Source organism: Alteromonas oceanisediminis, assembly GCF_018474025.1.
Taxonomy (GTDB): domain Bacteria; phylum Pseudomonadota; class Gammaproteobacteria; order Enterobacterales; family Alteromonadaceae; genus Alteromonas_E; species Alteromonas_E oceanisediminis.
The window spans coordinates 230,687-288,357 of sequence record NZ_JAHCTA010000003.1; the positions used below are offsets into that span (position 1 = coordinate 230,687).

Here is a 57,671-nt window from a genome sequence, read left to right on the forward strand (position 1 = left end):
CGCTGGCGGCGCATGTCACACTCCCCTTATGACGTCATTTGGGAACTTAAAGTCAGTATTTATGATGACCAATTTGAGTATAGACCCAACGCGGTGTCATCGGCGGGTCCGGTGGCACTTACCGCAGATAAAGTGATGGGCTTTATGCTAAGCTACTGTGACAGTGATGGTGAAACGGGTCGTGAACATTTTATCGGCTCACACCCGATTGTCGCGGTCGATGGCGATAAAAATCGAGGTTACATCGACGCTGGCGTTTTTGACTCAGTCAGATTATTACCGCCCACTCAACCATAGACTCATTATACGGCGTCTTGATTGAGCGGCACATGGTTCGTCTTCAGCACATCGATTAGCGGCCCTGTGTGCGCAGCAAATTGTCGCCAGCGCCCTATTGAGCGCTGGTTAATCGGTTCTCTCACCTGAACTTTACTGGCAGTGGATACTGGCAAGGTATTATTTTCTACTGCCAGGCATTGCGCCTCAAAATCCAGCTCGCAATGCGTCAATAGTTGTTTAATTTGTGGCTCAGGAGATGCGACCAATTGCTCATAATCCACCAGTAATAAGTTCGGCAACCGTTCGGCGGCAGCCTGTATAAAATGATAAAACTGCGCGTAGAACGCTCCAATCCATTCCAATTTGTTGGCGTAGTGGTAATAGGGGCTACTGATCGAAAACAACTGGCGGTAGTTGCCGATACAGGTATCCAGAGGGTCACGCAGCAAACAAATCATTTTTGCATGGGGAAGTGCTTGCTGAATGAGGTTGGCGTAGAAAAAGTTAAACGGTAACTTATCGACAAACCTGTCGTTCGCCGACGCCACAATCTGCGTTCTTTCGATATAACGTTCGCCCACCAAATGTGCTGCTAGCTGGCTGGCTTGTGACAATGTGGTTTCATCCAGTACGAAGTTACCCGGTGTTTGCGTCAGTTGTTTTAATGCAATGCCAAAGTCTTGTAACTCGCCCCCCGAGCCGACTTGGCTGTGCCCGCTCAATATCCGCTCAACCAGTGTGGTGCCTGAACGTGGCATACCCATGACAAAAATCGGTCTGTTGCTGTCACAGCGTGGATTAGCATCGTTACCGGCAGGCTGACCGAATGTCGCTTTGGCTGCGGCGGCGAACAAGGTGTTATCTTGTTTCGAGGAGTAGTTCAGCGATTGGCGCTTGCGCGACTTCGCAGATTCAAGTGCGTTAAAAGCGTCGTCGAAGCGCCGAAGCTGCTGGTATTCAATCGCCAGTGCATGCCCGTAGTGCAAGGCGGCGTCATCAGAATCAGCCTGACTAAAGCGCTGGCTTAAGACTTCAATGCGCGTGGCCGCGCCGTTCTTTATTTTAAGATCAGAACGAGCAAAATACGCCTGGTAGAAATCGGGGTTCAGTGCAATCGCTTGATCAAACGCTTGGGCTGAGCCGCTAAAGTCGCCGCTGAATTTGAGCGAGACCGCGTAATTATAATACACCTGCGCGTTATTTTGCGACACAGCCAATGCTCGCTCAAAACAATGCAGTGCACGGGTGTGGTCGCCAACACGGCTCAACGCCACACCAATCGTGTCTAAAGCGTTAGCCGACAAGTCAGTATCAATACAGTGGTCAATCGCCGCCAGCGCCTGAGAAAAATCGCCTGTAATGGCAAAGCACTTGGCCAGATACGCGTAGTACTCGTGTTCAGACCGCAACGATAATGCTTTCTGGATTAACGCAATCGCTTTCTGAAACTGACCTAATTCTGAATTGATGATGCCTAATAAAAAATAGCTATCTGCATGCGCGGGGGAGTGTTGAAGATTCTCAACCAATAACTTATGTGCGCGTACATAATCGCGCTGATTAATGGCGGCGATGGCGTCGTGATGTAATGACTGCATGTTGACTCAATGGCGATAAAAAACGCCCTCAGTGTAGTTCTGAGGGCGCGATTTGCAAGGTGACTAGAGTTCGAAGTTATAAGTGAACTTAATCCCGATTTGACGTGGCGTGATCAGGAATCGGCCATAGTTGCGGAGCAGATCAACGCGGTTGGGTTCCTGCGAGTCAAATTCCGCCAAACCAATATCGGCCTGATCGCGGCGCACAGAACTGTGCGCGTACTTATCAAACAGGTTGTCGATATAGAAGGTGACCGCCCAGTCGTCATCTGACACCGTGGCATTAATGTTACTTAGCGCAAAACCGGGTATCGACTCGCCATCAGCCCGAAGCCCCACTTTACTGTATACATCGCTTTGCGCTGTGAGTCCGTAGTTAACATCTAGCAATTTGTCATCAAATATTTCCGTGGTGTATTTGAGCCCGACTGAAAACTGATTCTCAGGCGCACCCGACAACCGGTCACCGTCTTTGCCGTCGTAGAAGTCCTGCAATGGGGTACCCTGCTCGTCAACCACAGCAAACAGGAATGGCGCGTCAGCGGTCAATTCAGCCTGCGTGTATGAGTAAGTTGCGTAAGCCGTTAATGAGTCTGATAATACCGCTCGCGTACTGATCTCTACCCCTTTACTGTTCGCGCCACCGGCGTTGGCAGTTATTGGCTGTTGGCCATTGACGGTGGCACCACTGACTTGCGCATCGTCCCAGTCAATATTGAATACCGCCGCATTGAAATGGAACTTGTTTTTAAACCACGTGCTTTTGATGCCGATCTCGTAATTAGTTGTTGTATCAGCGACAAATACTTCTTCATTAGGCAGCGCGCATACCTCTTGTGTAGGCGTTTCATCTACGTCTGGAGGACACGCACCAACACCATTCGATCCACCGATACGGAAGCCTTCACTAACAGTGAAATAACCCATCACATCATCAGTGAACTGATAACTGGTATTAAATTTAAACAACGTGCCCGAATCGTCTGCCGAAGTCTGCTGAAAATCTAATATGATTGAATCGGATGGATCGCCTTCAAAGGCCGATCGGAATAAAGGCAAATCAATCGCTGAACGCGAGGTTACGTCGTATTCATAAGCACGAAAGCCCGCAGTCACATCCCAGCGATCGTTAATTTCGTAAGTAACTTCACCAAATATTGCTGACTCGGTAACTTCACTGTCGCTTACTGATAGATATTCAAGGCTATCTGGGCGCGGGTTACCGCCTGTTTCAAACACATCCAATACAAACTGATCAAAACCCGGCGTAAATTCACTACTTCTCCCATCAGATTCAATTTTGTTGTAGAACGCACCGACTATCCAGCTGAAGTCTGATTCGGTGGTCGACACCAAGCGTACTTCTTGGGTGAAAATATCCGCGTTGTCCAGTTCACGGGTAAACGCAGAGAACGCCGGAAATTCTTCATAGGAAAAATTCAATCGAATTAACAAATCCGTTTGGTCGCGCTGACCATCAGCTTCGAAGGATGATGACCCGGTTGCGGACACGAGCTCCGCAAAGCCAAGGTCCGCCTTTAATTCTAAACTGAGTAACTCATCAATCTTTTCACGCGGTTCTTCATAGCGATAAGCCGATTCATACTCACCCACACGGCCACTGAGGCGATTGCTGTCGGCTAACACATCGTGGTGCACTATCGAGCGCCCATCCACATCCTGTTTCTGATAGAAGTAGGTTAGCGTACCGTCCAGCCAATCTGTTGGCACCCAGCGCACGGCAATGCGCCCAGTAAAAGTATCTTCACCGTTAGCATCCTCAACACGACGTAGATTCTGTTCGACTGCTTGTGGGTCGTCCCAATCAGGATCCGGGAGCGAAACACCGCCCTCTCTTACCACATAGTTGTAATCAATAAAGCCCGGATCGCGCAAAAAGTTAAACGACATGCGCACACCCAATGTATCGTCAATCAGTGGAATATTAACCACACCACCCACTTCTGAGCCCACATCATCGCTTTCTGACATGTTGTAAACATCACCGTAGACTTTGCCGGTCGTGAACTCCAGATCAACGGCTTTCGGTAAGTAACGGATAGCGCCGCCTAACGTGCCGGCGCCATACAATGTACCTTGAGGCCCGATGAGCACTTCAACACGCTCGACGTCGTTCAAACGCATGTTAATAAATAGTGGTATTTCACCAAAGTAGGTCGCGACCGTGCCACCGTTTGACCCTGGACCAGACGAGTTTGTGTTCAAGCCTCGCACAATAATGGGCGAGTCATTGCGCCCTCCCTGATCCACCACGGTCAGGCCCGGAACCCAGCGCGCCACATCTTCTAGCTGGCCAATATTCTGCTCGGCTAACACATCAGCGGTTAACGCCGTAATATTCAGCGGCACTTCCTGAATGTCGCCGGAGCGCCGTGTCGCAGTAACCTCAATACGTTCTATCTGCGCTTCGCGAGCCTGAGTCGCCTGGGCGTGTGCCGTTGACACGACACCGGCTGACAGCGCAGTGCCAATAGACAGAGCGACTAGCGAGTAGTTAAACGGCGTAAAACCTTTATTCATGCGGGTTCCTATTATTTTAGTTCTTAATATTGCTATTTGTTGTGTTGAGTAAACCGTGTTATCTGATCGTACGATTTTCGCGGCATAGAATAGGCAAATGCACAATGCATACCGTATTGCGGCTTTCTCGCTGTCGCATCAGTGCCTAAGCACTGTTGTCATCGATATCATGAGCATCCCCTTCAAACTCGTGTCTTCCAACTCACCGACGATTGCGCCAAAACTCGAAACCGCGACGAAAAAACAAATTTACACGATGAATGACTGCCTCTTTCTGCACAAGACTAGTGCAAAAACACAGATAAAGCACAGGTTTTGTGCGGTTTCCTGTTCAGAGCGTGTGTGGTCGTAATAGAATATCTATGTCAAACAAAGACTTGCGTGCTAAGCTAATTGATGCTTACAAATCGATAAGGAAAAAAATAATGAATAGCAAATATATCAGCATTATCTTAATCATCATTGGCACGGCGCTAGCCGTCTGGGGTTACAACGAATACGAGGCGGCCGGAGCACAGATTTCGCGCGCACTGAGTGGCGACACGCCGATGGAAGCTTGGATCGGCTTAGTTGGTGGAGCGATTTGCATCGTCATTGGTGCAGCACGTCTTAAATAACCTAAACTCGGGATCCGCCGGGAAACGAGACTCGTAACTGGCCGCATCCGGTCGCGGCCCATGGGGTCGCGATACTGCTAATTGAACATTGATTTGAGGCTCTGAAATTTGGAGCGGGAAACGAGACTCGTAACTGGCCGGCATCCCGGTCGCGGCCCGTGGGGTCGCGATACTGCTAATCGAACATTGATTTGTGATTCTGAAGTTTGGAGCGGGAAACGAGACTTGTAACTGGCCGGCATCCGGTCGCGGCCCGTGGGGTCGCGATACTGCTAATTGAACATTGATTTGTGGTTCTGAAATTTGGAGCGGGAAACGAGACTCGTAACTGGCCGGCATCCGGTCGCGGCCCGTGGGGTCGCGATACTGCTAATCGAACATTGATTTGTGGTTCTGAAATTTGAAGCGGGAAACGAGACTTGTAACTGGCCGGCATCCGGTCGCGGCCCATGGGGTCGCGATACTGCTAATCGAACATTGATTTGTGGTTCTGAAATTTGAAGCGGGAAACGAGACTTGTAACTGGCCGGCATCCGGTCGCGGCCCGTGGGGTCGCGATACTGCTAATCGAACATCGATTTGTGGTTCTGAAATTTGGAGCGGGAAACGAGACTCGAACTCGCGACCCCAACCTTGGCAAGGTTGTGCTCTACCAACTGAGCTATTCCCGCTTTGAGATATGCTTCTTTCGAAGAGGTGCGCATTTTACAAAAATATTCGGCAGACGCAACTGGATTTTTCGAAAAATCCATTTTTTTCTGATATTCCGTTTACTTCATAAGCAATTCGCCTGCATTCAGACCCTAAATAGAGAATACTTTTTCACGATAGTATTGCAGCTCGGCAATCGATTCACGAATATCATCCAGCGCCAAATGAACGCCTTTCTTTTTGAATCCGCTTAATACTTCAGGCTGCCAACGGACGGCAAGTTCCTTAATGGTGCTAACGTCGATACTACGGTAATGGAAATAAGCTTCCAGTTCTGGCATATACTTAACCATGAACCGACGATCCTGACCGATAGTATTACCACACAAGGGCGATTTACCGGCGGGCACATAATTTTCCAGAAACTTGATGGTCATCTGCGACGCCATTTGCTCATCAATTTCGCTGGCTCTGCAGCGTGCAGTCAATCCTGTTTTGCCGTGAGTATCCACACACCACGGATCCATATTGTCCAGAATATCGTCTGGCTGATGCACGGCAATAACCGGTCCCTCTGCCAGAATATTTAATTGTGGATCAGTTACGATGGTGGCGATTTCAAGGACTTTGCAGGTTTCAGGGTCAAGACCTGTCATTTCCATATCAATCCACACCAAGTTTTGGTCATTGTTCATGCTGGCGTTCATCCACTGGTCTAATTTAATAATGCATGGCACTTATAAGTCGCAAAAGGTAACATGCGTGTTGCAATTCAGCCAATGACTATCTGGGCTTGTGAAGAAAAAACGAAAGTTAACGCAGCAACAAAAACGCCGAATGAACGCCAATCGTGCTAAGCGGTTGTCTAAAGACGATAACGTACTCAGTGACACATCGACTGACAACGCACAGTTTGTCAGCGCGACTGTGGTCGGGCGATTCGGTCAACACGCTGATGTCGAACTGGAAGATTTACGCATTTTGCGCTGTCATATACGCCGCAACATTGATTCTGTCGTTTGCGGCGATCGTGTTGAAGTATCGACCGACCTTGCCGGTGGCGATGGCATGGCGGGGGTCATTGAAGAAGTGCATGACAGACATTCAGTGCTAACACGCCCCGATTTCTACGACGGCATCAAACCTATTGCGGCGAATATCGATCAAATTATCGTCGTCAGTGCTATTTTGCCTGAACTGTCTACACATATCATCGACCGCTACCTAGTGGCATGTGAGGACATTCAGGTACCGCCGGTCATTGTGGTCAATAAAATCGACATGCTCGATAGCGCAGAACATGAGAACGTCGATAAACAGTTGCAGGTCTACCGCGATCTCGGCTATCCGGTCGTTTTCACAAGCTGTCAATCCGAAAGTGGCATGCTGCCTTTGCAAGCCGTATTGAACCACAAAACCAGCGTGTTTGTGGGGCAGTCTGGTGTTGGGAAATCAAGCATTATTAATGTGCTTTTGCCGGAGGCGAATGAAGACACCGGTGTGATTTCAGACACTTCAGGTTTGGGTCAGCACACCACCACCACGGCCAAGCTGCTGCACTTCCCATCGGGCGGCGATCTCATCGATTCACCGGGTGTACGTGAATTCGGCCTATGGCATCTGCCGATAGAACAGATCACGCGAGGGTTTATCGAATTCCGTGATTATCTGGGTGGGTGCAAGTTTCGCGATTGCAAACATAAGGATGATCCAGGCTGTTTAATTCGAGCCGCCGTTGAGCAGGGTGAAATCGCCCAACAACGCTACGACAGTTACCATAAGATCCTCGCAACGCTGGATGAAAACAGACCCAGCCATGCCGAGAAGCCGGGTTTAAGGCGCTGATGGCCGGAGTTACTTATCCAGATTTCTGGTTACATATAGCATTCTGCAATGGCTCATAACTGGAAAGTGCCTGTCAGGGCGAAATTATCATGTACAATCTAGGCGTGTATTTTTTGGAGAATATCGCGTGATCGATTGGTTAAAAGTTAACCTTCAGTACATTTTGCCTAAACACCTTATTTCCCGTTTAGTCGGAAAACTTGCCGCTGCTGAGGCTGGGGTAGTGACCACCACGCTCATCAAGGCGTTTATCAAACATTATGATGTTGATATGCGTGAAGCCGCCGAGCCGGATCCAGAAGAATATAAAACCTTTAACGCATTTTTTACCCGCAAACTCACTGACGATGCTCGCCCCATCGTGGCTGATAACGATGTGCTGGTGCATGCAGTAGACGGCGCTGTGAGCCAATGTGGGCCGATTCGCAGTGACGCTATTTTTCAGGCGAAAGGCCACGACTATAGCTTGACGGCGTTGCTGGGCGGCAAGCCAGAGTTAGCTGCGCCGTTTAAAAATGGCGATTTTGCGACAGTCTATCTCTCACCTCGGGACTATCATCGTATTCACATGCCCATTGACGGCACACTGACCGATATGGTGTACGTTCCCGGTGAACTCTTTTCAGTCAATCCATTAACTGCAGCCAATGTACCCGGATTGTTTGCACGCAATGAGCGGGTTGTCGCCATATTCGATACACCGGTGGGTAAAATGGCGATAGTACTGGTCGGTGCCACCATTGTTGCCAGTATCGCCACTGTCTGGGCAGGAACGGTTACGCCACCTGCGGGTCAAAATATTTACCACTGGCAGTATGATGCAGAGGGTGACGATGCAATCACCTTGCAAAAGGGTGTTGAGATGGGCTTGTTTAAATTAGGCTCAACGATTGTCGCCTGTTTTGAACCCAATCGAGTGCAGTTAGAAACGATGAAACCCGGTCAGACCACACGTCTAGGGACTCCATTTGCTCGTAGCATGACGAGCGCCAAAAATACCGACAGCGCCTAATCACGCCTATGGATCCTGTCAAACGCAGCCTGATTTCGCTGCACTTTACCGTGATCCTGCTCAGTGGCGCGTCACTGTTTTCAAACATTATTCCGCTTAACGCGACCGACATTACCTTTGGGCGGTCGCTGTTTGCGTGCCTTGTGCTATTTGCCTTTTTGGCGTTGAGTGGTAGTTCACTGCGATTGGGCTCTTGGCGCTGCTATGCGGTGGCAGTAGGTCTTGGCGCGTTGATGGCAGCGCACTGGACCAGCTACTTTGCGGCGATGCAATATGCTGGCGTGTCTGTTGGCATGATAGCGCTATTCACATTTCCGGTGATCACCGTGCTACTTGAACCGCTGTTTGAGCGCTTTCGTTTAGCGTGGCAGGATATTGTCAGCGCGCTGGTTGTATTAGTAGGAATTTATTTGATTGTGCCGAGCGTTTCGCTGGAAAACGATACGACACTGGGTGTGTTGATAGGGATAGGCTCAGCATTACTCTATGCGTTCAGGAACCTACTACACCGTAAACATTTCTCTCATTACAGCGGCGCAAAAGCAATGGCCTATCAAATTTTAACGGTTTGCTTATGCCTTGTTTTCTTTGTGTCCGATGACTTTTACACGGCCCCTCAGGATGTGTGGTTACTGCTCATTCTGTTAGGCTCATTGTTTACGGCACTGCCCCATGCCCTCGTCGCGACCAGCCTAAAACACTTACGCGCCAAAACATTTTCCTTAATTGCCTGTATGCAGCCGTTTTACGGCGTAATTTTGGCAATCTTGGTGTTGAATGAAAATCCTACGTGGGCCACATTGCTCGGCGGTATTTTGGTGACTTCGGCGTCAGTGTATGAGACCGTAAATGCGCATCAACGGCAACCGCGTTAACGCAGAGCATCAGAGTCATGAAAGTATTTGCACATCGCGGCGCAAGCAGGATTGCACCAGAAAACACGCTGGCCGCCATCTCCACTGCGCTATCGCTTCCGGTCTATGGGGTCGAGATTGACGTCTATCCTGTGGAGGATGATTATGTGGTTATCCACGATCGCTGGCTGATGCGCACCGCTTCTCTGCATAAACGTATTGATCAAATAAGCCTGGCCGAACTAAGGCAGCTGGAAGCAGGTATTTATCAGAATACCGTTCAGCGCGTCCCGCTGTTGTCCGAAGTGATGGCGCTTGACTGGCAAAACACCGTGCTCAATATTGAGCTTAAACAGTTACATGACGCTGAGCACTTCTGCGCCTATTTACAACGGCATCAGCGCAGAGCACCAATTGCCACTGAGCAACTGATTATCTCTTCATTCAACCATCATGACCTTGCCGCCTTAGCGCATGCAGAGCCTAAGTTACAGCGCGGCTGGTTAACCGCGTCTTTACCGCTCGACTATTCGCTTCAGGCTCAATTACAAGGGTGCGATACCATTAACGTGGATGTGGATGTTGTTTGCAAGGCACTGGTAGACGATGCCAAACAACGTAATCTGCCGGTCTTTGTTTATACTGTGGATGAATTAGACGACATTGATATGCTTCGGGATATGGGCGTCTCGGGTGTATTTACCAACTTACCGGAGGTGGTATTAGCGCACTTAAATTGGACTAAGGAGCAGAACTAGATTCGCGACGTTACCGCCTGAGTATGATGAGTTTCGCTCTCGCAGGTACGGCACGTGCGGCATAAGCGCAAATTCATCAGGTGCGCTGCAATGATTAACCCCGCACCGAGTGCAATCGTAATTGGCTCGTAGGCTTCGCCAAAAATGTCTTTGTTCCAGTAAATCGCCGCACCGGCTGCCAAAGCGAATAACGGATAACGTTGACGATGATGGCGATAAAAGCCTATCAACAACGCGGTTGCACCGACTAAAATAGACAAACTAAGAATGGTTCTCTCAAACCAGACTTCAGCCACAAAAGAACTGGCAACGAAAGGCAAAATCGGCAACAACAAAGGCAGCGCAAGGCAGTGTAATGCACACAAACCTGACACCCAGATACCTAATTTGTCTAACAGAATTCGATTTTGTTGTAACACTTCATCACCTGAACAGTTGCCAACGCAACATCGCATCGACATACGTTATAATATAACAAAAACAGATTATTTCAACGCTTATTTATCTGATGTCTTTATGTTCAGGCGTTAAGGTGCGCTGGTTGTGCTAATGGGAGTAAGAGGATTGCGGTTCGCTAATAGGGCCTTTTGCCCAGAACTGAATAGCGCAGTGATCGGCACGAACTCAATACCGTCGGTGTTTGCGATAAGCGACTTCAAGCGCTCTACGGTAAGAGGGTGTGGGTGCGCAATACCAATTGACTGGCCATATTTATGCGCCAAACGCACCAAACGCTGAAACTGTGCCTGAATGAATTCATCAGTTAGCTCATGATCCAAAAATACTTTTCGCTGCAGCGATGGTACGCCCGCTGCCAACGCAATCCTATGCGCTTTGGATAGTGGTGTTGTGCGACTGTCGACAAAAAACAGTTGTCGCTCAGCCAGTGCAGTCATTAGATTTGTCATCGGTAGTGATAACTGCGTCAGTTTGCTGCCCATGTGATTGTTCACACCGACAGCGTAAGGCACCGATTTCAGCGCATCGTCCAGCGTGCGGGCAATCATTGACGCGTCCATTTGTGTGAGCAGCGCACCGGGGCCAAGATTGTGCGGATTCAACGTTTCCATGGGTAGATGCAACATCACTATACGGCCCTGCTCGGTGGCACTGTGGGCAAATTCTACTGATTTCGGGGTGTGCGGTAAGATCGCAAATGTTACGCTGGTAGGTAGGTCAAACGCAGCGATATCGGTGGTTCGATAGCCCATATCATCCATAATAATGGCGACTTTAGGGGGCTGCGCCTGCACTCCGAAACAGATAAGCATACAAACTATGCACAGGAGGCTAGTCAGTCGTGTGTGTTGAAGTCGATACAAGGTAGTCAGCGCATCTCTTATTATTTTTTGCAGCATAACAATGCTGACGCTAATTTGCGAATCAGTTAGGGTATAGGTAAATACCTTGGTGATGAAGGAGACTTTTTCATGACACCGTTACAACATTGGCACGATGCGGTTAACGCTGCTGCTGGGACACTGAACCAGAGTGAATGCCCGCCTTACACGACGGCGCTTGAATACAGTGAGTTTTTTAGTGCCGCACACCATTGTCATATGTATTTAAAGCATGAGCATATGCAACACACCGGCTCGTTTAAATACCGCGGGGCGCTGCACAAAATTTTGTCCCTGAGTGAACATGAGCGGCAAAAAGGTATTGTTACTGCCAGCTCGGGTAACCATGGTATGGCCTGCGCGCTGGCAGCGCAGCGGCTGAACATCAGTGCCTCTGTTTATGTGCCTGAAACCGCCAGTGGTTTCAAACTGGCTCAAATTAGCCGGCTCGGCGCTGATGTTGTGCCCGTTGCCGGTGATTGTTTGGCTGCTGAACTCAGTGCTCAAACGATTGCGAATGAACAGGACAAAACCTATATCTCCCCTTATAACGACGCCGAGGTTATCGCCGGTCAGGGCACCATTGCAGTCGAGCTATTGCAACAGCTTCCTGACATTGACGCGGTGTTTGTGGCAGTGGGCGGCGGCGGTCTTATTAGTGGCATCGGCAGCTATCTAAAAGCTGAGCACCCTCACATTGACGTAATTGGCTGCTGGCCTGCCAACGCTCCGGCCATGGCAAAGTGTCTTGGGGCGGGGAAAATAATCGACGTGGCTGAAAACGACACGTTATCCGATGGAACTGCGGGGAATGTAGAGCCAAACGCCATAACCTTTCAGATCTGTCAAAAAGTCATTGATAAGCATGTGTTTATCGATGAAAGGCAGATAGCGACAGTGATCACGCAGATGGCTCAACATGAGCGGCAAATTGTTGAAGGGGCGGCCGCGGTGGCGATTGCAGGTGCGCTTAAACTCAGTCACGACTATGCACACAAAAAAGTCGCTGTGATCGTGTGCGGCCGCAATATCGCGTTTGAAAAGCTGCAAGCAATCCTAACGCCACGCTAGCCAGGCACTGGGGTTGAGTGCCTTGCCTTTATGCCGAATTTCGAAATACAGGTTAGGTGAGGCTTGTCCGCCACTGCGCCCGACTAAGCCGATGGTTTGACCCGCAGTGACAGTATCGCCCGGTTGCGTCAACAATGCCTGGCTGTGACCATAAACACTCATGTAGCCGTCACCATGATCGAGAATGGTGACTAACCCGAATCCTTTTAGCCAATCAGCATATAATACGCGGCCTTGATAAACGGCCCGAACAGCACTGCCTTCATCGCCTTCGATGATCACACCCGTCCAGCGTACTTCTCCCTGACGCCGATCACCAAATAAGCGACGAAAACGCCCCTCAGCGGGCATAGTTAACTGGCCTTTGGCGCCGCTTAAGCCATCCAGTTGCGTTGGTTTGCGTTGTGCTTCTATCCGAGCCTGCTCAATAGCCCGAACAAGCGCTTCGGCGCTGGCTTGAAGTTGCGCAACCCGTTCGCCGTCAGTTTGAATCGCCGTATTCAATTCATCCAGCGTGCGCTGTCGCTGAGATTGCTGAGCAGACAGCTCTGCACGTTGCGTTTTTTGTTGAGATAGGAGCTGATTAAGTTCTTCAATGCGCTGCGCCAATGTGGCTTTAACACGTTCAAGTTCTTCAACGTCAGCTCGAAATTTTGCAATGGCGTCTCTGCGTGCATCACTCACATATTGGTAGTAGGTTAACACTCGTTCAAACGTCGAAGGGTTTTCCTGATTTAACAACATCTTCGCATAATCGTAATTGCCCGCCATGTAGGCACTTTTTACCTGTGCAGCCAATTGCGCTTGCTGTTGACGAATACGCGTTTCCAAAGTGACTTGCTGGGTAGCCAGTTTGCGCTGCTCTGCGCGGTTATCCTCTAAACTGCGCTGTGTTTCGGCAAGTTGACGCGCGGTTGAGGAAATCGCGATCTCAGCCTGCTTGAGAGCGTTTTCGAGTTTATCCGCCGCCGCTTTATTTTTTGCGATTTGCGCCTGTGTTTGCTTTATTTCTGCCTGTAACTCTTTAAGCTCATCATCCTGTTGCGCTAAACCCACCGGAACCAATAAGAACCAGATTAAGCACAACAAAGCAGACCGGATCAGACGCATAGAGAAAACACTTAAGCGAGGGTAATGATCGACTTACCGGTCATTTCCTTTGGCTGTTCCATCCCCATGAGATAAAGCATTGTGGGTGCCACGTCACTCAACGTTCCTCCTTCACGCATGCTGGCTTTGCGGCCAAAATAGATAAACGGTACCGGCTCGCTGGTATGCGCGGTGTGCGCTTGGCCGGAGTCCTTATCCACCATTTTTTCAGCATTGCCATGATCAGCGGTTATCAAACATTCACCACCGTGCTGTTCAAGCGCTTCAACAATACGCCCAATGGCAGTATCCACGGCTTCGCACGCCTTAACTGCTGCATCAAAATTGCCGGTGTGACCGACCATGTCACCGTTTGGAAAATTACACACAATCGCGTCAAATTCACCCGCTTCGATGGCGGCAACCAATTCGTCAGTTAATTTTTCTGAATTCATTTCGGGCTGTAAGTCATAAGTAGCAACATCGGGTGATGGGATCAGCACGCGTTTTTCGCCATCAAATTCGTCTTCTCGCCCACCACTGTAGAAGAATGTGACATGCGCATATTTTTCGGTTTCAGAAATACGCAACTGAGTTTTATCATGTTTGGCTAACCACTCGCCCATAACGTTGACCAAATCCTCAGAGGGAAAAGCAACTTCAGAGGGAATATCAGCAGCATACTCAGTCAGAGAAATAAACGCGCTGAGCTTGGGCGTTTTTTGTCGTGCAAACCCATCAAAATCGCTGTCCACGAACGCATGGCTCAGCTCGCGAGCCCTGTCGGCACGGAAATTCATAAAGATAACGCAGTCATTGTCACCAATGGGAGCCCCCGCGCCAATCACCGTAGGCTTAACGAACTCGTCGTTTTCATCACGCGCGTACGATTGCTCTAATCCAGCGACGGCTGAATCTGCTTGTTGTTGCGCCTCGCCTAAAGTCAGCAGATCGTATGCGGCTTGAACACGCGACCAGCGATTATCCCTATCCATTGCGTAGTAACGCCCAACGATACTGGCTGTTCGGCCTTTTCCTAATCGCTCAAACAACGACTCCGCTTTTTCCAAACTGGCTTTAGCGCTCTGTGGCGGGGTATCACGACCATCTAAAAACGCATGCAGATACACCTTGGTCGCACCGCGTTCAACGGCGAGTTCAATCGCAGCAAAGATGTGATCCTCATGACTGTGCACGCCCCCCGGAGAGAGTAAGCCCATAATGTGTACTGCCCCGCCGCTGGCGTTAGCCTTGTCTATTCCAGCGCAAAGCACGGTATTTTGCTTGAACTCACCGTCTTTAATCGCCTTACTGACTTTCGTAAAATCCTGGTAGACCACCCGGCCAGCGCCAAGATTAACGTGGCCCACTTCACTGTTACCCATTTGCCCTTCAGGTAAGCCCACATCTAGACCAGAACCAGAAATGAGCGTGTTGGCATAGTTGGCTTTCAAACGATCCAGATGAGGCGTCTTGGCATGCGCGATTGCATTGTTTTCGGTATCTTCCCGATAGCCCCACCCATCAAGAATGAGAAGTGCGAGCGTTTTTTTTGCAGATGCGTCTGTACTGGCCATGCTGTCCCCTAAAGATTGAAAAAACCACGAAATGACATTACTGGTGCGTATCTTTAGAAAATACCAGTTTGTCTGGTGGTAATAAACCGATTTACGCAAATCCGGCCTGTGCGACATTGACAGCATAGAACCCGCTCAAAAAAACAGCACTTTCATCTACGTTGAGATTGGCTATACTGACAATTCACTCACACGCACTACAAGGAATTATCATGCGTAATATTCTATTACTTCTCGTATTCATGACATTGGGCTGCCTCACCACCAGTTCCGTTTTGGCAAATGATGGGTCTGATTGCCTGGACGATAGTTGCTCAATTGCCAAACTGAATACGCTCAAAGCACTGTCATCGCGCGGTAATGTCGAGGCATCGTATGCCCTGGGCCATTTGTTCCTCAGTAACGACTCCGGCGTGCGCGTCGATCTGGAACAAGCATATTTTTACTTTGACCGCGCCGCACGGTACGGCTTCTTACCCGCCTTGCGTCAAGTGGGTGGTATGTTAGCGCGCGGCGTTGGGGTTGAGAAAAACTTAGCGGAAGCGCGCATCTACATGCGTAAGGCAGCCGAGAAAAACGTCGACAAAGCGGCTGAAGAGTTTGCAGCTATTGTATTTTCTGACCCTTCATCCAGTTCAGACGATAAACAATTTGCATTGCAAAAGTTGCAGGAAGAAGTGGATAAAGGTATGAGTTACCTCGCTAACTATACGCTGGCGCATTTGTACGTCGAGGGCGTTCATGTGCCGCAGGATCTCGACGTAGCCCAAGAATTACTGGCATTCCCGGCATCAGGCGAATACGCAAATGCAAAAGAACTGCTGGAAACACTGACCGATAGCGGTGAGATTTCTCAGCAAACCGCACCGGATGAAGCTGAAGCACGCCATATCAGTATTGAAAACAAATTTGAGCGCATCCGCGTGACGGGGATAGGAAGGAGTGTTGCTGATATTACTTTTGCGGTGATGGACCAGTTACGTTTAACGCACGGTCAAACAGGGAGTCGTATTAAAGGAAATGGCTGTACCCACAACATGCCTGGCTGTGAAATCACTGGGGGCGGAAAATCTGTCAACTCGATGGCTTCCATCAGTTTGAGGTAATGCGAGCGTTTGTGAATGGGTCGGTTAACTAGACCGACCCGCAGATTACACATTATTTTCACCTCGGCACAATCACTACGTATTCATCAAATACAAAAGAGTTCCTAGAAAAACTTGCCGCAGCGGGTGAAATCTCTCAAAATGCCAACGCAAAATATTGTGATGCCCGGTCGCGCTATCACCGGTGCGGATAAATTAGTTAACGCGATGGCCTCAAAACGTCTGAGGTAAGGCAAAGGTTAAATGGAACAAGTAGTAGAGTTCGCTGGCAATAATTTTATATTAGCCGGTATTTGGGTGGCACTGGTCGTTATGCTGGTTTACAGCTTCGTCAACAGTGCATTTTCACCCGTGAAAGAGTTGAGCACGCATGAAGCCACGCTGCAGATCAATAAACAGGACGCGCTAGTGCTAGACATTCGTCCCGTCGCGGAATTTAAAAAGGGTCATATTTTGGGCGCTCGTCAGTTAAAACCGGAAGAAATTCGCGAAGGACAGTTCTCAAAGCTTGAAAAACACAAAGGCACTCCCATTATTGTTACGTGTGCAATGGGGCACAGTGCGCGTAAAACTGCGATGCAGCTGACCAAAGCTGGATTTCCTCAGGTATCGGTATTAAAGGGCGGAATGAACGCCTGGACTGGTGCAGGTTTGCCCGTTAGTTAAATAATACTGGAAGTATCATGAGCAAAGTTGAAATTTACACCAAGGGCTATTGTCCTTATTGCCATCGTGCCAAAGCCGTTTTGAACGACAAAGGCGTCGGCTTCATTGAGTATCCCATTGATAAACAACCAGAGTTGCGCGAGACCATGCTGAGTCGCGCAAATGGTCGGCATACGGTTCCGCAAATTTTTATCGATGATAAACACATCGGCGGTTGCGATGACATGCTGGCGCTGGATGCACAAAACAAACTAGACCCGTTGTTAGCTTAGCCACGCGCTGGCTCAACGGAAACGCGAACACTTATTAATACAGGCAATACCATGGCAGACGAACAACAAACGAACGGTGCAGCGGCACCCGAGCAACAAGCGCAAGCGCCTCAATTCAATATCCAGCGTATTTACACGAAAGACATTTCGTTCGAAACACCAAATTCTCCGGCCGTATTCACTAAAGAGTGGAAGCCCGAAATTAAGCTGGATTTAGACACACGTACCAACAAACTGAATGACAATACCTATGAAGTCATTTTAGCGGTCACTGTGACAGCTACCATCGGTGAAGAAACTGCGTTTTTATGTGAAGTTCAGCAGGCGGGTATGTTCCAAATTGGAGAAATGCCGGAGCAAAATATTGCTCACACATTAGGCTCTTTCTGCCCGAACATGCTTTTCCCTTATGCGCGAGAAGCGATTTCGAATTTGGTTAACCGCGGCACTTTCCCTCCACTCAACCTAGCGCCAGTTAACTTTGATGCCATCTTCGCCGCGTATTTGCAGAAGCGTCAACAAGAAGCGCAAGGCGAGCAGCAAAACACGCTCGACGCCTAATGTCATTCTCGCCAGTCACTGTTTTAGGCGCCGGTTCTTATGGCACGGCGCTGGCATTTTGTCTGGCGAGAAATGCTGTTCCAACCTATTTGTGGGGCCGAGATCCCTCGCACATGGCGCAACTCTCGGCGCAGCGTGAAAACGCCCGTTACCTGCCTGGTGCGACGTTCCCAGAAAGCTTGCACGTTGAGGCCGACATTGAGTCTGCGATTGCGAAAAGTGATGACATATTAGTCGTAGTCCCTAGTCACGCCTTCAAGCACACGCTGGAAATTATTGCCCCTTTACTTAAGCCGCAACATCGAATTATTTGGGCCACCAAGGGGCTTGAACCTGGTACAGGCAGACTGCTGCGACAGGTGGCTTTAGATGTGCTTGGCGACAGTTATCCTTTGGCAGTTTTGTCTGGCCCCACCTTCGCTAAGGAAATGGTCGCCGGATTACCCACCGCGATATCACTGTCGGCAACGGATCCGGCGTTGGCAGAGTCTTTTTCCGCTAAGTTGCACTGCGCACGATCATTTCGGGTTTACAACAATACGGATTTTATTGGTGTGCAACTGGGTGGCGCAGTTAAAAACGTGATTGCAATCGGGGCTGGGCTTGCTGATGGCTTGGGCTTTGGTGCAAATGCACGCACGGCATTGATCACACGCGGCCTCGCTGAACTGACTCGTTTGGGGGTTAAGGTGGGTGCACAGCCAGAAACCTTTATGGGTATGGCTGGATTGGGCGATCTCGTGCTGACCTGTACCGATAATCAATCGCGCAACCGACGGTTTGGCATCGCTTTGGGTAAAGGTGAAGCTGTCGAAGACGCCATTCAGTCTATTGGGCAAGTCGTTGAGGGTTATCGCAATACCGAAGAAGTATTCATTTTAGCCCATCGTGAAGGCGTAGAGATGCCCATTTGCGAACAGATTTATCAAGTCTTATATCAAGGTAAAGCCCCCAAAGACGCTGCGCTTGCTCTGTTAGGCCGCGAGCAAAAAACAGAATAGCTGAACTTCAGTACCGTCGTTTTCCTCCCGCTAACGCTTACACTGCCTCCACGGATTCATTAAACGCTGTTTTTACGCTAATTATTTGTGGAATTTCGCAACCCTAAACTCACCCATGGTGTTACTTTGATTGAGATGATGATCGCCATTGCGGTCCTCGCTATCGTGCTGCTGTCGGTCGCGCCGGATATGCGCTTTATGCTGGCAAAACACCGTATGATCAGCGAGTTAAATTCGCTAAGCAGTCTGTTGCAAATGACACGGTTTCTGGCGATTGACAACCAACGCAGTGCAACGCTCTGCCCAGCGCGCGATTTGCGTACCTGTGAATTTACCGATTGGAACTTACCTAAGATTGTCTTTTCCGATAGCAACAACAATAAGGTTCGCGATAACGACGAGGCTTTACTCAGCGCGATAAACAGAAGCGCCTCTGGTGTCACGGTGACAGGACCGAAAAAGACCATTCGATTTCTAGCTGACGGTGTGGTTGGTAGCCCGGCAACATTGTTGCTATGCCCTACTCGAACAGAGCCTCGGCTTAATCGCGCTTTGGTGATCAGCTTACAGGGGAGAATAAGAACCAGCAAAGATGCAAATAACGACGACATCCATGAGGTCAGTGCAAAAAAACCGGTGCCCTGCCCCTAGCGCCCATCTGAATAACCCAGCTGCCTCCATGCTTCATAAACAAATACCGATACAGCGTTCGATAAGTTCATACTTCGGCTGTCTGCCAACATAGGAATACGCACGCGCTGTTCAAACGGCAGTGATTCAATAATGTCACTGGGTAAGCCCCGCGTTTCTGGGCCGAATAATAACGCATCTCCGGGCTGATACTGAGCATCTGAATGAAACGCTTTGCCTTTGGTAGTACACGCATAGATACGTTTAGGCTGACGAGTGGTCATATAATCGTCCAGTGTTGGGTGTTTCTCTACATTGGCAAACTCATGGTAGTCAAGGCCTGCACGTCGTATACGTTTGTCATCCCAGTCAAAGCCCAGCGGCTCAATCAGATGCAATGCAAACCCCGTATTAGCGCACAAACGAATGATGTTGCCGGTGTTAGGCGGTATTTCAGGTTGGTACAGCACAATATCAAGCATGGGGTGGCATTCAGTTAAACCGGTGTTGCCGCGCAGGATAAAAAGTAATGACGTGATGATCAAGCGTAATCAGTGTCACTTGACCCCATTTTGCCGCAGGTGTACGCCTACTCTCGTTCACTGGCGGATGAAAAAGTTATTGTGTTGCTTAATTTCAGTGCCAATAAAGCGAGCTTGGCGCTCTCAGAAGCGGTTGATGAGGTGGTGATCAACAATCTTGATAGCTTGCAACGTGATAAGAACAACGTGACACTAGCGCCGTATCAGGCCGTCATTTTGCGCTAGCGGTTACGAAATCCAGTATCGCCGTCAGGGCTGGATGGCGATACTTGTCCTGCTCGAACAGTAATTCGTGTCGCGCGCCCTCAATCTGAATGATTTGCGCATGTGGTAAGCGCTCTGCCACGCGCAAAATGCGTTGATTATCAACCACTTTATCTGAACCCGACACCAGTACCAAGGTCTCTAATGCAAACCTGTGGGCTTCAGTTTCAATCCGATTCATCGCCTCAGTCGCAGCCGCTAACCAATGATAGGTGACACCCCCTAATTGCACCTCAGGGTGACGCTTGTATTCTTCCTTAAACAGCTTGTAGCGGATGGGAGAATGCGTCAGCGTATTCAGTGCGAAGGGAATATCGATATACGCATGCTGACCCAGCGCGTACCACGGCTTTCTGCCCAACCAATGATTGGCTGTAAGCCCGCCGGATAGCAACACACTGAGCAGCGGGGCCGGTATACTGGGCTTGACGCCAAACATCGGCGAGCAAAACACCGCCTTGCTGAATAAATCGGGGTTCTGATGAGCCGTTAGAAAGCCTATCGCACTGCCCATTGAGTGACACACTAAGCTCGGTTTCAACGATAATGCAGGCTGTACCACAGAGGTGACGAAACCTGCCATGTCGGCGCTAAAGTCATCAAAGTGATGCACAAAACCACGCTGGCTATCTTCAATCATTCGCCCCGACAGCCCCTGGCCGCGGTGATCAAGCATAAACAAAGCAATGCCATTGATATAACATTCATAAAAAAACGCTTTGTACTTCAGCAACGTTTCGATTCGCCCACTGGAAAAAACAATGCTTGCCCGTGGTGACTCTGGAATAGCATAAGCGTATTCAATTCTGACATCGGCAACGCCGCTAAAATGGCCGCGTGTTACGGAATCATGCCAACAGTCGGCTATGTCGTTGGAGTATAAGGAAGGTAAGCGTTCTTCAGAAACAAGCTGCCACATAAATTCTCTAGGCCGAAGATGGCAAGGCAATAATAATTGCGAGGCCACAAGGTTGTGCATGTTGGGCCTCAATAGTACCACCGTGATGATGAATTGCACGTTGCGCGATGCTTAATCCTAGCCCCACACCACCAGAATCTCGTGCTCGACTGCTATCTGTGCGATAAAACGGTTTAAACAGTTGGCCCAGTGCTTCTGCAGACACGCCCTGACCGTTATCTTCAATCACAATGCGGATGCCATTAGCTGGCGCGGTGGCCTGTTCTACCCGGACCTGAATGGTATCTCTTGCATAATGCACCGCATTGCGCAGCACGTTATCAAATGCACTGCACAACAGCTCCGTGTTGGCTTCGACGAACAGGTTTTGATGATCCGCGGGATAAAACCGTTTGATCTGTTTGTTGAGCGACTCGGCTTCAAACTGGGCATTGTCGATACACTCATCCAGTAGTGTCGTCACGCAGAGCGGCTTCAATTGCGCTGCATGCATTTGCACCTGTTGGCGGGAGACGTACATCAATTGCGCAATCATCGCCTCTATCGCCTCGGCTTCTTTATGGATGCGTGGCAGCAGAGTTTGCTGCACGGCACCCACTTGCTCGGCGTGACCATTCTGCAATGTGTCTTCTGCGATACCGATAGCCAGCTGCAGGCGCGTTAGTGGCGAGCGTAATTCGTGTGACACATCAGCTAAAAAACGATGATGCTCCGCAAACAACTGTTGCAACTGCTCGGCCATTTTGTTCGTTTCACGGCTAAGTCTGCCTAGCTCGTCGGTCCGGTGGCTTAACGTTGTGATACGCGTCTCAAATTGCCCTTGTGCCAGTGCTTCGGTCGCCCGCTGGATTGCGCTCACGGGTGCGGCAAAGCGGCGCGCCAGAAAATAACAAAGCAATCCACTGCATATTAGTGCGACAAGAACGACAGTCACAATGAGTGGTAACCGCGATCCCGCTTTTGCCTGTGTGTCGCCCACAAACAGCGCATACTCAGTGCCCGCCACAGAGAACAATGCCGGGCCCATAAACTGACTGTTACCTAGGGTGATAATTGACGCAGTCTGTCCGGTCAACTGGGCTAAAAAAACATCTCGAGAGGGGCGCAAGGGCGGCGGAAAACCAAAAATAAATTGCTGCGATTCAACTTCGATAGCAAAGGCCAGACGACCTCTGCGGCCGCTGATAAAACGTAACGCCTGACGCACATCATTCACGGAACGACTACGGCGCTCAATACGCTGTGCAGTTTGCGATAGTAAAGCATTCTGCGCCACAGTGATGGGCTGGATGTCGGCCGAAGGTGCTGCTATACGAGCCACAAACACGCCTACGCCTAAACTGGTTAATGCGACAAACCAGAACCACAGGAAAATTTTGCCAAAAAAGCTATTGCGAGGATCGAGGTGAGATAACGTCATGCTAGCGGGATCCGCAAGATATAGCCTGAACCCCGCACGGTCGCTATCATCTCCTGTGCGCCTTCAGAAGACAATTTTCGGCGTAGGTTACTCACATGCATGTCGATACTGCGGTCAAACGCCGCCAACCGCCGCCCTAATACATGCTCGCTGATAGACGCCTTGCTGATCAGTTCACCGGCATGTGCCATTAAGAGTTTGAGCAATAAAAACTCCGTGCCCGTGAGGGGCAGTAAACGCCCTTCAACAAAAGCCTGTTGTTGGGATTGACTCAATCGTAGCGGTCCGAGTATCAAGTCATGTTGTTTCTGCGCGACCGACGACAACTCGGCACGCCGAATCAATGCTTTTATCCGAGCCGACAACTCGCGATGATTAAAGGGTTTGGGTAGATAATCATCAGCGCCCATTTCCAGCCCAAGCACCCGATCATAGTCATCACCACGTGCGGTTAGCATAATCACAGGCGTCATCTTGACCTGCCTCAATTGTTTCAGCACGTCAAATCCATCCAGCACCGGCATCATAACGTCCAGTAATATGACGTCAACATCGTCACGGCTCGTCGCGGCTGACAAACCGGCCCCCCCATCATGGGCTACGTCGATGTCATACCCATGGGGTGTCAGATATTCGACTAAGAGATCCGTTAGTGCCCTATCATCATCAATAATAAGGAGTTTTTTAACCGACATGATGCACTCGTGTTAACTGGGTGAATATAGATTACCCAAGCTGACAGCTCATGTACAAAGGCTTCAGTCAGACTTTACACAACCTTTACACGGCATTGGCGTTTCTTTGCTTTCGCAACGCTAATATGTATCTCACCACCCGCAAGCGGTTTATTTTAGCTAATTTTCAACGTGAGGTTTTTATGAAAACATTATTGCTCCCTCTTTTTGGTCTTGCCCTGGCCACGCAAGCCATGGCTCACCCACCTAAATCCGAACAAGCGCCGATGCGTCACATGCTTGAGCAACTGACGTTAAGTGAGCAGCAACGTGAGGACATCAGATTAATTGTGAGCGAGTCGCGCGCCGACAAGCGCGTGTATGTCAGTGATATCCGATTGGCAAAAAAAGAGTTTCGTCAGCTCGTGCGAGAGCCCGAATGGAATGAAACCGCGGTGCGCGAAGTAATGACACAACGCATGGCGTTGAAACAAGACTTCATGCTCAGCAACGCGCAGACCCGCCACGCTATTTTCGAGCTGTTAACCCCGTCACAACAACAAGAGCTAAACACGTTGTCTTCGCCCGATAAGACTCACCGTGCTAGCCAGCGAGGTTCTCAATGGAAAAAAATGAGCCAACGCTTAAACCTTACGCCCGAGCAGGAAGATAACATCGACACTATCCGCGCTGCATTTTTTTCCACTCATGAGCGAGGACAGCACCCCCATCGCGTTTTTTTGCAGGCCGAGAGGTCACTGATCCAGAGTAGTGAGTTTAGTCAGGACGCTTGGTTAGCGCTATTTGCTCAGCATCAAACAGCGGCGGTTGAATATGCCGTGGCAAGAGCAAAGATGCAGCACGACATGTTTAATGTGCTGACCAAAGAACAGCAAAATCAGCTTACTGACATTGAAGACACCATGAGCGAAAAAGGCCGCAAAGGAAGACGCAGAGGCCAGCATCGCGCTTAATCGATCATTTAGATCAATAATCCGGCACTTCGCGCTGGTAATCCGATGATAAAAACAACGGCGACGTGATCAGCATGTCCGCCGTTGACCGATTACAGGCAACCGGTACATTCCAGACCGAGCACAAGCGCAATAGTGCTTTTACGTCCGGGTCATGCGGCGCAGGATTGAGTGGATCCCAGAAAAAGAATAATGCGTCTAACCCGTTTTCAGCGATGAGCGCACCAATCTGTTGATCACCTCCCATGGGGCCACTTTTAAATCGATGAATAGACAGCCCGGTATTGTCAGCTAACATGCCGCCGGTTGTTCCCGTAGCCACAAGGCGGCATTGCCCTAACCGCGTTACATTGGCTTTCGCCCATTCCAGCAATGCGGGTTTTTTATGGTCATGCGCGACAAGCGCAACGGTGGGTTCTTGCATTATTGAAACTCCTTGGTAGACAACACAGTCACGCTATCAACAACGCGCTGCTGTTCAAACATTCCGCCTAAAATAAGCAGGTGGTCACCTAGGGGCACTAACCCGCGGTGGTCCATACTCGCCTGCTGCGTTGATTTCACTCGCCAATGCTGATTTGCAATATCCCAGACCCATAATGTATTGGTTGGCGCCGCAGGTTGGCCATTGTAACCAATGCCGTTGTAATTATAAGGGGTAGTGGAACCTCCCATAAACGCAACGACATTGGCACTGTTGACGCCAGTGCTTGCCATTCTATAGCGCGCTTTCTGCGTGGGGTGTTGCAGGGTTGTCCAATTGATTTTGGTGTGATCGGTATGATCTATCACGCCCTGATAACACGCAGGCTCACTCGCAAAACTGCGCCTCTTTTTAGGGTGGTAAATCACTTTTACACCATCACAAACAACCAGCCTATTGCCAACCAGCCCGCCGGCATGACCAAACACCGGTGCGCCCGGGAACGGTGAAGCCTGCTGCCAAGCGTCTTTATCTATGTCATATATCTGTACCAAGTTTACGTTGCCGTCGTTGTGCCACCCACTGATCAAATAAACAAACCGATTCCGATAGACTAAAGCAACCGCATCGTCAACCGGTACAGGCGTCGGCGCTAAAGTCGTGTAGAGGTCGCTGCGAACAGAATACCGAACATTGTCGGGGCTGCTAATTTCAACATGATCTTCCGCAACAGTGTATCCCCCAAACACATAGGCGTGTTCATCAATACCCACAGCCACTGATGCCAATCGTCCTGACAACGCCAGCGAACTGGGCACGGGTGATTTTTGCTGCCACTCAGTCTCCCCCACTTTCAGTGCAAACGTTTTATTGTGCACCGCACGCCAGTCTTTATCTGGCCCCAGCCCCATAAAGCTAAGTAAATAAACCTGCCCGTCAACCGTCACTCTGGCAACTGCGTTATTGGTCACAGGTTCAGGTAATGGTGGTAAGGTCACGCTGACACTTTTGGCATTTGCCGTAGCGCAGCCGAAAACTAAACCAAAACCTATTAGCGTAAACGCGGTGATGAAACCTTTCGTCAAGCCCTGCATATTGCTGTTCCTAAGTTAATGTTGTTCAACGCTATATAACGCAAAGATAGTGTAATCGATTTTCTGTTTTCTCAATACCATACCGCAGCGAAAGAAATAAAATTGATATTTTTATGCATTTTTATTAGATATTTATTTACTTTGTCGCACTAGGTCGGCTACACTTCAATGGTGTCTTTCAGTGAATCATTTTTTATGAACCTTATTCCATACTGTACAACGTCACTCTCCCTAACTGGCTATACGGCTTGCGTCTTTCGACGTTAGTATTTTGCCTTATATAGCGCACTTTTTATCTTTACCTTTCCTGTGCAGACCGCAAAAGAGGTAAAGATAAGAAGTTCTTCTTTTTTCTTACCTGATTGAATAAAAATGAAAGTATGTATTATTGGAGCCAGCGGTTATACCGGCGCTGAACTGGCCAGACTGGTCCACAATCACCCCCGCTTATCGCTTGACGCGGTAATGGTTTCTGCGCGCAGCGGTGATGCGGGCAAACCATTAAGTGACGTGCATGGTTATTTGAACAACCAGATTCACCTGCCGCTACAGGCACTGGACGAGTCAACCTTGCACACACTCGCTAGTTCATACGATTGCATTTTCCTAGCAACGCCGCATGAAGCCAGCCACGACTGGGCATCTAGCTTGCTGCAAGGCAGTGCAAAGGTATTTGACTTAAGCGGTGCGTTTCGGTTGCAGGATAAACACGTATTTGCGCAGCATTATGGCTTTGAACACCAGCATCCGGACACGCTGAGTGAGGCCGTTTACGGGCTGGCTGAATGGTATGCCGATGAGATAGCCAACGCTCAGATAGTGGCAGTGCCCGGATGCTATCCCACGGCTTCACTGTTAGCGACTAAACCGTTGATGCAGGCGGAACTTCTCGATCCCAGCCATTTTCCTATCATCAACGCTGTGTCGGGTGTCAGTGGCGCTGGCCGAAAAGCCGCGCTGAACAACAGCTTCTGCGAAGTGAGCTTGCAAGCTTACGGTATTTTAGCGCATCGCCACACGCCAGAGATTGCCGCCTATTTAGGCGCCCCGGTTATTTTTACACCACATCTGGGCAATTTTAAACGCGGTATTCTGGCCACCATCACTTGCAAGCTTAAGTATGGGCTTAAACTTTCGGATGTTGAAGATGCATTTAATACGGCGTATGCCCACCAGCCACTGGTGCGAATGCGCTCCAGCCCGGCCAAAATCGATGATGTGGTCGGCCAGCCATTTTGTGATCTGCACTGGCAGTATGACCCGTCCACAGGTTATCTGATTGTGACATCCGCTATCGACAACCTGCTCAAAGGTGCGGCGAGCCAGGCAATTCAATGTGCCAATCTGGCGTGTGGCTGGTCGATGACAGAGGGATTGACGAGGAATGCGGTATGACCGATGCACACGAGCGCAGCGTCGTTGTTCTGAAGGTAGGCGGTGCGCTAATCGACAACCTGCCTGCTACGCAGGCGTTGTTCACAGCCGTGGCAGAGCTACCTAGCAGCATTGCCGTGGTTATTGTACATGGTGGTGGTAGCAACCTTGATGCACTTCTTAGCCAATTGCAGTTGAGCAATGACAAGGTTGACGGGCTTCGAATCTCGCCTGATGCACATATGCCTTACGTGGTGGGGGCTCTTGCAGGCACCAGCAATAAGCAGTTGTGCGCCGCTGGCTACGCGCTTGGCCTGTCAGTGGTTGGCTTAAGTTTATTTGATGGTGACAGTGTTAGCTGCACAGAGCTCAATCCGAAACTCGGCGCAGTGGGTGTTCCTCAGCCGAATAGCGCGGCGTTTCTGACAACCTTGCTATCACGCAATTATTTGCCCGTGATGAGTTCGATCGGCTGTGACAAACAGGGCCGTCTTTACAATGTCAATGCTGACCAAGCCGCAACCGCTATTGCACAGTTGTTGAGCGCTGATCTGTATTTACTGTCAGATGTCAGCGGCGTACTGGATGCGGATAAGCTCAGAGTTCACTCGCTCTCGCCCTTGATGGCGAGTGAATTGGTGACTAACGGTACGATAGCGGGAGGAATGCGGGTCAAAGTAACGGCTGCTCAGTTAGCGGCTAACACGCTAGGTCGCTCGGTAACTATCGGTTCATGGGCCGAGCCCGAAGCACTGCTTGCTCATATTATGTCTGTGCGCCAACCATCCATTCAATTTGGCACGCAAGTGCTGCCGCAGGAACAGAGACAACAACAGGAAAATTAATATGTCGACTAAGGACTTACTCAGCTTTACCGATTGGACGCCGGAAGCCGCAACGCAGCTGTTGCAGCTGGCGCTTGATATTAAAGCTACACCTGAAAACTACGCCACCGCGCTGGCAGGAAAGTCGATCATTGCGCTATTCGAGAAACCCTCTTTGCGCACACGCGTCAGTTTTGATATCGGTATCCATAAGCTCGGTGGTCACTTGGTGTACCTTGATAGCCAGTCAGGCAATTTAGCAGGGCGCGAGGATGTTAAAGATATGGGCGCTAACTTTGCCTGCTGGGCAGATGCCATCATAGCGCGGGTATTTTCTCACAGTACGCTGGAAACACTGGCAGAGGCAGCATCGGTTCCTGTGATTAACGCGTTATGCGACCGGTATCACCCCTGTCAGGCAATGGCTGATTACCTCACTTTAACGGAGGCGCTCGGGTCAGTAAAAGGAAAAACTCTGGCGTACGTGGGTGACGGTAACAACGTGACCCATTCCCTCTTGATAGTGGGCGCATTACTGGGTTGTCATCAAGTGGTTGTTACCCCTAAAGGTCATGAAATTGATTCCGACATACTTAAACAAGCGCATGACATAGGCCAGCGTACTGGCGCAACCATCACAACCAGCCATGCGTTAAGTGCACTGTCTGAGCCTACCTCCAGCGTCGACGCTATCTACACGGATACATGGCTCTCTATGGGTGATATAACCCCCTTGGAAGATATTAAGAGCAAATTTATGCCATATCAGGTCAATGAAGCTATGCTTGAGAACTGTGGCGCGCGGTATGTCATGCATTGCCAACCTGCACATCGCGATCTAGAAATTACCGGTAGTCTGATGGACAGTCGCGCATCGTTGTTAATGCAGCAGGCTGAAAACAGAATGCACGCGCAAAATGCGATTTTAGTGACCTTACTTACACGCTAAGTACGGCATTTATCGAGTCAGATAACCATAAGAATTTGATTAGGAAACAGTCATGAATTCAGTTAAAAAAGTCGTTCTCGCTTATTCAGGCGGCCTTGATACCTCTGCAATTATACCGTGGTTGATTGAGCACTACGGTTGTGAAGTTATCGCCTTTGCGGCCGATGTGGGCCAAGGTGATGAAGAACTCGAAGGGCTTGAAGAAAAAGCACTTCGTTCCGGTGCCAGTGAATGTCATATTGTCGATTTAAAACAAGAATTCGTACGCGATTTCATCTTCCCGACCATTACCACCGGTGCAGTTTATGAAGGTGAGTACTTACTTGGGACATCGATGGCGCGCCCTGTTATTGCAAAGGCACAAGTTGAGATAGCGCGTAAAGTGGGTGCCGATGCGCTGTGTCATGGGTGCACGGGTAAGGGTAACGATCAAGTGCGCTTTGAAAGTACGTTTGCCGCCCTCGCACCGGATCTGCACGTTATTGCGCCATGGCGTGAATGGGACATGGTTTCTCGTGAAGACTTACTTGAGTATTTAGCCGAGCGTCAAATTAAAACCAGCGCTTCAGCGACCAAAATTTATAGCCGCGATGCCAATGCCTGGCATATTTCTCATGAAGGCGGAGAGCTGGAAGATCCCTGGAGTGAGCCGAGCAAGCAAGTCTGGACATTGACCACAGATCCTGAGGATGCGCCAGACAAACCCGGCTATGTCGATTTGTCTTTTGCTCAGGGCAAATTGGTCAAAGTGAATGACGTTGCGTTAACGCCCTATGAGGCACTCCAAACACTTAACGACATCGCTGCGCCACATGGTGTTGGGCGGATCGATATTGTTGAAAACCGTCTTGTCGGCATGAAGTCGCGTGGTTGTTACGAAACGCCGGGCGGTACGGTGTTGTTGAAAGCGTATAAAGCATTAGAAACGCTGGTTCTGGATAAAGCGGCGCTGAAACACCGCGAGCAGTTAGGCTTAGAGTTTGCGCACGTGATGTACGATGGCCGCTGGTACACGGCACTGAATGAGGCATTACTCGCCGGTGCTGCAAGTTTCGCTAAACTTGTTACTGGCGACATTCGGGTGAAATTGTACAAAGGTCAGGCGACCGTGACCCAGCGCCGCTCGCCAAATAGTTTGTACTCTGAAGACTTTGCCACCTTTGGTGCTGATGATGTTTACGACCAGAAACACGCCGAAGGATTCATTCGCCTGTTCAGCTTGTCCAGCCGTATTAAAGCGTTGAAAAATCAACACAGCCAGGCAGGAGAATAAGCATGGCTTTATGGGGTGGACGTTTCACACAAGGCAGTAGCCAGATGTTTAAACAGGTCAATGACAGTTTACCGTTTGATCAGGTCATGGCGGTGGAAGACATTACAGGCTCTATTGCGTGGGCAAATGCAATTGCCAAAGCGGGTGTTCTTAACGAACAAGAGCATGTCACATTGGTTGACGCCTTGCAGAAACTGCTGACTCAAGCGCAAGCAGGTGAGCTTGATTTTGCTGCCAGCCAAGAAGAAGATATTCACAGCTTCATGGAAGCCGCGCTGATAGACGCCATCGGAGATACGGCCAAAAAACTGCATACAGGCCGTTCTCGTAACGATCAGGTCGCTACGGATTTTCGGTTGTGGACGCAGCGCCACATTAACGCTCTGGAGTCGGATTTATTGAATCTCATTCAGGCTTTGTTGAAAAGTGCGTCTCGTTTTCAGTCTGTCATTCTCCCCGGCTACACACACCTGCAACGCGCTCAACCGATCCGCTACCCGCATTGGTGCTTAGCCTACGTAGAGATGCTCAAGCGTGACCTATCGCGATTGCGCGATGCCAAAATACGAATGGATCAATCTCCGCTTGGCTGCGGAGCCCTGGCGGGAACGACCTACCCGGTTGACCGCCAAAGCATTGCCGACGAGCTGGGTTTCAGCGCGCCTTGCCTGAACAGTTTAGACGCAGTTTCCGACCGAGACTTCGTGCTTGAACTCCTGTTCTGCGCCAGCACCAGCATGATGCACCTGAGCCGGATGGCGGAAGACCTTATTTTCTACAATTCTGGTGAAGCCGGCTTTTTAAAGTTGTCTGACAACGTCACGTCAGGTTCCTCATTGATGCCTCAGAAAAAAAATCCTGACGCGCTGGAATTGATGCGCGGCAAATGCGGTCGTGTTTTCGGCCATTTGCAGAGCTTACTCGTCACCATGAAAGGCTTGCCGTTAGCCTACAACAAAGACATGCAGGAAGACAAAGAAGGTGCCATGGACGCCGTCAAGCAATGGCACATTTGTTTGAGTATCGGCGTTGAAGTACTGGATGGGCTAGCGTTGAATGCTGAGCGTTGTCGTCAGGCAGCGCAGCAGGGTTATGCCAACGCGACTGAGCTGGCTGATTACCTTGTCGACAAAAATATTCCCTTTAGAACCGCGCATGATATTGCCGGCAAAGCGGTACTGCTGGCGCTGGAAAATCACTGTGCGATTGAGGACCTTAGCTTAGCGCAACTCCACACCGTGAGTAGCGATATTGAACAGGATGTGTACGCAATCCTTGCGCTGGATCATTTAGTGGATAAGCGCAATGTGCTTGGCGGCACAGGCGCACAACCGGTTAATGATGCACTATTCGCCGCACATGAATGGCTCGATGGTGAACTGACTCGCCAAGGTGACGTTGATGGTTGACGCAAACGCCGACAATATTCGCCTGTTTCGTAGCTCTGCGCCTTACATTAATGCACATCGTGGTAAAACCTTTGTGCTCATGTTTGGCGGTGAGGCCATTGAGCATGACAATTTTGCTCACATCATTCACGATATCGGTCTTTTGAGCAGTTTGGGGATCCGTCTGGTGCTGGTGCATGGTGCGCGCCCGCAAATCGATGAGCGGGTTGCGCTGCGCAATCTGCAAGGCCGCTTTTCTGAGAATACGCGGATCACCGATAAACCCACCTTGGAATGCGTTAAAGATGCTGCCGGGTCGGTCCGGTCACATATTGAAGCCCTGCTCACCATGGGGTTGCCGAACTCTCCCATGCACGGCGCGCAAATACGTGTGTGCTCCGGCAATATGGTGGTCGCAAAACCAATGGGGGTAAGAAACGGCATCGACTTTGAAAACACCGGACTGGTGCGCAGAATTGACGTGGACGGTATCAATGATCACCTCAACGATGGCTCCATTGTTTTGCTCTCTCCCATGGGCTATTCCCCCACGGGTGAAGTGTTTAACCTATCCCATGAGGATGTAGCAACACAAGCGGCGATTGCGTTAAGGGCAGATAAGCTCATCGTGTTTTCACATTGGGAGGGGATCGTATCCCGTGAAGGAAAGTTGCTACGCACCATTGAGCTGAAACAGTTGCAGTCATTGATAGAAAGCGACGCGATCGAAACCGAGGAAAGCGTGCTACGCGCCCTGAGTACAAGCGTAGCAGCAGACATTCCGCGTGCTCACTGCATTAGTTATGAGAAAGACGGCGCATTGCTTGAAGAACTGTTTACACGCGACGGCACTGGTTCACTGGTGATGCGCAATCATTACGAACAGCTTCGCCAGGCTACGATTGAAGATGTCGGTGGTATATTGCGTCTTATCCAGCCTCTGGAAGAAAGTGGCATTCTGGTTAAGCGCTCAAGAGAGCGTCTGGAAAGTGAGATCGAACATTTCAGTGTGATTGAACGTGACGGCATGATCATCGGTTGCGCAGCGCTGTATGTGTACCCTGAGGATAATTGTGCCGAGCTGGCCTGCGTTGCTACACATCAGGATTACCGAGGCAAGAATCGAGGCGAAAGGCTACTCGATCAGGTAGTCGAATACGCTAAACAGCGCGGTATAGGCCGTTTGTTCGTATTAACGACCGTGACCGCGCATTGGTTCTTAGAACAAGGTTTCAAACCCAGTGACATGAGTAGTCTGCCGGAGCAAAAAAAGCAGTTGTATAACTTTCAGCGTAACTCAAAAATCTTTGAATTGGAGCTTTAAGCGCACAGACGGAAGCTAGCGTCAGGTCAAGATCTTTATTACCGTTTGCTTTATGCATCAATAAAAACTGCTATCGTTATTTTTATGGCATCGCTCACGCAGCCCACACATGAACAAAGACGTCGTTTTTCACTTTTCGAAAACCAGAGCGCAGCGCTCTCGTAAATTTATTTACATGGCTCTGATGTGCTGGGTGTATATAGGCGCAATCTACCTGTATTCGCAATTTGGTGCTCGGGCCTTACCCGCCTCATTTGTTAACATTTCTTACGTAGCCTTTTCGGTAAGCAGTATCATACTCATCGTCATTGCGGTTTGGCACCATCGGCATCCCGCGGTTTTTGAAGCGATATTAACTGCTAAGCGCCTTATCGTGCGTTATCCTGGGTCGGAACGATGGTCATTTGATGTGGCGGTTGACGATATTAAACGGTTTGAATACCGGCGAACTCTCTCACATGCTGGTGATGGCATAACGCAGCACGGAATTGTGATGAAAGACGGCACATTTCATCACTGTTCGATGAACTACGATCTTAATCTTAATACGCTGCACAAAGCGGTCCAGCAGGTGCGTCCCGATGTCGAGTTTCCCAAGACTGTCAATAAGCGTGTTGAGGAGCCGTTCAGAGCGTGTTGATCTTTGCGGTACATTTTTGCAGCAGTTTGATGGCAATTTAGACAAGGCTGAGCGAGCGCCGTGTAGTTATTCTACATAAGCGAGCGAAAACGCAGTGTAAATTGTCATCAAGCGCTGCCCGCAGGGTTCAGTTCTATGGCTTGGGGCTTTCGTCATTCACTTAGAATAACTAAGCTTCAATCCTCTTTCCTCAGCCGCAAGCCATAGAACTGAACAAAACTTGTACCGCAAAGGTCAACACGCTCTATTAAAGATTGAGCATTTCTGAAAGGTCTGTGGTTTACTGCAAGAAAACCTCGTCGAGTATTTACCCATGCCTTACGTCAATATCCAGATTACTCAAGGCGCTACACGCGCCCAGAAACAAGCGCTAGTTAAAGATGTTACCGCTTCGTTAGCTAAGCACCTCGGTAAAAAGCCAGAATATACTCATGTGGTGATACAAGAAATTGCGGACGAAAACTGGGGTTTTGCAGGTCAGCTAACGGATGACTGGAAGCGCGATCAGAGTTGAACAAAAAGTTGCCGTTAAGGCTAAGCGGAGGCAACAGGAAACAATTTCCCTTGTCTGCGCTCAACTGGCTGATGCACTTTGATTTCAGTTAAGCCGCTGAGATTGCGACTTGAAAACCATGCCTGAACATCGTGTTGCGCTTCGCTTGATAATGAATCGAAATATTGCGTACAGCGTTGTAGCATCCACTGCGCATAGGTATTTACATAGCGTGTTTCTTCGACACCGTCGAATGAGTAGCGCATTTTTCCTAAGAATCGCGGTAAACGTTCACCCGGCTTGTCGAGCAAGCGCTGTTGAACGCGCTTCACGGTTTCATGCAACACTGGCAGTTGTGTATCGTGCATATGCTTTAGCATGGGGACGAGCGTGTCAGGGATTTTATCGTTGGCTAAAAAAGCACCCACTGGTTGGTCACCGCGCATCATGCGTTCAACCCAGGCTACAACATGTGGTGCCCGTTGCTTCATCAGTTCGCCCGAATAAGGATCGCGATAGAGATGCGCATACAACGGCCCGATAAATCCATAATCAGCGATACTCGGACGACCGCCCAGTACATATTGATGTTGAATTAAATGCGTATTAAAGCATTCTAAAAATGCCTCATACCACGTTTCTATAGCTCGCCAATTGCGTTTCGAAATCCCTAACACGGGTTTATACAACCTGCCGAAGAAAAACGCGGGTAGCAGCCCTGAAACAGGCTGCAAAAGCCGCGGCCAGTGCGGCGTGGCGCAGGCACCAAATTCTCGTAAGATAAAGCCTAAATGGCGGCGTTTGTAATGCCAGCGATAGTGCATGGCTGGAAGGAGGAGCCACTCGTCACCGTAGAGTTCGAGTAGCAACGCCACAAAGTGCTGTTTGGGCGTGACCGGATAAACACTGTTCTGCGCGAATTGAGCCTCAAATTTATCGATAATGTCAGTGGTATCTTGCCAGTATTCGCCTTGAGGCGTCTTGACCACAGGGATCATGCGCAAACCCGTGTTGGGTTGCAGTTCGTTATTGATGATGCTGGCGGTCGCTAATGTCTCGGTAAAGGGAATGTTCTTGTAGCGCATATAAGCCCGGGTTTTGCCGCTGAACAAGGAGACTTCTGCGCCGTATTGGGTGTAATGCTGATTCATATAGGCGCTCTGCCGCGTTCGTGTGACCGTGTTTGACTAGACCAGACAACACGTATTTAACTTTCATCGTCTACAGTGTGTGTACGCCCAGTCAGTTTAAACCTAACGCATGCTTGACCCGTGCCTTTGAGGAATGCCAGTGATTTTTCGGCAAGTCGGGGGCTTTGGCGATGACCTCGTCAATGTCTGTTTTACGCAGTATTCGCGGTTTAACATGCGCAAAGTACACCATCGGCTGCGCTAATGCTTCCAGTCTTCGGAGCGACGCTTTGTATTGATTGGGGTGGCAAACCGGATAAGGTGGTACTAATCGCTTTTTCACGAAAACAACCAAGTCAGCAACGTATACTTGCCGTGACTCGGCGTGCCACAGCGACAAATCATGGTCGGTATGACCCGGCGTGTACAGCACTTGCCAATCAGGAAACTCAGGCAATGTTTGCTCATCATCCAGTACGAAATCGGGCCGTAAGGTTGAAGCATACCAAATATGCTTTTTCGGCTTACCGATACGCCCCGCCACCCAATAGGTTAGACCTACATCAGTGAGGTGCGCAAACTTGCCCATAAGGCCGCGATACCAACGCGGAGCCTTGGGGTGACACGCAATACGACAACCGCTGATGCGGCGTAACTGATGCGCACCACCGGCATGATCGGGGTGCATATGAGTCACCACCACCAGCTTTAAATCGGTAAGGGGGCGGTTAAGTTCGTCGGTAATAAAACGCGCTACTGAATCAACATCAGCACGGCAACAGCCATCCAACAGCAGCAAGCCGTGCTCATACTCAACTAACAGTATGTTTTGAATATACCCGTTTAACTGGTGCAACTGCATAATGCGATTAAATACTGACCCGCTTGTACGGGCGGTATTCCGCACGCCAGAAATTGCGCTCAATACTGGCAAGAATGGCATCGTCAGACTGCTCTAACGCCAAACCCTGTTCAATAGCCACCTTTGCCACCGCAAATGCAATTTGCTTACTGAGTTCAGTGATATTCCGCAGCGGTGGCAACAATTCATCACTTTCGCCACGCGCCAAGGGCGATGCATCCGCCAGCGCATTGCTGGTTGCCATGATCATTTCATCACTGATCAAACGTGCTTTACTGGCGATCACACCGAGGCCAATGCCAGGGAAGATGTAACTGTTATTGCACTGCGCAATAGGAAACTGTTTGCCGTTGTATTCAACCGGCTTGAACGGGCTACCTGTAGCGATAATCACTTGCCCGTCAGTCCATTCAATCACTTGCTCTGGGCGCGCTTCGACCTGCCGCGAGGGGTTGCTCAGAGGAAATATGATCGGCAACTCGCAGTGTTGCGACATCGCTCGGATAACTTGTTCGGTAAACAAACCGGGTTGCCCGGAAACGCCAATCAAAATATGCGGTTTCGCGCAATTCATCACGTCGAGTAGGCTGGCGTATTCGCCGCTGTACTGCCAGCCAGAGAGTGCCTCTGGTTGTTGTACCAGTTTCTGTTGGAAATCACGTAAACCTTCCATGCCATCGGTAAGCAAGCCGTAGCGGTCCACCATGAAAACCTGTGCTCGCGCTTGTGTTTCAGACAACCCTTCACTGCACATTTGCTGTACCAGCATTTCTGCGATACCGCAGCCTGCCGAGCCGGCGCCCACAAACACGACTTTCATGTCACTGAGTTTTTCTTGTTTAACACGGCACGCCGCTAGTATGGTGCCAAGTGTTACCGCAGCAGTCCCCTGAATATCATCGTTGAAACAACAAATTTGCTCGCGATAACGATTGAGTAAGGGCATCGCATTGGGTTGTGCAAAATCCTCAAACTGCAGCATGGCTTCTGGCCAGCGGCGCTTCATCGCCTGAATAAACAGATCAAGAAACTCATCGTATTCCTCTTGGCTGATACGAGGATGGCGAGAGCCCATGTACATCGGATCGTCCAATAACTTTTGGTTGTTCGTGCCGACATCCAACATGACGGGCAAGGTGTAGGCAGGACTGATCCCACCGCAAGCGGTATACAGCGATAATTTTCCGATCGGTATCCCCATGCCACCGATACCTTGATCGCCTAAACCCAAAATACGTTCGCCATCGGTCACTACGATGACTTTCACCTTACGCTTTGTGGCATTGCGCAGGATATCGTCGAGTTGATGACGATCGTGATAAGCAATGAACAAGCCCCTTGATGAGCGGTAAATATCTGAAAACTGCTCGCATGCATCCCCTACCGTAGGCGTGTAGATAATCGGCATCATGTCGTCAATGTGCTCTTGGATGAGGCGATAAAACAATGTTTCGTTGGTATCTTGAATAGCGCGCAGGTAAATGTGCTTGTTCAGCGGGTTCTCAAAACTCTTATACTGCATGTATGCACGCTCAACCTGCTCGCGGATGGTTTCATAACGAGGCGGCAGTAAACCGGCAAGGTTAAACGTGGTGCGCTCTTCAGAGCTAAATGCACTGCCTTTATTCAACAAGGGCGTTTCGAGTAACGCTGGACCGGCGTGGGGTATGTAAAGATAGTTGTTATTAGCCATTGGCATCTCTTTTTGAGTCGGTCGTTAGAATATTTCTTCAGGCTCAACCGGACCGGCGTCATCGTCTGAAAAATCAAATATGTCTTCCTCTAGCACGTATTGTGTCGGCTCCGTACCGGGAACAAAGTATTCAAATAAAGTGGTATGGTCTGTGCGTTTTGTCAATAAACCGGTTGCCCGGTCAATACGCACGCGCATCATGCCATCTGGGATCATGGGGGGTTGCTCTTCCTGGCCTTCAAGCGCAGATTGCATAAACCGTATCCACGCAGGTTGCGACGCCTTCGCACCGTCTTCTACGCCGACCAATGCATTGCCAATCCAATTGTACTTTTCTGGGTTTAAGTTGACCAAATTTTGATTACGTGTCACGCGTCCCAACTGCCGACTCATGTTATCAAATCCAACCCAGGAGGTGGCAACCAAACCCGGTGCGAAACCACTGAACCAGGCATCGCGCGAGTCGTTCGTTGTTCCCGTTTTGCCGCCAATATCGGTACGGCCCAGAATATTGCGCGCTCGCCATCCTGTGCCCAACCAATAGGTTTTATGGGTCCAACTGCCATTGGCTCGCACGGCTGTGCGCATCATGTCGGCGGTTAAGTAAGCGTTCTTTTCACTGATCACGCGTTCGGCTGAGCGCCACTCGCTGGGATCTGCTTTGATTTTTTGACGCTGCTCAGGTTGGGTGAGACCGAGCTGATTTAATTCAGCCGCAAGCAGCGCTTCCAGATCAGTTTCATCAATGGACGACGGTTGTGCCGCGTTGCTATCGCGCTGTTCAATCATCTCATCGCACGGATCGCAGGCGAGAGGAGGATTAGCATGCCATAACACGTCTCCATCATCATTTTTAATATGTGAAATAAAGTGCGGCTGGATTAAAAAACCACCATTGGCAAAGGCTGTAATGCCGCGCGCAACTTCCAATGGCGTGTGCGAACTGGACCCCAATGACACGGTTTCGTCACGTGGAATTTCTTCGCGCTCGAAGCCGAAACGGGTCAGATATTCGACGGTTTCATCAAGCCCAACGCCGCGCAATAAACGCACAGACACAACGTTTTTAGAACGTCCCAGCGCATAGCGCATGCGGACGGGACCATCGTACTCAGGCGGCGAATTTTGTGGTCGCCATGCGACGCCAGTGCTGGCATCCCATTGATTGATAGGCGCGTCGTTGATAATGCTGGCAACCGTATAACCGTTCGCAAGTGCAGCGGAGTATATGAATGGTTTTATGTTGGAGCCCACCTGACGCTTTGCTTGGGTGGCACGGTTAAACTGGCTCTGGTAAAAGCTATACCCGCCCACAACGGCTTGTACCGCACCGTTAAACGGATCGAGCGCCACAAATGCGCCACTGACCACGGGTAACTGGGCGAGTCGCCATTCGCCTTCCTGTTTGCGGATCCAAATCACCTGACCTGCGCTTGCCACATCACTCGCCGATTCTGGATCTGGCCCTTGTTTTGAATCTGATAAATAGGCGCGTGCCCACGACAAACCATTCCACTCTATTCGACGTGACTGCAATGTGTCCTGCCGTGTCAGAGTCATAACATCAATATGCTGCTCCCCGACTGCAACAACAATGGCGGGTTGCAATGGGTCAATCGGAGTCACTACTTGCAGTGCTTCTACTAACGCCTCATCGCTCAGGGGGATTTGCGCAGGCTCAGGTTCCCACAACACACTCATTGGCCCGCGATAACCGTGCCGTTCATCGTAATCGTGAAGATTGCGCACAACCGCCTCTTGCGCGGCTTTTTGCAGTGCATATGGCGCGGTAGCATACACGTGATAGCCGCCAGTTTCGGCCTCTTCTTTGCCATAAATCTCAATCATCTCGTTGTAAATCACATCGGCGAGATAAGGGGCATCCAACTCGACTTCTGTGCCGTGTTTTTTCGCCGATACCGGTGCGTTGGAGGCTTCGTTAAATTGTTCGCGGGTAATGTATCCCTCGTCGAGCATACGCAACAACACAATGCGCCGACGTTCAATGGAGCGGTCTGGCCGGCTTATCGGATTGAGAACGGATGGCGCCTGAGGTAACCCGGCAATGGTTGCCATTTCAGCAAGCGTAAGTTTATCCACCGTTTTGCCGTAATACACTTGCGCCGCAGCCCCTACGCCAAACGCACGGTGTCCTAATTCAACTTTGTTCAAATACAGCTCAAGGATTTCCTGCTTGGTCAGTAACTGCTCCATGTGCCAAGCGATAAAAATCTCTTTAATTTTACGGATATAGGTCTTTTCGCGGGTTAAAAAGAAGTTTCTGGCTAACTGCATCGTTAGCGTACTTGCTCCCTGACCTTTCTCACCGGTAACCACCAAATTTAGCGCGGCGCGCATCACCCCGATAGGATCTATTCCCACATGTTCATAAAAACGGCTATCTTCTGTGGCAAGCAGCGCTTGTTGAAGGGTTAGTGGAATTTGTTCCAGTGTGAGTGGAACGCGGCGTTTGACGCCATATTGCGAAATTAATTTGCCATCGTGAGTGTAGATCCGCATTGGCGTTTGTAAACGCACATCCTTCAGTACATCTACACTGGGTAAATCAGGTTTGATATAAAAGTAAATGCCAACCAGAGTGGCAACACCGAGCATCGAACCAACGATGCCTATTAAAAATAACGTCTTGATGTACTTCACAAAAATTCAGATTCCGAGGCAAAATCGACGAAATGGCTTATAGTATAACAAAGGTGTCGACAGAATTACGTGCTGTTTCGAGGTCACAATATCAGCGTATGATGGCATTTATGTGTCGAGGATTATACGTAAGTGTCGATATTAGAACCATATTATTGAAAAAACACCGTATTATGACCAGCCTTACAGATTGTCATAAGCGATTACAATGGCGCGGGTTAACTCTTCCATGAAAGCATTGCTACAGAAAAAGGTGCCACCGATCATCGGTCTGGATATTGGCACTCGCTTTGTCAAAGCGGTTCTGCTGGAAAAAGCAGGCGACCAGTATTCGGTCAACGCCTTCGCGTGTGAACCGATAACGGGTAACGCGTTTACAGATCGTCAGGTAAAAGACTTCGACGCGGTGAGCAATGCGCTGAGAAAAGTCAAACTGGCGCTAAAGAACAAGAAAATCAAAGATGTGGCAATCGCGGTTGCAGGCTCTTCAGTGCTAACTAAAATCGTGCAAATGGAACCTGACCAAACTGATTATCAATTAGAAGGGCAAATAGAAGTTGAAGCCGACAGCCTCATTCCCTACCCCCTTGAAGAAGTCTATTTAGACTTTGAAGAACTGGGACCCAGCAAAACACACGTGAATAAGGTCAATGTGCTACTGAGTGCTGCACACAAAGATGTGGTGGACAGTCGCGTCACCTTGCTTCGCGAAATTCCGTTTGAACCTAAAGTGATTGATATTGAAGGTTATGCGGTGGCGAATGCAGTTACCACGTTTTACCCGACCAGCGAAACGGCTTTCTGTATCAATATCGGTGCAACGCTTTTACAAGTCTCAGTGATCAAAGAGGGCAGTGTTGTTTACAGTAAGGAGCATGTTTTCGGCACTGATGCCTTGCTACAGGATATTTGCATGATGCAGGGCCTTGAGCGCGATGACGCGCAGGCACAATTATTAGCAGACACCTTGCCCAAATCATGGCGAGACGATACGTTGCCGATATTTTTGTCCAATCTGCAACAACAGATCAACCGTGCGATTCAGATGTACATCAGCACGACACATGCGCAGCGTCCGCAAAAGTTGTTGATTTGTGGTGGTGGTGCGGTCATTGACGACATTGCATCGCTGCTGTCGCAAGACCTTGGTTTAGCGGTTGAAGTATTCAATCCGCTAGCCAATGTGGCTATCGATAAAAAAGTTAACGCAGAACAGTTACAAAAATTGGCACCTCAGATGACGATTGCACTGGGGTTAGCTAGCCGGGGGTTTTCACCATGGCACATATAAATTTACTCCCTTGGCGTGAAAATCTACGCCAACGCCAGAAACAGCAATATCTGGGTGTGCTTTTTATTACTGCGGTGTTCGTTGGATTGATTTTCTGGTTCGTCGGTGCAGCTATCGATCAGCAAATACGCAATCAACAAGCCCGAAACAATTATTTGCAAGACCAGATTAATGTGCTCGATGCGCAAATCAGCCAGATCAAAACCATTAAAGATGCCAAAGCGGCCATCGAACAACGCATGGCACTGATTGAACAGTTGCAAACAAGCCGCAATGTTGCACCTAAAGTGTTTGATGAATTAGCACGCATTGTTCCGCCAGGTGTGGCATTTCGCTCGATGACACGCACAGGCAATCGCATTGATATTGACGGTATTAGTGATTCCAACAATCGCCTATCGGATTTTATGCGCCGCTTAGAAACGTCCACTGTGTTCACCAATGGCGTCCTGTCTTCTATTGTAGCGGACACAACATCTACCGATGCGGTGAGTGAGTTTAAATTAACGTTTACCATTAGCCCCGAGGTCGCACCTGTGATGGTCTCTACTACTCAGGGGAATGCGCAATGAAGTTTGACGTTGCTAAACTGAAAGAGATGAATGAGCTGGATTTCGAGAACGTCGCAGTCTGGCCTTTTGAAATCAAAACTGTCGTTGCCGCGGTGTTGGCCATTATCGTCGGCATTCTCAGCTACCACTTGATCATTAGTGCAAAGTTGCCGGTTTTGGATAAAGCCGAGCAGCAAGAAGTTGAGTTAAAACGTACGTTCGAGGCTAAATATCGCATTGCGGTTAATCTACAAGCCTATAAAGATCAGCTTGCTCGCATAGAGCAAGACTTTAGCTCAATGCTTAAATCACTACCCACCAGCAACGAAACGCCAGGGCTGCTCGACGACATCACCTATGTCGGCACAAGTGCTGGGCTAACCTTCCGTTTGCTCAACTGGCAACAAGATGTGCCAAAAGAGTTTTATACTGAGCTGCCCATCGAGCTTGAAGTGAGTGGGTCGTACCACGAATTTGGTAACTTCGTGTCATCGATTGCCAGCTTACCGCGGATTGTGACATTGCATGATTTTGAAATAATCAACGAAGCGTCTGGCCTTCGTCTGCAAATGCAAGCAAAGACTTATCGAACTGCTGTGGCGAGCAATATGGGTAACGCTGCGAAAGCCGGGGGTGAGCAATGATGAAACAGGTAGCATTGCTAATCGGCGTAGGTTTACTCGCGGCTTGTACGGCAGAAACCAGTGATTTGGTCGCTTACACCGAGCAGGTTAAAGCAACGGTGCAGGTTAATATTGAACCCTATCCGGAATTTGCCTCACAACCCGCATTTGATTATTCTGCAGACAACTTGCGTAGCCCCTTTGTTCGACCCCGCGCCGTAGAGCAAACTGTCGCTGAAGTGGCCAAACCGAATTGCTTACAACCGGACTTTGCTCGCGCGAAAGAGCCGTTAGAGCGTTATGGTATCGACGCAATTTCGCTGTCAGGTATGTTTGTGAGCAACAACAAAACATGGGGGCTGTTTAAAACCAACGATGGCAGCCTACATAAAGCCAGTGTTGGTAACTATCTAGGCTTATTTAACGGCAAAATCACCGACATCTCCGGTGAAAAGGTCACTATTTCTGAACTCCTTCCAGATGGCGCTGGCTGTTGGCAGAAGAAACAAACTACATTGACGATGGCGTCATTAGCAGGGGAAAACGATAATGTCTGAGCGATTCATTTTTAATAAAAAACTGGGCCGAAATCGCCGCAGTAAATGGTATTGGATGGCATTGTCGGTGGTATTAATGACCGCAGGTACGAGTGTTTGGAGCCAATCCAGTGCGCAGAACGTTGAGTTGTTGGACGTGAGCGCGGAGTTGAATAGCGTGTACCGTGCCAGCCTTGAGCAGATTGATTTTACCCGGCAAGCCGACGGCGCAGGCGTGATCAAAGTTGATTTTGATAATTTACCCACTAACCCTCAGCTCATTGAGTCAAAAGGTAAGATTTCGATCACTTTGCCAGCGACCAAGTTAGCCGATGATCAGTTTGTACAAATTGATGTGACTGAATTTGGAACGCCTGTCACGCGCATCGAGACTTTTCAGGATAACGCCGATGCGCGCTTGGTAATGGAATACGAAGGCCAGGTGAGCACACGCCTGAGTGAAAAAGACAAGCAACTTAGCGTTTTCATTACCCCGTTGTCGGCCGAGAAAATTGCCGAACTTGAACAGCAATCAAAGTACAAAGGCGAACCGATTTCGCTGGATTTCCAAGACGTTCCAGTGCGTCAGGTTTTACAGATCATTGCCCAGGTTAACGGTTTCAACCTTGTCACAACCGACACGGTAACAGGCAACGTGACCATCAGCTTAACGGCGGTGCCGTGGGATCAGGCTCTGGATATGATTTTGAAGATCAAAGGGCTGGATAAGCGCTTAGAAGGCAATATTCTTCTCATCGCCCCTTCCGAAGAACTGACTGCCAGAGAAACACAAGAGCTTCAATCACAGGCTCAGGTTCAAAATTTAGCCGCCCTGAAGTCTGCCAGTATTACCGTGAATTATGCCAAAGCCGAAGCGCTGTCAGGCATCCTAAAAAATGGCGACGGTGGTATTTTGAGTAGCCGTGGCGCGGTCAGTGTCGACGAACGGACTAATACATTATTAATTCGCGATACGCAGGAATCTATCGATGAAGCACGTCGTGTGGTTGCCGAGCTTGATATTCCGGTTAAACAAGTATTAATTGAATCTCGCATGGTCACCGTTCGCGATAACGTTGATGAACAACTCGGTGTGCGCTGGGGGTTTTCTGATCGCCAGAACGACGATGGCGTGTCGGGTTCGTTAGAGGGTGCCAACACTATTTCCGGTGGCATTATTCCAGAGCTAGCTGACCGTTTGAACGTGAATCTTCCGGTCGCTAACCCCGCCGGTCGTATTGGATTTCAAGTGGCGAGTTTGGTTGATGGCACCATTCTCGATTTAGAACTTTCCGCACTGGAATCTGAAAATAAAGGTGAGGTGATCGCTAGCCCGCGTATTACAGTCGCTAATCAGCAGGAAGCGTATATTGAGCAAGGTACTGAAATACCCTATGTTCAGGCGACCTCCAGTGGTGCAACATCGGTTGAATTTAAAAAGGCCGTATTGAGCCTCAAAGTCACCCCACACATTACCCCGGATAATCGTATTATTCTGGATTTGGTGGTTACACAAGATACGCGTGGTGAAACAGTTCAAACGTCGACGGGGCCGGCGGTAGCGATCGACACACAGGAAATCAGTACACAAGTCTTGGTGGAAAATGGTGAAACCGTCGTACTTGGTGGTATCTTTCAACAGGTTAATACCGATGACGTGACGAAAGTTCCGTTGATGGGTGATTTACCCGTGGTTGGCGCACTATTCAGAAACACGTCAACCATCTACCAGAAGCGGGAGTTATTGATTTTCGTAACACCCAAGATTATGGCTGAGCGCCCTTAGTAGCGTGAGCGAATCGACAAGCAAAACCAGATTGAATGCTTCTATAGCCACGATTTTCGTGGCTTTTTTAGCGCATTTGTCGGCAATGCTTGCATAATGGTCAACTTAACTGAGATAATCCCGCCCTCGAAATTTTTACCGAGGTCTGAGGAGTCGTGCAATTGGGCGATTTCCAATACGCACGAACGAACGGGTAGCGCATAGAATCATAGCTCGCTATCCGAGTATCAATCTAAGTTGTGAATTAAGCGAATATGGCTGAAAAACGAAATATCTTTTTGGTAGGCCCGATGGGTGCGGGTAAGAGCACTATCGGTCGACACCTCGCAGACGAGCTCCACCTTGAATTCTACGATTCTGACCAAGAAATCGAGCGCCGTACCGGTGCCGATATCGCTTGGATCTTCGACCTTGAAGGCGAGGACGGATTCCGTCAACGCGAAGAAACCGTGATCAATGATTTAACCGACCTACAAGGTATTGTATTGGCAACGGGCGGGGGTTCAGTAGTGAGCAAAGCAATCCGCAACCGTTTATCGGCGCGTGGTATTGTTGTTTACCTACAAACTACCATCGACAAGCAGGTGGCACGCACACAGCGTGACAAACGCCGCCCATTGCTACAGAACGATAACCCAGAACAAGTGTTGCGCGATCTCGCCGGCGAACGTAATCCGCTGTATGAAGAAGTGGCTGACTATGTTGTAGAAACCGACGACCAAAGCGCGCGCGCTGTGGCCAATCAAATCATCAATAAAATTGGATTATAAATTGCGCTAAGCGCAGTGTTGAGGAGCTCACCCATGCCGTTGGTTACTGTTAATCTGGGTGAGCGCAGTTACGACATCCACATTGAAGCTGGGTGTTTATCGCAAGCGGCGTCTTTACTAAGTACTCTCACCTTCAAGAAAGCAGTCGTGTTGTCTAACACGACTGTTGCACCGCTATATCTCAGCCAGTTAAAAGACGCGCTGACCGCTACAGAGCTAACCTGCATTGAAATTCCTGATGGCGAACAGTACAAAACGCTGGCTCAGTATGAATCGATAATGACCACATTACTCTCATCGCATGTCTCTCGGGATACCCTGCTTATTGCGCTGGGTGGAGGCGTTGTCGGCGATCTATGTGGCTTCGTTGCAGCGACCTATCAACGTGGCATTCCGTTCGTTCAAATACCCACCACGCTGCTGTCTCAGGTAGACTCATCGGTGGGCGGTAAAACAGCGGTCAACCACCCGTTGGGCAAAAATATGATTGGTGCGTTTTATCAACCGGCGGCGGTTATCATCGATCCGCAAACACTGCGCACCCTCCCCCCGCGAGAATTTGCAGCCGGTATGGCAGAAGTCATTAAATACGGCATTATCTACGACGCTGAATTTTTCGGTTGGTTGGAAGACAATGTGAGTACGTTAAAACAGCAAGATCCTGCGACGTTAGCGACGGCCATTCAGCGTTGCTGCCAAATCAAGGCTGATATCGTTGCGCAAGACGAACGCGAGGGCGGTATTCGTGCACTACTTAACCTAGGTCATACCTTTGGCCACGCCATAGAAGCTCAACAAGGCTATGGTAATTGGCTGCACGGTGAAGCAGTTGCAGCTGGTATTATCCTTGCTTGCAAAACCGCAGAGCATGAACTTAACTTTACAGTGTCAGAAACCCGTCGTGTAGCGGCGCTATTAAATGCGTTTGAACTGCCCACCGCCGGGCCAGACGATATGAGCTATGACGATTACATGCGTCATATGAGCCACGATAAAAAGGTGCTCGACAGTAAAATCAGGTTCATACTGCCGACGTCAATAGGCGCGGCGATTGTCACTAGTGATGTCCAACAGGATACGTTAACGGCGGTGCTGACTCACCGCTAAACCAAAAGGTAAAGCAGGTGAACGCGGTTTACTCCGAACTCCATTCTCGATTAAATCATCTGGTGAATTATTCGTCGCAACTGATTTTTGTCAGTAGCAACACGATTTCTGAGCAGCAGCGCACGCTGGAAGCCTTTATTGCTGAGCAAGATGAACACACTGAAGTGGCGTATATCTGTGCAGAACCTCACGAGCCATTACAAAGTTATCGTCGTCAGCTATGTCGGCAACTGATCGGTCAGATTGCCGGCAGTTTTGTTCGCCCTCTTAACGAGTTGTTAGTCACGTTAAATCATCACGACGGGCCCGTACTGATTGGTATAACGCAAGCGCAAAATCTGCCAAATGAGTTTCTTCAGGAATTGTGGGATCTGGTTTTGCAAAGCCGATTCGCCTCAAATAAGCAGCACTTAAACATTGTGCTGCTTGGTCAGAGCGCGTGGGCCGAACAAGCACAATCATGGCTACCTGCTGAGAACACGGCCACGCCATTGCTGCTAAGCAGTGAGTCGGTTCAGGCGCCGAGCACAGAACTCGACCAGCTCATTGCGCAGAAACGCGCTGCGTTTCAAAGCCGTATTGCAAAACGCCAGCAATCGACACCGGTGGAAGCCGATGTGGCACTGATACGAAGACCTTGGTTCAGCGGGTTAGTCATTTGCCTGTTTCTGGCAAGCTTCTCTGCATTGCTAGCTTGGCAGTATCCCGACAAGATGCGAGATCTACTGGGCTTCACTGCGGTTGAACCGAGCGATAGCTCAGGTCATGTCAGTCAACCTGAACCGACTGCGCCTTCGGTGTCGGTCGAGCCTGAGGTTGCACCGTCGGTGGAGGAGCCAAGTGAACCGCTTACCGAGTCTCTTTTGGTGACGCGATGGGGTGAGTCCACCGATGCTCGCGAGACACTCACTGAGCGTGAGGCAGGCTTTACTAGCGCAGAACCACAGCAGGCCGATACCAGCGTGGATGCTGCGCCGCCGTCTGAGCAACCGCTTGAAACTTCCACCGTTCCTGTCAGTCAACCGCTAAACACCGAACAAAGCCCATCGAATGGAGCCAGCGAACCAGTGCCGACGACTCAGATGGTTGAGGAACCAACACTACCAGCCCTACCTCAACTGGAACAAAATCAGTTTGTGATACAAATTGCCGGCATGCAGAATATTGAGCTTGCGCGTGAGTTTTTAAGCGACAATGAATTACTCGACAAGGTTTGGGTTTATCAAACCCAGCGTTATGGTGGAGACTGGTGGGTGCTGGTGTTCAATCAGCGGTTTAATAGCCTAGCTGACGCTCGGTCAGCAATAAGCAACTTACCAGCGTACAATCAGGAAAGCGCCCCGTTCGTTAAATCGGCTCAGCAGATCGCGCGCGAGCGACCTTAGCGCTTGTTTGCGTTAGCCAGGCTCGCTACAATTGACGTACTTTAAAACGCCAGTTGTAATGCGCGAATGAAAACTCAAAAGACCCGTGCTTTCTTAAAATGGGCTGGCGGCAAATACACGCTCACCGAGCAAATAACTCAGATCCTTCCAGACGCCGAAAAGCTGGTAGAGCCTTTTGTGGGTGCCGGTTCGGTTTTTCTGAATAGCGATTACGAACGCTACCATCTGAATGATATTAACCCTGATTTAATCGCCCTGTATACGATATTGAAGCGCCGCCCACAGCAATATATTAACGATGCGAGGCGCTTTTTCATCACGCAAAATAACCACGAAAGCGCTTACTACGCATTGCGGGAACGCTTTAACCATAGTCAGGATGACTACGAGCGAGCGCTACTGTTTTTGTATCTGAATCGCCACGGTTATAACGGGCTGTGCCGGTACAATCGCTCTGGGGGGTTTAATGTTCCGTTCGGTCGGTATGTGCGCCCTTATTTTCCTGAGCGGGAACTGGAGTATTTCGCAGCCAAGGCCAAAAAAGCCACTTTTACGTGCCTACCGTTTAATCAAATTTTTAAGCGCGTGCGAAAAAATGCAGTTATTTATTGTGATCCGCCCTATGTGCCGATTAATACAACGGCGATGTTTACTGACTACTCAAGTAACGGCTTTAGTCTCGACCAGCAAGTGGAGTTGGCGCGGCTTGCAACACATGCGTCGCAGAACCGTGGAATTCCGGTATTGATTAGCAACCATGATGTTGATTTCACACGAAACATTTATCAACATGCCGAGATACGTGGACTTAAAGTGAAACGTTCAATTAGTCAAAATGGCGCAACGCGTGTGCCTGTGAGCGAGCTATTTGCTTATTTCCGCGGTCATGCAACAGTGTAGGGGAATACTTGTTACACCGGCACCAGCCAACTGACTAACAGCGCAAGGGTAATTACCAACACAGCGACAAGAACGACACCAACGATAATAAATGGCGCTACTGATGTTTGCGTAAAGTCGCGTTGATAGTTTGCGTGGCTCTGCACACCGAATAAACTTGCGATAACGCTCACTATTATTTGCTTTAATGACGGCTTGCCGCCGTCAGACTTTTCAGCACTGAAGGGAAACACTAAAGTTGACTGCTAGGGCCACGATTGAATGAGTCATTAGAGGATGAGTCGTCAGAATACAGCAGCTCGAGCAGATCGAGGAAATGGAACTGATAATTTGTGGACTTCCCTACCAGCCAATCCGACCAACTCACTTGTTCGGATAACTTTTGTACGCAGGTTGTTTGATGTTTTTCTGAAACATCACCTTGCTGACAGTTTACGTTATCAGAAAATTGAACATTGCTCGGCTTCGCGCTCATTGCTAATACCAGCAATGCTGTGCCAGCAGTGGCGAGTAGTACTTTGCCGTTTGACTTCCGATTCATGGCAAATCCCCAAAGATTAGATTGCTTAAATTATACTCATTAATTTAATTTACACAATAAAAAACACCGAGCACGAGCTCGGTGTTTTTTCTGCTAAGCAAAGTACGCCAGGCAAACCTTATAAACTAAAGGTTTTACCCACCGTAAAATAAAGCGACTCGCTGTCGTCTAAGTCGCTGCCGCTAACGACCAACGCAACACCTACGTCAAAGCCGGCCACTTCGGTGCCGTAGCCAAACTCACCGTATTCACCGTCAAATTCACGACCGTACTTGCCAAACGTCGCATAGAAGCCCTCATGGGCAAAAGTCAGTTCAATCACTGAGTAATCCGACTCTGTTGCGGCTTCGTTGCCGACCTCACCGTCCCACTCACCGATGCTGTAGGCTAAGCTTGCGAAACTATACGACAAACCAAAATTAAACTCATTATAGGCAGAATCAAAATCACCTGTGTACTGGTAGGACGTAAAGCCCACACTCATACCTAAACCGTTGTCGAGCTCGGTGCCGTAACCGCCGTACAAATCAACCTCTAAACCATCTTCGACTTCAGCAGCCCAGGTGCCGACGAAAAAGCCATCCTGTTCGAAATCGACACCCGCATAAGCTGATGCTGATTCAGTCTGTTGGATACCGCGAAAATGGTAATCTGACATAATCCCTGCATTGGCAGACCATTCCGCGAAGGCAGATTGGCTAACCATTGACGCACTCAATGCGAGTACAGTTGATGCTGCTAAGGTGTTGAGTTTCATGTGTATTCTCCGTTGATGTGTTAACTGGTACTGTTTTCTGTCTGTATTTTTTATGTGCCGGATATCGACGTTTATGCCTGTTCCATACGCAAAACCAGTGCCGCTTTTTTAACCCATTTGACTGCTGAGTGACAAGCTCTAATTTATTGTTTTTACTTATATTTATTGCGATCTCAGGATTAGACTCACAAACTAAAAGCGTTGATATTGCACCAATTGCTATCAGCCGCACCACTCTGGTGCCATTAAATCTGCGGTGCTCTCATTCTCTGTATTTGGTATCATCTCAGGCTCATTAATGACTGAACTAAGGGTTATCACGTGAATTCTCCTTACCTTATTGCCCCGTCCATTTTGTCCGCTAACTTCGCTGCGCTAGGCGAGGATGTAGAACGGGTTATGGCGGCTGGAGCTGACATCATTCATGTTGATGTGATGGATAACCATTATGTTCCCAATCTAACCTTCGGCCCCATGGTGTGTAAGGCGTTAGTCAAACACGGCATTACCGCGCCTATGGATGTTCATTTGATGGTTGAACCCGTGGATGATTTAATTGAGGCCTTCGCCGAAGCGGGTGCGACTTACATTAGCTTTCACCCTGAAGCATCAAAGCATGTGGATAGAAGCCTGCAGCTAATTCTTGGTCATGGCTGTAAACCCGGTTTAGTACTCAACCCGGCAACCCCACTGAGCGTACTTGAGCATACGTTGCACAAGATTCATCACGTTTTAATCATGTCGGTAAACCCCGGTTTTGGCGGCCAGTCGTTCATTCCCGAGACACTCGCCAAAGTGCAACAGACCAAACAAATGATCAGGGCGCAGAACTGCCAAACTCGGATCCAAATTGACGGCGGCGTAAAAGTCGATAATATTCGCGCCATTGCAGAGGCGGGGGCCGATATGTTTGTCGCCGGTTCTGCTATTTTTAATCAACCTGATTACGCCAGCGTGATCAAACAAATGCGCGCTCAACTCGCGTCATTACAATCAGCTTAGAAGTGTATTTCAATGTCATCAAAACCAATCGTTCTTAGTGGGTGTCAAGCCTCCGGTCAGCTTTCCATCGGTAATTACATGGGCGCCCTGCGTCAATGGGTCGCTATGCAAGAGGAGTACGATTGTCACTACATGATTGTAGATTTACACGCCATTACGGTTCGGCAGGATCCAAAGGCTCTGCACACCGCGTGTTTAGATGCGTTGGCGCTTTATGTTGCATGTGGCTTGGATCCCGACAAGAGCGCGATTTTTATGCAGTCACATGTACCCGAGCATGCGCAATTGGGTTGGGTATTGAACTGTTACACGCAAATGGGTGAATTGAACCGCATGACGCAGTTCAAAGATAAATCCTCTAAGCACAGCCAAAATATTAATGTCGGTTTGTACAGCTATCCCGTGTTGCAGGCAGCCGATATTCTGATTTATCAGGCCAACTGTGTGCCCGTAGGCGAAGATCAGAAGCAACATTTAGAATTAACGCGCGATATCGCCACTCGATTCAACAATCTCTATGGCGATGTGCTCACTATCCCTGATCCGTTCATTCCAAAACAAGGGGCACGGATCATGAGCTTGCAGGATCCGAGCAAGAAAATGTCTAAGTCGGATGATAATCCGAAGAATGTTATCGGTCTGCTTGAAGATCCCAAGAAATTAACCAAAAAAATAAAAAGCGCCGTGACCGACTCTGATGAGCAAGCACGAATTTACTTTAATGTGGATGAAAAGCCCGGCGTATCGAATTTGTTAACTCTGCTGTCCTGCGCGACAGGGAAATCAATCGATGCGCTTGTACCGCAGTATGAAGATAAAATGTATGGTCATTTAAAAAGTGATGTTGCCGACGCGGTTGTCAGTTTGTTGGAACCTATTCAAGCGCGCTATCAGGCATTGCGATCTGATCAGTCAGAACTCGAGCGTATTATGCGTAGTGGTGCTGACAAAGCTCGTGAGAAAACGGTCAATACACTGGCTAAAGTGTACGAGGCAGTGGGTTTTGTGCCGCGCGTTAAGTAGCTCTGTACGTGCTTTTACTGATTGATAATTACGATTCGTTTACACACAATCTTGCACGTTATTTTGTCGAGCTGGGCGAGTCGGTCAAGATTGTCAGAAACGATCAGCTTACGTGCAACGACGTTGCAAGGCTGCAACCGGATTATATTGTTCTTTCTCCGGGACCGTGTACGCCGGATCAAGCCGGCGTGTCTCTGTCGGTGGTTGAAAAGTTTGCCGGTCAAATCCCACTGCTAGGAGTCTGTCTCGGTCATCAGGCGATCGCACAGGTGTACGGCGGGAAAATTGTGAGGGCAAAATCAATCCTACACGGCAAGGTATCGAGCGTTAGGCACGCCGACACGCCCTTATTCACAGCGGTCAATAACCCCTTTGTTGCCACGCGGTACCACTCGCTGGTTGCTGAGCCAGCAACATTTCCGAGCTCATTGCAAAAAACCGCCTGGGTCGAAGCCAGCGACTGCACAGAGGCAGACGAAATAATGGCGTTTGAGCACAGTGATTTGCCGGTATATGGCGTACAGTTTCATCCTGAATCTTTGCTCACTGAGCAAGGGCATCAAATCCTCAGTAATTTTTTGCACCACCCGCAAAATACGCTTTTATAAGCACTTGCTCTTGGTATCCCTTTGAAAATAAAGCTATGATATTGATAACAATAGGCATTACTCCCACATGAATACGCGCCACGAAAATCAATATCAAATATTGCTGCATCGCTTCAACTGCCTGATGGTGTCTACCGCGAAAGCCAACCATTTCGCAGGCAAAGAAAGTATCAGTCGTGTTACTTATGAAGAGTCAGAGCAGGGCTTTGCGCGTCGCGAATTACTCAATGTTGAAAAACAAGCCATTGAAGACCGCAAGCGCAGAGAAATTGATGAAGGCTCCTACGTTGACAGCGTCCGCAATCAGTTCCATCGAACATTGCTGGTTCATTTTGAGTCTCAAATCAGCGATGTGCCTTTTCTGTTTAATGAGGTACTGGGGCTCAACGACGCATTAGGCGAACTGCTTGACATGCTTGCAACTAAAGCCTGTACCGTCAGTCGCTTAGAGCCACTTGCAGCACGTGTTCCCTGGTTGTATGACGAGCTACTGAAAGTCGTTAACGCTCCACAACATCGGCGCAAAGATTCTCGCGGTAAAGTCATTGTTGTGGAGTCATTGCGAACGGCATTGAGTTTTATCAATATCGACAATCTCAAGTTGCTGCTTCCGACATTGGCATTTCGCCGCACAATCCCTCAGGTGACGGATCCTTACCCCAATATTAAGCTGCGCGCCCATCAATATGCCGTAATGACCGGGTTGACCGCTCGTGAGTTAGCCAAACGCGCCGGTGTGCGGCCGAATGATGCGTTCGTGCTCGGTGTGTTTACGGGGCTGGGTCGGAATGCGGTAACACGCCTCTATTTTAAATTGTTTGAAAAAGTAAAGCGCAGCGAACTTGAGCGAGCTCAGCAGGAGCAAAAACGAGAGTTACATGATGCCTTGACCAAGATAACCCCGTCGAGCAATTTTTTAATCGCGTTGTGGAACGACTTTTCAGCGTCAATCACCGCACAAACCATTCAGCACATGCAGCTTCGTCGGGTGTTTATTAACGATGCTGCAAGCGCTCTGGCTAGTCAGGAATCGCTTGAAGAGCTCCCGCTTGCAAACCTTGTGAGCCAAGCCAGTTGTTACGCGCAATTTCGCATGCTTTCCAGCCACAAGCTGTTATCCACTGAAAAGGAGCATGCTGAAGCAAAAACGTTACTGCGTAAATCCCAACTTAACCCAATGGATATAGAACGGCTCAAGCACCTCGATCTAGCCAGCTTACCTCTTATAATTAACCCTGAGTTGGATAATGCCTGACTAGGGCGAAAAGTGTGGATTTTGAGGACTCGACCCAAGGGCTGGGCCTGATTCTTCCATCAAATTTAAATTTTTTTTCAAATAAGTATGCAGGTTCACGGTTAGACTGAGCAGTTTACCTACTCAAATCTCGCCTAACCGCGGGGCGCGCCCTCAATCCCGACAACATTCGGTATAGACCTCGATAGTTATGCACATTTTGTGCAACATGCTGCATAAGCCCTTTATTTTCAAGGACTGAGAGCAAAACGAGGCAGACAAAACAGCAAAGTTTTGGCATACTAGTCGGCTAGTTTTTATGCGTTTTAGTGTCTATCCTGACGATTCGCAACGATTAAAGAGGTCAACGCAATGAATGTTACTCGTGAAATGTTTAATGATGTAATGGTGCCTAATTATAATCCGGCCAATATGGTTCCGGTGCGTGGCGAGGGTTCGCGCGTGTGGGATCAAGACAATAATGAGTACATTGATTTCGCTGGCGGTATCGCGGTTAACGTATTGGGTCATTGCCACCCCGAATTAGTCAAAGTATTACAAGAGCAGGGCTCCAAGCTTTGGCACTTGAGTAACGTATTTACGAATGAGCCAGCTATCCGTCTTGCTAAAAAGTTGAATGATGCCACGTTCTCTGAGCGTGTTTACTTTGCCAACTCTGGGGCAGAAGCCAATGAAGCCGCGCTTAAATTAGCGCGCCGGTTTGCACTGGATCATTACGGCGAACAGAAAGACCAAATAATTTCATTCAAACAAGGTTTCCATGGGCGGACATTTTTTACCGTGACTGTTGGCGGCCAAGCGGCTTACTCCGAAGGCTTTGGTCCCAAGCCCGGCGCTGTCGACCATTGCGACTATAATGACTTAGCGGCGTTTGAAAAGCTGATTTCAGATCGTACCTGCGCTGTGATGATGGAGCCGCTGCAAGGCGAAGGCGGGATCATCAGCCCTGACCTTGAGTTTGTAAAAGGCGTACGGGCGCTGTGTGACAAACATAATGCGCTGTTGATCTTCGATGAAGTGCAATCTGGCGTTGGCCGCACAGGTCATCTATACGCCTATATGGGCTTAGGCGTCACTCCAGATATTTTAACGACAGCGAAATCTCTCGGTGGCGGCTTCCCAATTGGAGCAATGCTGACCACTGAAGCCATTGCAAAGCATCTCAAGCCAGGTACACACGGCAGCACCTATGGCGGAAACCCACTTGCTTGTGCGGTCGCCGAAAAAGCCTTTGATATCGTCAATACACCGGAGGTGTTACAGGGTGTTGTTGAGAAAGAAGCTTTATTTCGCAAGCATCTAGACCGGATCAACGAGAAGTATAATGTGTTTGCTGAAATTCGCGGCAAAGGTATGCTGTTAGGCTGCGCGCTAAACGACAAGTACAAAGGCAGAGCTCGTGATTTCATGATGGCAGCAACCGAGCATCACCTGATGTGTCTGGTAGCGGGTGCCAATGTGATCCGGTTCGCCCCTTCACTCGTGATCCCGAATGAAGATATTGAGACGGGACTAGAACGTTTTGAACAAGCCGTTGCTCATGTGGTGAATGCAGACCAAGAATCTGCTGCCTAAGTAACCGCGGAGTACAATCAGTATGAACATCATTCGCCCCATACGGCAGAGCGACTATGCTGCGTTGCACGCGATCGCTCAAGAGTCAGGTATTGGCTTTACCTCCTTACCTGTTAACGAAGGTCTGCTGCGACGTAAAATAGAGAAATCGGAGGCGTCTTTCGTCGACGGCGTGACTGAGCCGGGTAATCAGAGCTATCTGTTTGTGATGGAAGACACAAGCACGGGCAAAGTTGTCGGCACCACAGGTATTGAAGCGGCTGTCGGGTTGGATGACGCCTTTTATCATTATCATGTTGGCAAGGTCGTGCATGCCTCTCGTGAACTGAATATTCATAACACCGTCGACATACTGACCTTTTGTAACGACTATTCCGGTGTTACTGAGATTTGCACGTTGTTTTTACGTGAAGAAGCACGCCAAGGCTGTAATGGTCGGTTTTTATCGAAGGTGCGGTTTTTGTTCATGATGGAGCATCGCGAACGCTTCGCCGATATCATCATTGCTGAAATGCGTGGTGTGAGCGATGAGCATGGCCGCTCACCGTTTTGGAAGTGGCTTGAAGAACATTTCTTTTCGATGGATTTCCCGACAGCGGACTACCTGACCGGTATTGGCAATAAAGTATTTATTGCTGAATTGATGCCTAAGTATCCTATTTATACCAGCCTGCTATCACCCGAAGCGCAGGCGGTGATTGGCAAAGTGCATGATAAAACGCGCCCAGCGCTTAACTTGCTTGAACAGGAAGGCTTTAGTTGTCGCGGTTACGTGGATATCTTCGATGCCGGTCCCACCGTCGAGGCGCAGCTGCAGAACATTCGCACGGCGCAAGCCAGCAAAAATATGCCCGTACAAATTTCTGCTTCTATCGATGCAGGCTCCACCGATGATAAGCAAGTTGTTGAATGCTTTGTGATCAACACGTCGATAACTGATTTTAAAGCCGTAACGACCTCAGTTAGCGTTGATGAAAATAACGGCGTGGTGAAAATAAGTGCCGATGCAGCACAAGCCCTTAACGTCACTGACGGCGAAAACGTTCGTTTTGCGCCAGTTCGATTAGGAGAATAATTCATGACAGCGACACACTTCATTAATGGTCAGTGGGTCGATGGCAACGGCCACTCGATTAGCTCAACTGATCCTGCAAAAAATACCCCAATATGGCACGGGAAGAGTGCCACGAGTGACGACGTTAATAGCGCTGTCAATGCTGCCCGCAACGCGTTTGCAGCATGGTCGAAGAAATCTTTTCAAGATCGCTTGGCTGTCATCGAATCCTTCGCTGAACAGTTGAAAGACAATAAAGATGCGTTAGCACTAACCATTGCTAAAGAAACCGGTAAACCTCTATGGGAAACGGCGACAGAAGTTGGCGCAATGATAGGCAAAGTGGCGATTTCGGTTCGTGCCTACGAAGAACGCACCGGCACTGTCGAGAACCCAATGCCGCAAGGTAAAGCCTTTATACGGCATAAACCGCATGGCGTAGTGGCTGTATTCGGGCCTTACAACTTTCCGGGTCATTTACCCAATGGGCATATCGTACCGGCTCTGCTCGCGGGTA

At 49.3% G+C, this 57,671-nt stretch carries 59 protein-coding genes and 1 tRNA gene (2 of these 60 running past the window's edge); 39 read left to right on the top strand and 21 right to left on the bottom strand.

Annotation, left to right across the window (positions count from 1 at the left end; all coding sequences use genetic code 11):
- Positions 1-297 carry the final stretch of a CBM9 family sugar-binding protein gene (locus tag KIU71_RS06470; protein ID WP_250207318.1) on the top strand. It extends 495 nt beyond the left edge of the window, so only the last 297 of its 792 coding nucleotides appear in the window; its start codon lies off the left edge, out of view; it ends in the stop codon at positions 295-297.
- Positions 298-302: 5 nt separating this feature from the next.
- Here the strand turns inward: KIU71_RS06470 and KIU71_RS06475 are convergent, their stop codons facing one another.
- Both KIU71_RS06475 and KIU71_RS06480 read right to left on the bottom strand, forming a co-directional pair.
- A complete protein-coding gene (locus KIU71_RS06475; RefSeq protein WP_214130374.1) occupies positions 303-1,877 on the bottom strand; it encodes a tetratricopeptide repeat-containing sulfotransferase family protein in 1,575 nt (524 codons plus the stop codon).
- A 63-nt stretch (positions 1,878-1,940) separates the two neighbouring features.
- Positions 1,941-4,418, bottom strand: a complete 2,478-nt coding sequence (locus KIU71_RS06480) for a TonB-dependent receptor (RefSeq protein WP_214130375.1) — start codon at positions 4,416-4,418, stop codon at positions 1,941-1,943.
- A 425-nt stretch (positions 4,419-4,843) separates the two neighbouring features.
- Between KIU71_RS06480 and KIU71_RS06485 the strand changes: the two genes are divergently transcribed.
- Positions 4,844-5,035 (top strand): DUF3185 family protein, encoded by a 192-nt coding sequence (locus tag KIU71_RS06485; protein ID WP_214130376.1) that lies wholly within the window; start codon positions 4,844-4,846, stop codon positions 5,033-5,035.
- A 595-nt stretch (positions 5,036-5,630) separates the two neighbouring features.
- Here KIU71_RS06485 and KIU71_RS06490 read toward each other — a convergent pair.
- Together KIU71_RS06490 and orn are read right to left on the bottom strand one after the other, a co-directional pair.
- A tRNA-Gly gene (locus KIU71_RS06490) sits at positions 5,631-5,706 on the bottom strand.
- Positions 5,707-5,838: 132 nt separating this feature from the next.
- Complete coding sequence (orn, locus tag KIU71_RS06495) at positions 5,839-6,381, bottom strand: oligoribonuclease (protein ID WP_214130378.1); 543 nt, start codon at positions 6,379-6,381, stop codon at positions 5,839-5,841.
- 100 nt (positions 6,382-6,481) lie between these two features.
- Here orn and rsgA point away from each other — a divergent pair, with 100 nt between their 5' ends.
- The 4 genes from rsgA to KIU71_RS06515 all read left to right on the top strand — a co-directional run bounded on the left by rsgA (position 6,482) and on the right by KIU71_RS06515 (position 10,155).
- The gene (gene rsgA / locus KIU71_RS06500; protein WP_214130379.1) at positions 6,482-7,531 is read left to right on the top strand and encodes a small ribosomal subunit biogenesis GTPase RsgA; all 1,050 of its coding nucleotides are present in this window, start codon (positions 6,482-6,484) and stop codon (positions 7,529-7,531) included.
- A gap of 127 nt (positions 7,532-7,658) precedes the next feature.
- The gene (gene asd / locus KIU71_RS06505) at positions 7,659-8,543 is read left to right on the top strand and encodes an archaetidylserine decarboxylase (protein WP_214130380.1); all 885 of its coding nucleotides are present in this window, start codon (positions 7,659-7,661) and stop codon (positions 8,541-8,543) included.
- An 8-nt stretch (positions 8,544-8,551) separates the two neighbouring features.
- A complete protein-coding gene (locus tag KIU71_RS06510; RefSeq protein WP_214130381.1) occupies positions 8,552-9,418 on the top strand; it encodes a DMT family transporter in 867 nt (288 codons plus the stop codon).
- Positions 9,419-9,435: 17 nt separating this feature from the next.
- Positions 9,436-10,155 (top strand): glycerophosphodiester phosphodiesterase, encoded by a 720-nt coding sequence (locus KIU71_RS06515; RefSeq protein ID WP_214130382.1) that lies wholly within the window; start codon positions 9,436-9,438, stop codon positions 10,153-10,155.
- On the opposite strand, the gene KIU71_RS06520 is transcribed toward KIU71_RS06515, so the two are convergent.
- Positions 10,152-10,574, bottom strand: coding sequence for a MerC domain-containing protein (locus KIU71_RS06520; RefSeq protein WP_315853253.1), 423 nt, complete (start codon positions 10,572-10,574; stop codon positions 10,152-10,154). The genes KIU71_RS06515 and KIU71_RS06520 overlap by 4 nt on opposite strands.
- A gap of 108 nt (positions 10,575-10,682) precedes the next feature.
- Entirely contained in the window at positions 10,683-11,426 is a 744-nt protein-coding gene (locus KIU71_RS06525) for a divergent polysaccharide deacetylase family protein (protein ID WP_250207319.1), read from the bottom strand.
- Positions 11,427-11,585: 159 nt separating this feature from the next.
- Here KIU71_RS06525 and KIU71_RS06530 point away from each other — a divergent pair, with 159 nt between their 5' ends.
- The gene (locus KIU71_RS06530) at positions 11,586-12,566 is read left to right on the top strand and encodes a threonine/serine dehydratase (protein WP_214130386.1); all 981 of its coding nucleotides are present in this window, start codon (positions 11,586-11,588) and stop codon (positions 12,564-12,566) included.
- Here KIU71_RS06530 and KIU71_RS06535 read toward each other — a convergent pair.
- Positions 12,552-13,676, bottom strand: a complete 1,125-nt coding sequence (locus tag KIU71_RS06535) for a murein hydrolase activator EnvC family protein (protein WP_214130387.1) — start codon at positions 13,674-13,676, stop codon at positions 12,552-12,554. The two genes, KIU71_RS06530 and KIU71_RS06535, sit on opposite strands and share 15 nt — an antisense overlap.
- Positions 13,677-13,687: 11 nt before the next feature.
- A complete protein-coding gene (gpmI, locus tag KIU71_RS06540; protein ID WP_214130388.1) occupies positions 13,688-15,232 on the bottom strand; it encodes a 2,3-bisphosphoglycerate-independent phosphoglycerate mutase in 1,545 nt (514 codons plus the stop codon).
- Positions 15,233-15,444: 212 nt separating this feature from the next.
- Between gpmI and KIU71_RS06545 the strand changes: the two genes are divergently transcribed.
- The 6 genes from KIU71_RS06545 to KIU71_RS06570 all read left to right on the top strand — a co-directional run bounded on the left by KIU71_RS06545 (position 15,445) and on the right by KIU71_RS06570 (position 19,489).
- Entirely contained in the window at positions 15,445-16,338 is an 894-nt protein-coding gene (locus KIU71_RS06545; protein WP_214130389.1) for a tetratricopeptide repeat protein, read from the top strand.
- Positions 16,339-16,581: 243 nt separating this feature from the next.
- Positions 16,582-17,004 (top strand): rhodanese-like domain-containing protein, encoded by a 423-nt coding sequence (locus tag KIU71_RS06550; RefSeq protein ID WP_214130390.1) that lies wholly within the window; start codon positions 16,582-16,584, stop codon positions 17,002-17,004.
- 17 nt (positions 17,005-17,021) lie between these two features.
- Complete coding sequence (grxC, locus tag KIU71_RS06555) at positions 17,022-17,276, top strand: glutaredoxin 3 (RefSeq protein ID WP_214130391.1); 255 nt, start codon at positions 17,022-17,024, stop codon at positions 17,274-17,276.
- A gap of 51 nt (positions 17,277-17,327) precedes the next feature.
- On the top strand, positions 17,328-17,837 hold the full coding sequence (secB, locus tag KIU71_RS06560; protein WP_214130392.1) for a protein-export chaperone SecB: 510 nt from the start codon (positions 17,328-17,330) through the stop codon (positions 17,835-17,837).
- The gene (gpsA, locus tag KIU71_RS06565; protein ID WP_214130393.1) at positions 17,837-18,838 is read left to right on the top strand and encodes an NAD(P)H-dependent glycerol-3-phosphate dehydrogenase; all 1,002 of its coding nucleotides are present in this window, start codon (positions 17,837-17,839) and stop codon (positions 18,836-18,838) included. Before secB ends, gpsA begins: the two co-directional genes overlap by 1 nt.
- Positions 18,839-18,925: 87 nt before the next feature.
- Positions 18,926-19,489 (top strand): GspH/FimT family pseudopilin, encoded by a 564-nt coding sequence (locus tag KIU71_RS06570; RefSeq protein WP_214130394.1) that lies wholly within the window; start codon positions 18,926-18,928, stop codon positions 19,487-19,489.
- Here KIU71_RS06570 and trmL read toward each other — a convergent pair.
- The gene (gene trmL / locus KIU71_RS06575) at positions 19,486-19,950 is read right to left on the bottom strand and encodes a tRNA (uridine(34)/cytosine(34)/5-carboxymethylaminomethyluridine(34)-2'-O)-methyltransferase TrmL (protein ID WP_214130621.1); all 465 of its coding nucleotides are present in this window, start codon (positions 19,948-19,950) and stop codon (positions 19,486-19,488) included. The genes KIU71_RS06570 and trmL overlap by 4 nt on opposite strands.
- Positions 19,951-20,022: 72 nt before the next feature.
- On the opposite strand from trmL, the gene KIU71_RS06580 reads away from it, so the two are divergent.
- Entirely contained in the window at positions 20,023-20,235 is a 213-nt protein-coding gene (locus KIU71_RS06580; RefSeq protein WP_214130395.1) for an alpha-glucosidase C-terminal domain-containing protein, read from the top strand.
- Here the strand turns inward: KIU71_RS06580 and KIU71_RS06585 are convergent.
- From KIU71_RS06585 to KIU71_RS06595, 3 genes are read right to left on the bottom strand one after another with little or no spacing between them, the layout of a single operon-like run.
- A complete protein-coding gene (locus KIU71_RS06585) occupies positions 20,222-21,193 on the bottom strand; it encodes an alpha/beta fold hydrolase (RefSeq protein WP_214130396.1) in 972 nt (323 codons plus the stop codon). The two genes, KIU71_RS06580 and KIU71_RS06585, sit on opposite strands and share 14 nt — an antisense overlap.
- Before the next feature lie 7 nt (positions 21,194-21,200).
- Complete coding sequence (locus KIU71_RS06590) at positions 21,201-22,613, bottom strand: ATP-binding protein (protein ID WP_214130397.1); 1,413 nt, start codon at positions 22,611-22,613, stop codon at positions 21,201-21,203.
- Entirely contained in the window at positions 22,610-23,308 is a 699-nt protein-coding gene (locus KIU71_RS06595) for a response regulator (protein WP_214130398.1), read from the bottom strand. The genes KIU71_RS06590 and KIU71_RS06595 overlap by 4 nt, the downstream gene beginning before the upstream one ends.
- 182 nt (positions 23,309-23,490) lie before the next feature.
- Here KIU71_RS06595 and KIU71_RS06600 point away from each other — a divergent pair, with 182 nt between their 5' ends.
- Positions 23,491-24,261 carry a Spy/CpxP family protein refolding chaperone gene (locus KIU71_RS06600; protein ID WP_214130400.1) on the top strand — a complete coding sequence of 257 codons (771 nt, stop codon included), beginning with the start codon at positions 23,491-23,493 and terminating at the stop codon, positions 24,259-24,261.
- Between the two features lie 13 nt (positions 24,262-24,274).
- Here KIU71_RS06600 and KIU71_RS06605 read toward each other — a convergent pair whose 3' ends face one another.
- Positions 24,275-24,685, bottom strand: coding sequence for a methylglyoxal synthase (locus KIU71_RS06605; RefSeq protein WP_214130401.1), 411 nt, complete (start codon positions 24,683-24,685; stop codon positions 24,275-24,277).
- Positions 24,685-25,779 carry a Kelch repeat-containing protein gene (locus KIU71_RS06610; protein ID WP_250207320.1) on the bottom strand — a complete coding sequence of 365 codons (1,095 nt, stop codon included), beginning with the start codon at positions 25,777-25,779 and terminating at the stop codon, positions 24,685-24,687. Before KIU71_RS06610 ends, KIU71_RS06605 begins: the two co-directional genes overlap by 1 nt.
- A 372-nt stretch (positions 25,780-26,151) precedes the next feature.
- Between KIU71_RS06610 and argC the strand changes: the two genes are divergently transcribed.
- From argC to KIU71_RS06650, 8 genes are all read left to right on the top strand, one after another.
- On the top strand, positions 26,152-27,174 hold the full coding sequence (argC, locus tag KIU71_RS06615; protein WP_214130402.1) for an N-acetyl-gamma-glutamyl-phosphate reductase: 1,023 nt from the start codon (positions 26,152-26,154) through the stop codon (positions 27,172-27,174).
- Positions 27,171-27,998, top strand: a complete 828-nt coding sequence (argB, locus tag KIU71_RS06620; protein WP_214130403.1) for an acetylglutamate kinase — start codon at positions 27,171-27,173, stop codon at positions 27,996-27,998. The genes argC and argB overlap by 4 nt, the downstream gene beginning before the upstream one ends.
- A 1-nt stretch (position 27,999) precedes the next feature.
- Positions 28,000-28,926: an ornithine carbamoyltransferase gene (locus KIU71_RS06625; protein ID WP_214130404.1), complete on the top strand. Its 927-nt coding sequence runs from the start codon at positions 28,000-28,002 to the stop codon at positions 28,924-28,926.
- Positions 28,927-28,978: 52 nt separating this feature from the next.
- Positions 28,979-30,199, top strand: a complete 1,221-nt coding sequence (locus KIU71_RS06630) for an argininosuccinate synthase (RefSeq protein ID WP_214130405.1) — start codon at positions 28,979-28,981, stop codon at positions 30,197-30,199.
- A 2-nt stretch (positions 30,200-30,201) separates the two neighbouring features.
- Complete coding sequence (gene argH, locus KIU71_RS06635; RefSeq protein ID WP_214130407.1) at positions 30,202-31,608, top strand: argininosuccinate lyase; 1,407 nt, start codon at positions 30,202-30,204, stop codon at positions 31,606-31,608.
- Positions 31,601-32,911 carry an amino-acid N-acetyltransferase gene (gene argA, locus KIU71_RS06640; RefSeq protein ID WP_214130408.1) on the top strand — a complete coding sequence of 437 codons (1,311 nt, stop codon included), beginning with the start codon at positions 31,601-31,603 and terminating at the stop codon, positions 32,909-32,911. Before argH ends, argA begins: the two co-directional genes overlap by 8 nt.
- A 109-nt stretch (positions 32,912-33,020) precedes the next feature.
- Positions 33,021-33,551 (top strand): hypothetical protein, encoded by a 531-nt coding sequence (locus KIU71_RS06645; protein ID WP_214130409.1) that lies wholly within the window; start codon positions 33,021-33,023, stop codon positions 33,549-33,551.
- Between the two features lie 313 nt (positions 33,552-33,864).
- Entirely contained in the window at positions 33,865-34,065 is a 201-nt protein-coding gene (locus KIU71_RS06650; protein WP_214130410.1) for a tautomerase family protein, read from the top strand.
- Between the two features lie 20 nt (positions 34,066-34,085).
- Here the strand turns inward: KIU71_RS06650 and KIU71_RS06655 are convergent, their stop codons facing one another.
- From KIU71_RS06655 to KIU71_RS06670, 4 genes are all read right to left on the bottom strand, one after another.
- Positions 34,086-35,195 (bottom strand): glutathione S-transferase N-terminal domain-containing protein, encoded by a 1,110-nt coding sequence (locus tag KIU71_RS06655; RefSeq protein ID WP_214130411.1) that lies wholly within the window; start codon positions 35,193-35,195, stop codon positions 34,086-34,088.
- 91 nt (positions 35,196-35,286) lie between these two features.
- Entirely contained in the window at positions 35,287-36,036 is a 750-nt protein-coding gene (locus tag KIU71_RS06660) for an MBL fold metallo-hydrolase (RefSeq protein ID WP_214130412.1), read from the bottom strand.
- A 7-nt stretch (positions 36,037-36,043) separates the two neighbouring features.
- Positions 36,044-37,729 carry an NAD-dependent malic enzyme gene (locus KIU71_RS06665; RefSeq protein ID WP_214130413.1) on the bottom strand — a complete coding sequence of 562 codons (1,686 nt, stop codon included), beginning with the start codon at positions 37,727-37,729 and terminating at the stop codon, positions 36,044-36,046.
- A 24-nt stretch (positions 37,730-37,753) separates the two neighbouring features.
- Positions 37,754-40,390, bottom strand: a complete 2,637-nt coding sequence (locus KIU71_RS06670; protein ID WP_214130415.1) for a penicillin-binding protein 1A — start codon at positions 40,388-40,390, stop codon at positions 37,754-37,756.
- 229 nt (positions 40,391-40,619) lie between these two features.
- Here KIU71_RS06670 and pilM point away from each other — a divergent pair, with 229 nt between their 5' ends.
- The 9 genes from pilM to KIU71_RS06715 all read left to right on the top strand — a co-directional run bounded on the left by pilM (position 40,620) and on the right by KIU71_RS06715 (position 49,339).
- Positions 40,620-41,681, top strand: coding sequence for a type IV pilus assembly protein PilM (gene pilM, locus KIU71_RS06675; RefSeq protein WP_214130623.1), 1,062 nt, complete (start codon positions 40,620-40,622; stop codon positions 41,679-41,681).
- Complete coding sequence (locus tag KIU71_RS06680) at positions 41,669-42,253, top strand: PilN domain-containing protein (protein WP_214130416.1); 585 nt, start codon at positions 41,669-41,671, stop codon at positions 42,251-42,253. The genes pilM and KIU71_RS06680 overlap by 13 nt, the downstream gene beginning before the upstream one ends.
- Entirely contained in the window at positions 42,250-42,876 is a 627-nt protein-coding gene (gene pilO / locus KIU71_RS06685; RefSeq protein WP_214130418.1) for a type IV pilus inner membrane component PilO, read from the top strand. The genes KIU71_RS06680 and pilO overlap by 4 nt, the downstream gene beginning before the upstream one ends.
- Positions 42,873-43,412 (top strand): pilus assembly protein PilP, encoded by a 540-nt coding sequence (locus KIU71_RS06690; RefSeq protein ID WP_390881825.1) that lies wholly within the window; start codon positions 42,873-42,875, stop codon positions 43,410-43,412. Before pilO ends, KIU71_RS06690 begins: the two co-directional genes overlap by 4 nt.
- Positions 43,405-45,177, top strand: coding sequence for a type IV pilus secretin PilQ (locus KIU71_RS06695; protein WP_214130420.1), 1,773 nt, complete (start codon positions 43,405-43,407; stop codon positions 45,175-45,177). The genes KIU71_RS06690 and KIU71_RS06695 overlap by 8 nt, the downstream gene beginning before the upstream one ends.
- A gap of 254 nt (positions 45,178-45,431) precedes the next feature.
- Positions 45,432-45,947 carry a shikimate kinase AroK gene (gene aroK / locus KIU71_RS06700; RefSeq protein WP_214130421.1) on the top strand — a complete coding sequence of 172 codons (516 nt, stop codon included), beginning with the start codon at positions 45,432-45,434 and terminating at the stop codon, positions 45,945-45,947.
- Between the two features lie 33 nt (positions 45,948-45,980).
- Complete coding sequence (gene aroB, locus KIU71_RS06705) at positions 45,981-47,054, top strand: 3-dehydroquinate synthase (protein ID WP_214130423.1); 1,074 nt, start codon at positions 45,981-45,983, stop codon at positions 47,052-47,054.
- A 17-nt stretch (positions 47,055-47,071) separates the two neighbouring features.
- Positions 47,072-48,439 carry an SPOR domain-containing protein gene (locus KIU71_RS18025; RefSeq protein WP_214130425.1) on the top strand — a complete coding sequence of 456 codons (1,368 nt, stop codon included), beginning with the start codon at positions 47,072-47,074 and terminating at the stop codon, positions 48,437-48,439.
- A 66-nt stretch (positions 48,440-48,505) separates the two neighbouring features.
- Positions 48,506-49,339 (top strand): Dam family site-specific DNA-(adenine-N6)-methyltransferase, encoded by an 834-nt coding sequence (locus KIU71_RS06715; protein ID WP_214130427.1) that lies wholly within the window; start codon positions 48,506-48,508, stop codon positions 49,337-49,339.
- An 11-nt stretch (positions 49,340-49,350) separates the two neighbouring features.
- Here KIU71_RS06715 and KIU71_RS06720 read toward each other — a convergent pair whose 3' ends face one another.
- The 3 genes from KIU71_RS06720 to KIU71_RS06730 form a co-directional block, all read right to left on the bottom strand.
- Positions 49,351-49,512 carry a DUF2970 domain-containing protein gene (locus KIU71_RS06720; RefSeq protein WP_315853255.1) on the bottom strand — a complete coding sequence of 54 codons (162 nt, stop codon included), beginning with the start codon at positions 49,510-49,512 and terminating at the stop codon, positions 49,351-49,353.
- 59 nt (positions 49,513-49,571) lie between these two features.
- A complete protein-coding gene (locus KIU71_RS06725; RefSeq protein WP_214130643.1) occupies positions 49,572-49,880 on the bottom strand; it encodes a hypothetical protein in 309 nt (102 codons plus the stop codon).
- Between the two features lie 118 nt (positions 49,881-49,998).
- On the bottom strand, positions 49,999-50,637 hold the full coding sequence (locus KIU71_RS06730) for a TorF family putative porin (protein ID WP_214130428.1): 639 nt from the start codon (positions 50,635-50,637) through the stop codon (positions 49,999-50,001).
- 321 nt (positions 50,638-50,958) lie between these two features.
- Here KIU71_RS06730 and rpe point away from each other — a divergent pair, with 321 nt between their 5' ends.
- From rpe to astD, 7 genes are all read left to right on the top strand, one after another.
- Positions 50,959-51,639, top strand: coding sequence for a ribulose-phosphate 3-epimerase (gene rpe / locus KIU71_RS06735; protein ID WP_214130429.1), 681 nt, complete (start codon positions 50,959-50,961; stop codon positions 51,637-51,639).
- Positions 51,640-51,651: 12 nt separating this feature from the next.
- The gene (gene trpS / locus KIU71_RS06740; RefSeq protein WP_214130430.1) at positions 51,652-52,662 is read left to right on the top strand and encodes a tryptophan--tRNA ligase; all 1,011 of its coding nucleotides are present in this window, start codon (positions 51,652-51,654) and stop codon (positions 52,660-52,662) included.
- Positions 52,663-52,670: 8 nt separating this feature from the next.
- Positions 52,671-53,270, top strand: a complete 600-nt coding sequence (locus KIU71_RS06745) for an anthranilate synthase component II (protein WP_214130431.1) — start codon at positions 52,671-52,673, stop codon at positions 53,268-53,270.
- Positions 53,271-53,337: 67 nt separating this feature from the next.
- On the top strand, positions 53,338-54,525 hold the full coding sequence (locus KIU71_RS06750; RefSeq protein ID WP_214130432.1) for an HDOD domain-containing protein: 1,188 nt from the start codon (positions 53,338-53,340) through the stop codon (positions 54,523-54,525).
- A 351-nt stretch (positions 54,526-54,876) separates the two neighbouring features.
- A complete protein-coding gene (locus KIU71_RS06755; RefSeq protein WP_214130433.1) occupies positions 54,877-56,100 on the top strand; it encodes an aspartate aminotransferase family protein in 1,224 nt (407 codons plus the stop codon).
- Positions 56,101-56,122: 22 nt separating this feature from the next.
- Positions 56,123-57,175 (top strand): arginine N-succinyltransferase, encoded by a 1,053-nt coding sequence (gene astA, locus KIU71_RS06760; protein ID WP_214130434.1) that lies wholly within the window; start codon positions 56,123-56,125, stop codon positions 57,173-57,175.
- Between the two features lie 3 nt (positions 57,176-57,178).
- Positions 57,179-57,671, top strand: the beginning of a protein-coding gene (gene astD, locus KIU71_RS06765; RefSeq protein WP_214130435.1) for a succinylglutamate-semialdehyde dehydrogenase. Its footprint extends 977 nt past the window's final position; the window shows 493 of its 1,470 coding nt (coding positions 1-493); the start codon lies at positions 57,179-57,181; its stop codon lies off the right edge, out of view.

Excerpts from the sequence above, each read along its gene's own strand:
- KIU71_RS06595 (WP_214130398.1), bottom strand. The coding sequence starts at position 23,308 with ATGTCGGTTAAAAAACTCCTTATTATTGATGATGATAGGGCACTAACG.
- argC (WP_214130402.1), top strand. The coding sequence starts at position 26,152 with ATGAAAGTATGTATTATTGGAGCCAGCGGTTATACCGGCGCTGAACTG.
- KIU71_RS06600 (WP_214130400.1), top strand. The coding sequence starts at position 23,491 with ATGAAAACATTATTGCTCCCTCTTTTTGGTCTTGCCCTGGCCACGCAA.
- pilO (WP_214130418.1), top strand. The coding sequence starts at position 42,250 with ATGAAGTTTGACGTTGCTAAACTGAAAGAGATGAATGAGCTGGATTTC.
- KIU71_RS06665 (WP_214130413.1), bottom strand. The coding sequence starts at position 37,729 with ATGGCTAATAACAACTATCTTTACATACCCCACGCCGGTCCAGCGTTA.
- KIU71_RS06645 (WP_214130409.1), top strand. The coding sequence starts at position 33,021 with ATGAACAAAGACGTCGTTTTTCACTTTTCGAAAACCAGAGCGCAGCGC.
- KIU71_RS06590 (WP_214130397.1), bottom strand. The coding sequence starts at position 22,613 with ATGACGTTATCTCACCTCGATCCTCGCAATAGCTTTTTTGGCAAAATT.
- KIU71_RS06610 (WP_250207320.1), bottom strand. The coding sequence starts at position 25,779 with ATGCAGGGCTTGACGAAAGGTTTCATCACCGCGTTTACGCTAATAGGT.
- KIU71_RS06605 (WP_214130401.1), bottom strand. The coding sequence starts at position 24,685 with ATGCAAGAACCCACCGTTGCGCTTGTCGCGCATGACCATAAAAAACCC.
- KIU71_RS06485 (WP_214130376.1), top strand. The coding sequence starts at position 4,844 with ATGAATAGCAAATATATCAGCATTATCTTAATCATCATTGGCACGGCG.
- KIU71_RS06630 (WP_214130405.1), top strand. The coding sequence starts at position 28,979 with ATGAATTCAGTTAAAAAAGTCGTTCTCGCTTATTCAGGCGGCCTTGAT.
- gpmI (WP_214130388.1), bottom strand. The coding sequence starts at position 15,232 with ATGGCCAGTACAGACGCATCTGCAAAAAAAACGCTCGCACTTCTCATT.
- orn (WP_214130378.1), bottom strand. The coding sequence starts at position 6,381 with ATGAACAATGACCAAAACTTGGTGTGGATTGATATGGAAATGACAGGT.
- KIU71_RS06730 (WP_214130428.1), bottom strand. The coding sequence starts at position 50,637 with ATGAAACTCAACACCTTAGCAGCATCAACTGTACTCGCATTGAGTGCG.
- astA (WP_214130434.1), top strand. The coding sequence starts at position 56,123 with ATGAACATCATTCGCCCCATACGGCAGAGCGACTATGCTGCGTTGCAC.
- KIU71_RS06625 (WP_214130404.1), top strand. The coding sequence starts at position 28,000 with ATGTCGACTAAGGACTTACTCAGCTTTACCGATTGGACGCCGGAAGCC.
- KIU71_RS06545 (WP_214130389.1), top strand. The coding sequence starts at position 15,445 with ATGCGTAATATTCTATTACTTCTCGTATTCATGACATTGGGCTGCCTC.
- KIU71_RS06585 (WP_214130396.1), bottom strand. The coding sequence starts at position 21,193 with ATGTGGCAGCTTGTTTCTGAAGAACGCTTACCTTCCTTATACTCCAAC.
- KIU71_RS06510 (WP_214130381.1), top strand. The coding sequence starts at position 8,552 with ATGGATCCTGTCAAACGCAGCCTGATTTCGCTGCACTTTACCGTGATC.
- KIU71_RS06680 (WP_214130416.1), top strand. The coding sequence starts at position 41,669 with ATGGCACATATAAATTTACTCCCTTGGCGTGAAAATCTACGCCAACGC.
- KIU71_RS06650 (WP_214130410.1), top strand. The coding sequence starts at position 33,865 with ATGCCTTACGTCAATATCCAGATTACTCAAGGCGCTACACGCGCCCAG.
- KIU71_RS06535 (WP_214130387.1), bottom strand. The coding sequence starts at position 13,676 with ATGCGTCTGATCCGGTCTGCTTTGTTGTGCTTAATCTGGTTCTTATTG.
- KIU71_RS06515 (WP_214130382.1), top strand. The coding sequence starts at position 9,436 with ATGAAAGTATTTGCACATCGCGGCGCAAGCAGGATTGCACCAGAAAAC.
- argA (WP_214130408.1), top strand. The coding sequence starts at position 31,601 with ATGGTTGACGCAAACGCCGACAATATTCGCCTGTTTCGTAGCTCTGCG.
- KIU71_RS06725 (WP_214130643.1), bottom strand. The coding sequence starts at position 49,880 with ATGAATCGGAAGTCAAACGGCAAAGTACTACTCGCCACTGCTGGCACA.
- gpsA (WP_214130393.1), top strand. The coding sequence starts at position 17,837 with ATGTCATTCTCGCCAGTCACTGTTTTAGGCGCCGGTTCTTATGGCACG.
- trmL (WP_214130621.1), bottom strand. The coding sequence starts at position 19,950 with ATGCTTGATATTGTGCTGTACCAACCTGAAATACCGCCTAACACCGGC.
- pilM (WP_214130623.1), top strand. The coding sequence starts at position 40,620 with ATGAAAGCATTGCTACAGAAAAAGGTGCCACCGATCATCGGTCTGGAT.
- KIU71_RS06660 (WP_214130412.1), bottom strand. The coding sequence starts at position 36,036 with ATGCAGTTGCACCAGTTAAACGGGTATATTCAAAACATACTGTTAGTT.
- KIU71_RS06655 (WP_214130411.1), bottom strand. The coding sequence starts at position 35,195 with ATGAATCAGCATTACACCCAATACGGCGCAGAAGTCTCCTTGTTCAGC.
- aroB (WP_214130423.1), top strand. The coding sequence starts at position 45,981 with ATGCCGTTGGTTACTGTTAATCTGGGTGAGCGCAGTTACGACATCCAC.
- argH (WP_214130407.1), top strand. The coding sequence starts at position 30,202 with ATGGCTTTATGGGGTGGACGTTTCACACAAGGCAGTAGCCAGATGTTT.
- aroK (WP_214130421.1), top strand. The coding sequence starts at position 45,432 with ATGGCTGAAAAACGAAATATCTTTTTGGTAGGCCCGATGGGTGCGGGT.
- KIU71_RS06530 (WP_214130386.1), top strand. The coding sequence starts at position 11,586 with ATGACACCGTTACAACATTGGCACGATGCGGTTAACGCTGCTGCTGGG.
- secB (WP_214130392.1), top strand. The coding sequence starts at position 17,328 with ATGGCAGACGAACAACAAACGAACGGTGCAGCGGCACCCGAGCAACAA.
- KIU71_RS06690 (WP_390881825.1), top strand. The coding sequence starts at position 42,873 with ATGATGAAACAGGTAGCATTGCTAATCGGCGTAGGTTTACTCGCGGCT.
- KIU71_RS06525 (WP_250207319.1), bottom strand. The coding sequence starts at position 11,426 with ATGCTTATCTGTTTCGGAGTGCAGGCGCAGCCCCCTAAAGTCGCCATT.
- KIU71_RS06695 (WP_214130420.1), top strand. The coding sequence starts at position 43,405 with ATGTCTGAGCGATTCATTTTTAATAAAAAACTGGGCCGAAATCGCCGC.
- KIU71_RS06475 (WP_214130374.1), bottom strand. The coding sequence starts at position 1,877 with ATGCAGTCATTACATCACGACGCCATCGCCGCCATTAATCAGCGCGAT.
- argB (WP_214130403.1), top strand. The coding sequence starts at position 27,171 with ATGACCGATGCACACGAGCGCAGCGTCGTTGTTCTGAAGGTAGGCGGT.
- trpS (WP_214130430.1), top strand. The coding sequence starts at position 51,652 with ATGTCATCAAAACCAATCGTTCTTAGTGGGTGTCAAGCCTCCGGTCAG.
- KIU71_RS06750 (WP_214130432.1), top strand. The coding sequence starts at position 53,338 with ATGAATACGCGCCACGAAAATCAATATCAAATATTGCTGCATCGCTTC.
- KIU71_RS06550 (WP_214130390.1), top strand. The coding sequence starts at position 16,582 with ATGGAACAAGTAGTAGAGTTCGCTGGCAATAATTTTATATTAGCCGGT.
- grxC (WP_214130391.1), top strand. The coding sequence starts at position 17,022 with ATGAGCAAAGTTGAAATTTACACCAAGGGCTATTGTCCTTATTGCCAT.
- KIU71_RS06755 (WP_214130433.1), top strand. The coding sequence starts at position 54,877 with ATGAATGTTACTCGTGAAATGTTTAATGATGTAATGGTGCCTAATTAT.
- KIU71_RS06480 (WP_214130375.1), bottom strand. The coding sequence starts at position 4,418 with ATGAATAAAGGTTTTACGCCGTTTAACTACTCGCTAGTCGCTCTGTCT.
- KIU71_RS06715 (WP_214130427.1), top strand. The coding sequence starts at position 48,506 with ATGAAAACTCAAAAGACCCGTGCTTTCTTAAAATGGGCTGGCGGCAAA.